The 57,671-nt window shown below is 61.4% G+C and carries 52 protein-coding genes (2 of these 52 running past the window's edge); 43 read left to right on the top strand and 9 right to left on the bottom strand.

Going from position 1 to position 57,671, the window contains the following annotated elements; genetic code table 11:
• Together AC0L2X_RS22520 and AC0L2X_RS22515 are read right to left on the bottom strand one after the other, a co-directional pair.
• Positions 1–510, bottom strand: the 5' portion of a protein-coding gene (locus tag AC0L2X_RS22520) for a Crp/Fnr family transcriptional regulator (RefSeq protein ID WP_473559951.1). It extends 216 nt beyond the left edge of the window; the window shows 510 of its 726 coding nt (coding positions 1–510); its start codon is at positions 508–510; the stop codon falls past the left edge of the window.
• A gap of 262 nt (positions 511–772) precedes the next feature.
• The gene (locus AC0L2X_RS22515) at positions 773–1,036 is read right to left on the bottom strand and encodes a hypothetical protein (protein WP_473600387.1); all 264 of its coding nucleotides are present in this window, start codon (positions 1,034–1,036) and stop codon (positions 773–775) included.
• Between the two features lie 13 nt (positions 1,037–1,049).
• Here AC0L2X_RS22515 and AC0L2X_RS22510 point away from each other — a divergent pair, with 13 nt between their 5' ends.
• The 15 genes from AC0L2X_RS22510 (at position 1,050) to AC0L2X_RS22440 (ending at position 30,026) form a co-directional block, all read left to right on the top strand.
• On the top strand, positions 1,050–1,475 hold the full coding sequence (locus tag AC0L2X_RS22510; RefSeq protein ID WP_473600386.1) for a hypothetical protein: 426 nt from the start codon (positions 1,050–1,052) through the stop codon (positions 1,473–1,475).
• A 139-nt stretch (positions 1,476–1,614) separates the two neighbouring features.
• A complete protein-coding gene (locus tag AC0L2X_RS22505; protein WP_473600385.1) occupies positions 1,615–1,836 on the top strand; it encodes a hypothetical protein in 222 nt (73 codons plus the stop codon).
• A gap of 1,332 nt (positions 1,837–3,168) precedes the next feature.
• Entirely contained in the window at positions 3,169–3,594 is a 426-nt protein-coding gene (locus tag AC0L2X_RS22500) for a YidB family protein (protein ID WP_473600384.1), read from the top strand.
• A 1,081-nt stretch (positions 3,595–4,675) separates the two neighbouring features.
• Entirely contained in the window at positions 4,676–4,918 is a 243-nt protein-coding gene (locus AC0L2X_RS22495) for a hypothetical protein (protein ID WP_473600383.1), read from the top strand.
• A gap of 1,135 nt (positions 4,919–6,053) precedes the next feature.
• Complete coding sequence (locus AC0L2X_RS22490) at positions 6,054–6,758, top strand: SOS response-associated peptidase (protein ID WP_473600382.1); 705 nt, start codon at positions 6,054–6,056, stop codon at positions 6,756–6,758.
• Positions 6,759–7,097: 339 nt separating this feature from the next.
• Entirely contained in the window at positions 7,098–7,652 is a 555-nt protein-coding gene (locus AC0L2X_RS22485; RefSeq protein ID WP_473600381.1) for an Lcl C-terminal domain-containing protein, read from the top strand.
• Positions 7,653–8,210: 558 nt separating this feature from the next.
• Positions 8,211–9,284 carry a hypothetical protein gene (locus tag AC0L2X_RS22480; protein WP_473600380.1) on the top strand — a complete coding sequence of 358 codons (1,074 nt, stop codon included), beginning with the start codon at positions 8,211–8,213 and terminating at the stop codon, positions 9,282–9,284.
• Positions 9,281–10,609, top strand: a complete 1,329-nt coding sequence (locus AC0L2X_RS22475; RefSeq protein WP_473600379.1) for a hypothetical protein — start codon at positions 9,281–9,283, stop codon at positions 10,607–10,609. Before AC0L2X_RS22480 ends, AC0L2X_RS22475 begins: the two co-directional genes overlap by 4 nt.
• On the top strand, positions 10,606–14,454 hold the full coding sequence (locus AC0L2X_RS22470) for a coiled-coil domain-containing protein (RefSeq protein WP_473600378.1): 3,849 nt from the start codon (positions 10,606–10,608) through the stop codon (positions 14,452–14,454). The genes AC0L2X_RS22475 and AC0L2X_RS22470 overlap by 4 nt, the downstream gene beginning before the upstream one ends.
• Complete coding sequence (locus tag AC0L2X_RS22465) at positions 14,451–15,791, top strand: hypothetical protein (protein ID WP_352668134.1); 1,341 nt, start codon at positions 14,451–14,453, stop codon at positions 15,789–15,791. Before AC0L2X_RS22470 ends, AC0L2X_RS22465 begins: the two co-directional genes overlap by 4 nt.
• A complete protein-coding gene (locus tag AC0L2X_RS22460; protein ID WP_473600377.1) occupies positions 15,788–17,833 on the top strand; it encodes a hypothetical protein in 2,046 nt (681 codons plus the stop codon). Before AC0L2X_RS22465 ends, AC0L2X_RS22460 begins: the two co-directional genes overlap by 4 nt.
• A 19-nt stretch (positions 17,834–17,852) precedes the next feature.
• Complete coding sequence (locus tag AC0L2X_RS22455; protein WP_473600376.1) at positions 17,853–19,973, top strand: RICIN domain-containing protein; 2,121 nt, start codon at positions 17,853–17,855, stop codon at positions 19,971–19,973.
• A gap of 52 nt (positions 19,974–20,025) precedes the next feature.
• The gene (locus AC0L2X_RS22450; protein WP_473600375.1) at positions 20,026–22,863 is read left to right on the top strand and encodes a leucine-rich repeat domain-containing protein; all 2,838 of its coding nucleotides are present in this window, start codon (positions 20,026–20,028) and stop codon (positions 22,861–22,863) included.
• A gap of 25 nt (positions 22,864–22,888) precedes the next feature.
• Positions 22,889–29,347 carry an RHS repeat-associated core domain-containing protein gene (locus AC0L2X_RS22445; RefSeq protein ID WP_473600374.1) on the top strand — a complete coding sequence of 2,153 codons (6,459 nt, stop codon included), beginning with the start codon at positions 22,889–22,891 and terminating at the stop codon, positions 29,345–29,347.
• A 31-nt stretch (positions 29,348–29,378) separates the two neighbouring features.
• The gene (locus tag AC0L2X_RS22440; RefSeq protein WP_473559967.1) at positions 29,379–30,026 is read left to right on the top strand and encodes a hypothetical protein; all 648 of its coding nucleotides are present in this window, start codon (positions 29,379–29,381) and stop codon (positions 30,024–30,026) included.
• Positions 30,027–30,289: 263 nt separating this feature from the next.
• Here AC0L2X_RS22440 and AC0L2X_RS22435 read toward each other — a convergent pair whose 3' ends face one another.
• Entirely contained in the window at positions 30,290–30,550 is a 261-nt protein-coding gene (locus tag AC0L2X_RS22435) for a hypothetical protein (RefSeq protein ID WP_473600373.1), read from the bottom strand.
• A gap of 135 nt (positions 30,551–30,685) precedes the next feature.
• On the opposite strand from AC0L2X_RS22435, the gene AC0L2X_RS22430 reads away from it, so the two are divergent.
• The 7 genes from AC0L2X_RS22430 to AC0L2X_RS22400 all read left to right on the top strand — a co-directional run bounded on the left by AC0L2X_RS22430 (position 30,686) and on the right by AC0L2X_RS22400 (position 33,803).
• Positions 30,686–30,901 carry a hypothetical protein gene (locus tag AC0L2X_RS22430; protein ID WP_473600372.1) on the top strand — a complete coding sequence of 72 codons (216 nt, stop codon included), beginning with the start codon at positions 30,686–30,688 and terminating at the stop codon, positions 30,899–30,901.
• Positions 30,876–31,085 (top strand): hypothetical protein, encoded by a 210-nt coding sequence (locus AC0L2X_RS22425; protein WP_352566596.1) that lies wholly within the window; start codon positions 30,876–30,878, stop codon positions 31,083–31,085. Before AC0L2X_RS22430 ends, AC0L2X_RS22425 begins: the two co-directional genes overlap by 26 nt.
• Before the next feature lie 162 nt (positions 31,086–31,247).
• Complete coding sequence (locus tag AC0L2X_RS22420; RefSeq protein ID WP_473600371.1) at positions 31,248–31,574, top strand: hypothetical protein; 327 nt, start codon at positions 31,248–31,250, stop codon at positions 31,572–31,574.
• A 155-nt stretch (positions 31,575–31,729) separates the two neighbouring features.
• On the top strand, positions 31,730–32,020 hold the full coding sequence (locus AC0L2X_RS22415) for a hypothetical protein (protein WP_473559972.1): 291 nt from the start codon (positions 31,730–31,732) through the stop codon (positions 32,018–32,020).
• Positions 32,021–32,684: 664 nt separating this feature from the next.
• The gene (locus AC0L2X_RS22410; RefSeq protein WP_473560105.1) at positions 32,685–32,885 is read left to right on the top strand and encodes a type II toxin-antitoxin system HicA family toxin; all 201 of its coding nucleotides are present in this window, start codon (positions 32,685–32,687) and stop codon (positions 32,883–32,885) included.
• Positions 32,886–32,889: 4 nt separating this feature from the next.
• A complete protein-coding gene (locus tag AC0L2X_RS22405; protein WP_473600370.1) occupies positions 32,890–33,291 on the top strand; it encodes a type II toxin-antitoxin system HicB family antitoxin in 402 nt (133 codons plus the stop codon).
• Positions 33,292–33,485: 194 nt separating this feature from the next.
• Positions 33,486–33,803 carry a YMGG-like glycine zipper-containing protein gene (locus tag AC0L2X_RS22400; RefSeq protein WP_292654509.1) on the top strand — a complete coding sequence of 106 codons (318 nt, stop codon included), beginning with the start codon at positions 33,486–33,488 and terminating at the stop codon, positions 33,801–33,803.
• 25 nt (positions 33,804–33,828) lie between these two features.
• On the opposite strand, the gene AC0L2X_RS22395 is transcribed toward AC0L2X_RS22400, so the two are convergent.
• The 3 genes from AC0L2X_RS22395 to AC0L2X_RS22385 form a co-directional block, all read right to left on the bottom strand.
• Positions 33,829–33,996 (bottom strand): hypothetical protein, encoded by a 168-nt coding sequence (locus AC0L2X_RS22395; protein WP_473559975.1) that lies wholly within the window; start codon positions 33,994–33,996, stop codon positions 33,829–33,831.
• Positions 33,997–34,279: 283 nt separating this feature from the next.
• Positions 34,280–34,555: a hypothetical protein gene (locus tag AC0L2X_RS22390; RefSeq protein WP_473600369.1), complete on the bottom strand. Its 276-nt coding sequence runs from the start codon at positions 34,553–34,555 to the stop codon at positions 34,280–34,282.
• Positions 34,556–34,981: 426 nt separating this feature from the next.
• A complete protein-coding gene (locus AC0L2X_RS22385; protein ID WP_473600368.1) occupies positions 34,982–36,163 on the bottom strand; it encodes an acyltransferase family protein in 1,182 nt (393 codons plus the stop codon).
• 224 nt (positions 36,164–36,387) lie between these two features.
• Here AC0L2X_RS22385 and AC0L2X_RS22380 point away from each other — a divergent pair, with 224 nt between their 5' ends.
• Complete coding sequence (locus tag AC0L2X_RS22380) at positions 36,388–36,891, top strand: HigA family addiction module antitoxin (protein WP_473600367.1); 504 nt, start codon at positions 36,388–36,390, stop codon at positions 36,889–36,891.
• 142 nt (positions 36,892–37,033) lie between these two features.
• Here the strand turns inward: AC0L2X_RS22380 and AC0L2X_RS22375 are convergent, their stop codons facing one another.
• Entirely contained in the window at positions 37,034–39,424 is a 2,391-nt protein-coding gene (locus tag AC0L2X_RS22375; protein WP_473600366.1) for a transketolase-like TK C-terminal-containing protein, read from the bottom strand.
• 129 nt (positions 39,425–39,553) lie between these two features.
• Here AC0L2X_RS22375 and AC0L2X_RS22370 point away from each other — a divergent pair, with 129 nt between their 5' ends.
• Positions 39,554–40,027, top strand: a complete 474-nt coding sequence (locus AC0L2X_RS22370; RefSeq protein WP_473600365.1) for an Lrp/AsnC family transcriptional regulator — start codon at positions 39,554–39,556, stop codon at positions 40,025–40,027.
• Between the two features lie 558 nt (positions 40,028–40,585).
• Here AC0L2X_RS22370 and AC0L2X_RS22365 read toward each other — a convergent pair.
• Complete coding sequence (locus AC0L2X_RS22365) at positions 40,586–41,032, bottom strand: pyridoxamine 5'-phosphate oxidase family protein (RefSeq protein WP_473559987.1); 447 nt, start codon at positions 41,030–41,032, stop codon at positions 40,586–40,588.
• 491 nt (positions 41,033–41,523) lie between these two features.
• On the opposite strand from AC0L2X_RS22365, the gene AC0L2X_RS22360 reads away from it, so the two are divergent.
• From AC0L2X_RS22360 to AC0L2X_RS22325, 8 genes are all read left to right on the top strand, one after another.
• A complete protein-coding gene (locus AC0L2X_RS22360; RefSeq protein WP_473600364.1) occupies positions 41,524–41,688 on the top strand; it encodes a hypothetical protein in 165 nt (54 codons plus the stop codon).
• A gap of 561 nt (positions 41,689–42,249) precedes the next feature.
• The gene (locus AC0L2X_RS22355) at positions 42,250–42,792 is read left to right on the top strand and encodes a sigma-70 family RNA polymerase sigma factor (RefSeq protein WP_473600363.1); all 543 of its coding nucleotides are present in this window, start codon (positions 42,250–42,252) and stop codon (positions 42,790–42,792) included.
• Complete coding sequence (locus AC0L2X_RS22350; protein ID WP_473600362.1) at positions 42,789–43,628, top strand: anti-sigma factor family protein; 840 nt, start codon at positions 42,789–42,791, stop codon at positions 43,626–43,628. The genes AC0L2X_RS22355 and AC0L2X_RS22350 overlap by 4 nt, the downstream gene beginning before the upstream one ends.
• A 382-nt stretch (positions 43,629–44,010) precedes the next feature.
• Positions 44,011–44,265, top strand: coding sequence for a DUF680 domain-containing protein (locus AC0L2X_RS22345; RefSeq protein ID WP_473600361.1), 255 nt, complete (start codon positions 44,011–44,013; stop codon positions 44,263–44,265).
• A gap of 58 nt (positions 44,266–44,323) precedes the next feature.
• Positions 44,324–44,545: a DUF680 domain-containing protein gene (locus AC0L2X_RS22340; protein WP_473600360.1), complete on the top strand. Its 222-nt coding sequence runs from the start codon at positions 44,324–44,326 to the stop codon at positions 44,543–44,545.
• A gap of 79 nt (positions 44,546–44,624) precedes the next feature.
• Positions 44,625–45,596 (top strand): MBL fold metallo-hydrolase, encoded by a 972-nt coding sequence (locus AC0L2X_RS22335; RefSeq protein ID WP_473600359.1) that lies wholly within the window; start codon positions 44,625–44,627, stop codon positions 45,594–45,596.
• A gap of 97 nt (positions 45,597–45,693) precedes the next feature.
• Positions 45,694–46,104, top strand: coding sequence for a tetratricopeptide repeat protein (locus tag AC0L2X_RS22330; RefSeq protein WP_473600390.1), 411 nt, complete (start codon positions 45,694–45,696; stop codon positions 46,102–46,104).
• A 52-nt stretch (positions 46,105–46,156) separates the two neighbouring features.
• Entirely contained in the window at positions 46,157–46,657 is a 501-nt protein-coding gene (locus AC0L2X_RS22325; protein WP_473600358.1) for a DoxX family membrane protein, read from the top strand.
• Between the two features lie 166 nt (positions 46,658–46,823).
• Here AC0L2X_RS22325 and AC0L2X_RS22320 read toward each other — a convergent pair whose 3' ends face one another.
• Positions 46,824–47,174 carry a hypothetical protein gene (locus AC0L2X_RS22320; protein WP_473600357.1) on the bottom strand — a complete coding sequence of 117 codons (351 nt, stop codon included), beginning with the start codon at positions 47,172–47,174 and terminating at the stop codon, positions 46,824–46,826.
• 1,082 nt (positions 47,175–48,256) lie between these two features.
• Between AC0L2X_RS22320 and AC0L2X_RS22315 the strand changes: the two genes are divergently transcribed.
• From AC0L2X_RS22315 to AC0L2X_RS22265, 11 genes are all read left to right on the top strand, one after another.
• Complete coding sequence (locus tag AC0L2X_RS22315) at positions 48,257–48,439, top strand: hypothetical protein (protein ID WP_473600356.1); 183 nt, start codon at positions 48,257–48,259, stop codon at positions 48,437–48,439.
• Positions 48,440–48,655: 216 nt separating this feature from the next.
• A complete protein-coding gene (locus tag AC0L2X_RS22310) occupies positions 48,656–49,588 on the top strand; it encodes a sugar ABC transporter substrate-binding protein (protein ID WP_473600355.1) in 933 nt (310 codons plus the stop codon).
• A gap of 65 nt (positions 49,589–49,653) precedes the next feature.
• Positions 49,654–50,709: an ABC transporter permease gene (locus AC0L2X_RS22305; RefSeq protein WP_473600354.1), complete on the top strand. Its 1,056-nt coding sequence runs from the start codon at positions 49,654–49,656 to the stop codon at positions 50,707–50,709.
• 3 nt (positions 50,710–50,712) lie between these two features.
• Positions 50,713–51,492, top strand: a complete 780-nt coding sequence (locus AC0L2X_RS22300) for an ATP-binding cassette domain-containing protein (RefSeq protein ID WP_473600353.1) — start codon at positions 50,713–50,715, stop codon at positions 51,490–51,492.
• Positions 51,489–52,448 carry a cyclase family protein gene (locus tag AC0L2X_RS22295; protein WP_473600352.1) on the top strand — a complete coding sequence of 320 codons (960 nt, stop codon included), beginning with the start codon at positions 51,489–51,491 and terminating at the stop codon, positions 52,446–52,448. The genes AC0L2X_RS22300 and AC0L2X_RS22295 overlap by 4 nt, the downstream gene beginning before the upstream one ends.
• Positions 52,449–52,471: 23 nt before the next feature.
• Positions 52,472–53,947 carry an amidase gene (locus AC0L2X_RS22290; protein ID WP_473600351.1) on the top strand — a complete coding sequence of 492 codons (1,476 nt, stop codon included), beginning with the start codon at positions 52,472–52,474 and terminating at the stop codon, positions 53,945–53,947.
• Between the two features lie 101 nt (positions 53,948–54,048).
• On the top strand, positions 54,049–54,468 hold the full coding sequence (locus AC0L2X_RS22285; RefSeq protein WP_473560018.1) for a winged helix-turn-helix domain-containing protein: 420 nt from the start codon (positions 54,049–54,051) through the stop codon (positions 54,466–54,468).
• A gap of 551 nt (positions 54,469–55,019) precedes the next feature.
• Positions 55,020–55,619, top strand: coding sequence for an OsmC family protein (locus AC0L2X_RS22280; protein WP_473560020.1), 600 nt, complete (start codon positions 55,020–55,022; stop codon positions 55,617–55,619).
• Between the two features lie 44 nt (positions 55,620–55,663).
• Complete coding sequence (locus tag AC0L2X_RS22275) at positions 55,664–56,950, top strand: NAD(P)-binding domain-containing protein (RefSeq protein ID WP_473600350.1); 1,287 nt, start codon at positions 55,664–55,666, stop codon at positions 56,948–56,950.
• A gap of 124 nt (positions 56,951–57,074) precedes the next feature.
• Entirely contained in the window at positions 57,075–57,305 is a 231-nt protein-coding gene (locus tag AC0L2X_RS22270; RefSeq protein WP_473560025.1) for a YjiS-like domain-containing protein, read from the top strand.
• A gap of 15 nt (positions 57,306–57,320) precedes the next feature.
• Positions 57,321–57,671, top strand: partial view of an alpha/beta fold hydrolase gene (locus tag AC0L2X_RS22265; RefSeq protein WP_473600349.1) — the 5' portion only. It continues 477 nt past the right edge of the window; only the first 351 of its 828 coding nucleotides appear in the window; the start codon lies at positions 57,321–57,323; its stop codon lies beyond the right edge, outside the window.

Below are 57,671 nucleotides of genomic sequence, written 5' to 3'. Positions count from 1 at the left end.
GATAGGCATGTCGTCCTGCTCCAGCCGGTCATGCGTCATCAGCAGCCACCGCGCTAGCCTCTCCTCGGTCGAGTAGCCCGCATTTGCATAGGCTGTCTGACTGACTTGCACGATGAAGGTATGCACGAAGCGGAGAACGAGCGCGCGCAGCGTGCTGCTGCGGTCCATTGCCGAAAGAAGCTCGCCCGCCTCAATCCGCAACGCTTCGCCTGCAGCCTGGACCATGCAGGTGTGGGGCGTGCGGTCCACACCGAGCACGACAGATGTTCCAACCAAACCCTCCCATCCCACCATGCCGACCTCGAACCGTCCTTCTTCGGTGTCCGCCACGATTGAAGCAATCCCACGTTCGGGGAACGTAACATGGGTGATCTTTTGTTCGGCTCTGAACAGGTGTTCGCGCAACCCGAACGTGACGGGTTCGAGATGTGGCTGCACGAGCCCAAAGTCGTCGGGCGACAAGGACGTGAGCAGACGGTTGCGAATGCTTAATTGCTGAAGCTGAGCCACGCTCTTGCCTCCCAGTTGGGGCAAGAGCACGAGCACCTCTAGCCATCTCTCAGCCGCTTGCGCCCGTGGACGTCGGCAAGCGATGGGTATTTATCTTCCTAAGTCCCCTCGCAAGCAACGATGAAAGCTACTGTCAGGGCTTAGGTACGAATTCGAACAAACCGCCGCGAGCCGCAAGATTCTGGCGAAAGACGGGCCGGTTAGTTCAGCGCTGGCGGCTTGCCGGGTCTGAACCCCTTCAGCGCAACCGCGATGCCCATCATCACTGATTGCTCGGGTGATCGAGAACGCGCAGGGTGCCCGGCTCGTCGCCACCAACGCCGCAGATCGGCAGGACCTGATAATCGCCCTCGAAAGGCTCCGTGTCACCATTCGCTAAGAAGTCGTATTCGGGGAAACACCTTTTCAGGAAGGCCTCGACTTCGCGCAAGACCTGTTCGGACCGATGTCCCAACGGTGGCAGGATGATGAAGCTGTCGACCTCATCGACTGCCGGCATGCCCGAAATATCGATGCCAGAATGCATCCCAGACCCCCGAATGGATGTTCCATTTTCGTTAGATGATCACGTCGCCATGTCAAGCCACGGCGAAGGCGAAATCGCCGCACCTTTTCGGTGCGTCAATACCCACGTCTTTGCGATGGAATTCCCCGGGCGGTCTGGCAAGCTCGGTCCGAAGGAGTTCGCCATGACGTCTCTCACCTGCAGCCTTGCCGCCGATACCAACGGAACGTGGCGGGTCGTCTTCTTGCCTGAAGAGTCGCATCTCTATGTCGAATTCGGTCCGCCCCAAGTCAGTTCAAATCCGGTCGACTGGATGAGTGCGGACGATTTCCTTGCGAGACGCCCGAACGATGCACTCCACAAAGGTGCGCGTGACCGCTTGGTTTCGCTCATTTGCCAGGCGATGAGCAAAGCAAAAAGGCCGCCGCACGTTAGGTGCGGCGGGGCCGACCACGCTTGACATCAGGCGGGAGGACTCAGCTTGCTCAGAATTTTTACCAAGTATTCCGAACCGCCCATTCCACACAAAATCGTTTGTTGATCTTTCCCCGCAATGTGCCAAAAAATGACGCTTCTGTAGTGCGTTGGGGAGCCCTCAGATGAACAACGTAGAGGCGATCTTTGGCCGCAGACCGGTCGAGCTTGTGCAGGATGCCATCGCCAACACGCCGGACAGCAGCACCGTGTCGGTCAAGGCGGTGATAGCGGCAGTTCGTGAAGCTGCGCCTGATCTCGAGATCGGTGATGCGACGTTGATCCAACTTATCGTCGAAGCGGCTCCGGTATTTTTACGGGGAGTGGCCTTTGACCTCGACGAATAACAACTGATTCGTCAGTTCCTGCCGCCTTTAACCCTCCGGTGTATGTCAAGACCGACCGACCTGGGATGCCTGCGGATTCGATCACGCCGCGGGTTCGGAACAGATTGCTGAGACGCCCTCGGTACGCCTTCGTACATCGAATTGATCCTTAAGACTACCGTAGTATCATCGAACCCTTACAACCGGGGGGTTGGATGGGCGTTGCAAGGATCGATCCAGTGTTGGAGGAGGCAATTAATGCGGTCCTCAACAGGGCTGACCGAGAGGACACCATATCGATTTCTGGCGCGCTACGCCGGGTTCGGGAGGCGACACCTCATTTGGTCGCGACAGACCAAGAAATAAGGGACGCTATAGTCGAAGTTGCCGATGCCCTTCGGCTGCCAGTAGCGGGCAATGACACGTAAAGGCTGCTAAGGAAGGCGGCCCACTGTTTAGGGCTCGGGGTGCCCGATGGTCGGTTCCGCCTCCACATCGTGGCCCGTGCCCCTCATGGGAACATCGCCCAGGACCGATGAGCACCGCGTGCCGCAGCCTTCCGACTGATCCTTCGCGGCTATTGCCGTCACGACTAAACCGAATGCAAGCGAAATGGCGAGGGCGACACCCATTGGGAGATGATGCATGCCTGCCCGCCTAACGAGCGCTTCGAAGACGGTCGATGAACGTTTGGAGACAGTCCCATCACGCCCTCAAACATGCCTAACGAACCGTTATGCGGCGTCAAGAAGGCTACTGCAGAGCCGGAGGGGTGGCTACCCACAGAAGCAGTGCAGAGCCGATTCCATAGGGAACCAGCACGACCGCCAGCGCTACCCAAAAGCCGAGGTCCGCCAGGACTGCCATTTCACTGCGAAGTTGTTCCATCGGGTGTTTCCACGGAGGGTGTGTTTTCAGCCTTCAGCCGCTTCTCCCGGAGCCGAGCGGTCTTTGCGTCTCGGGCCGCGCGCTCAACATCGATTAATGACCGTGCAGCATCTGACGTGCGCTGCTGTCTCTCATCTCTCTGGGTCCAAGTGGCCAACCGGCGCTCTCCTGTGCGTGGCCCGATCTGGGCGGATACTGCAGATCGAACCATCGTCACAGGCGGGTGTTCCACTCAAGAGAACAAAAAGCCCGCCGACCGAAGCCGACGGGCCAAGTGTAACCGACAGCTAGGCACAATTGCTGTCTGGCCGGAGTACAAGGCACCAACACGCGAAAAGGCCGAAAGTTCCGCAGATGCTAATATACAACAGGTTCGCGGCTAGCCCGGAATTCCGATGGGAGACCCGAACCGTGGAACCTTTCAAAAGCGCATGACTTTTGCCTTCTTGTGGAAGGAGATACGAAATGAGCCTTGACATAGGAAAGGTCGCCATAGCCTTGCTTGGCCTGCTTGCCTACAAGAACAGGGACAAAATCGGCGAGTTGATCGCGGGCAGGAAATCGACAGATCCCAACGCTAGCGCGGGCTCCCCCGGCGGCTTCGGCGACATCCTGGACCGTCTCAGAAATGTCGGTGCGGGCGATCAGGTAGATTCCTGGATAGGAAAGGGATCCAACCGACCGGTTCAGCGCGAACAGGTTGAGAAAGCAATCGACCCGCAAACGTTGGATGACCTGGCCGAGCAAACCGGATTGTCCCATGACGAGCTTCTCGACCGGCTCACAAGAGAACTTCCCGACGCAGTAGACAAACTCACTCCCGACGGCCAGTTGCCAGCGAGCAAAGGTCCAAATCTCCTGGACGTGGTCCCAACGACTGGTCGTACTTAGCGCCATCTCGCCATCGACAGCTAAGGTCGTCTCGGGTCGCTTTCGCTCGCAATCAGGCGGTTCGGAAATGGTTGCGAATGTGGTCGTTAAGTAGGCTGCTCAGAACACTGGCGCCCTCGCCCTTAACGTCGGATCGCTCCAGGCGCTCCACGACCCGGCGCAAGACGATGTTGGAGCGGATATCGGCAATCGCCTCCTCGAGCGTACGCGCAGCTTCAGCTCACCCGGACAACCTTTCGGGCCAAAGCCTAACGTCCCGACCGATAGTTTCGGTCCGGCGGATAGCCAAGCTCGCGGCGTGGTGAGGCGGCTATTTCCCGATTTGGCACAATCGGATTGGCATCTGAGTTGCCTAGCAAGACTCGCTAGCGTTTAGCCGCAGCGCAAAAGCGCAAACGCAGGAGAGGGAAAATGGGTTTGGCCCGGGATTTGTCCGACGTTACGCTGACGTTCAAATGTCCGAATTGCTCGCATCCGATGGTGAGGAAGGGCTCTGCGATAAGAACGATCGCGCACTTTGTATGCGACGGGTGCAAAGCCAAGGTGCGGCTCACCTATCCGCAGAAGCTAGCAATCTTCGAACGGCACAACGGATTGGCCGCGCCGCCGCGAAAGCACGCGCGCAGAGATCGTGCGCTAGCCACCGCGGGGCGATTGCTGCGGACAAAATGACTCAGAAACGGCCAAAGTTAAGGCACAGAAATCACTCGCGCCACGATGTGCGCCGGTCCGGCGAGCGATATTTATATGACGTGTTCCGGTGCGTCGTGGTCAGCTCAGGACGAGTCCCGCCAATAGGACCGCAAGGAGCAGTGAAAGCGGAACGGCCAAGAGACAGCACATTTCAAAAGTGATGTTTTGTCGCCCGTTCATCGTGCTGATCCCGCTTCTGCTCTGTGTGACTTTGATAGCAACGGGTGGTAGCAGGTAGCGGTTCCATACGAGTTCGTTCATGAAGCGCTTGCCGTGGCGTACATTAGCAACACCTTGACCACCTCCAAGGCTGCTCCACCCTCATTCCATGGCGCGGATCAGCGTTGGAGATGAGGTTGCAATAACCGCTACAGTTCGGCGTCGGGTTATGGAGGATCGCGTAAGCGTCTCTATCCCGGGCTATAAATTCCCGCATTCCATCAAGGACAGCACCTCAAAGGTAAAGCGAGGCCAGCAAATCGAGCTTAAAGGAGAAGTTACCCGGATCGATGAGGAGAAAGTGACAATCGATCTTGGACCGCTGGTGACAGTTGATATAGACAATGTCCGCCTGGTGGAGAAATACCGCCCACAGCAGCGCAGAACGCACCTACACGACAAGACAGGCTAGGCCTGTTCGTCATCGACTGGCCATTGCGTCCTTCATTCGCATGCTTCGCTTCCATTAGCATTAGCTCATATTTCGATAGCCGGCGCTGCCCCTCTAACCCCGCCGGTCAGGCCCGGCATCTTACTGACAGCCCCGCGGGGTGGGTGCCGGGCCGCACGTTCCTTTAGCAGACGCAGCGTTTTGCGCCGTGGAGGCTGTGTTTGGGCCCTATGTGCCTCGCACCATCCACGAGCTGCCAAAAGCCACCATTGAGAACGTGGAACGGCTGACCCGGTGCCCTGATGGGACCTAACTCTGGCCAACCAGATCATTGGTCCCGTGCAGGGGCAGGCTTGGGAAACCGCCGCTTGGCTTGGTTGCTGGCGTCATCTGCGGAGGAGAGATCGGCAGGACAGCGCTCACGCTGATTGGGGTCCGCAGGCCATTGCTGGATTTGCCACGCGGTTTGAGCACGCTTGATCGAAAGCGGGTAAGCTCAGGATCACTCGTCCGCCCGGCTTCGGAGGGCAAGCTTGCGCGGTGCGTCCAGCTTTTCCACCGCAAATTTTCGCCCGTTCTCAAATTTGTTCCTCCGTTTCGCGTGACTCAATTAGGATGTACTGATGGAACGTCGTCACGCCCTCCGGAGAGTCACGAACGGTTTTTGGGAGGTCTATGATATAGATGACGACGAGGTTGTCTTCACAGACGGAGTAGCTCTGACAAATTTGCAGGGAGGAGAGGCACTCGACGCCCTGGAGCTGCTAAAGGACGGATTCCTGATCCCGAGCAAGCGAAAGTATTCCCGATTCTGACCCGGCGGTGAACTGCTGTCCGACAGGGTGCGGCATGGAAATTATCGCGCATTGCAGATGCGCGATAATCCCTGTCGGCGCTCAGGTGGCAAGGTTTTCCGCGCATCCAGGATGCGCGATATTCGCGCGCGGAGATCAGGCCGGGCGGAGCCGGCTCTCGTCGGAGGTCGCGACCGTCAACACCGCTCGGATGCATTCTAACGCTACTTGGAGGGCGGCCTTGTGTGAGCTCACCAAAGCAAGTTTTGCTGAACTTCTGCTAGCCATTTCCGGGACTTGGAAGCCATGCTATTGCCCTGTGGACGTTACGACGCAGCAGCGATTGGGGCACATTCCAGGCCATGTGCAATCTTTACAACATCACGACCAGCCAGCAGGCCATCCGCCAGTGGACACGCGCCTTGCGCGACATCCTCGGCAATCTCGAACCCTCCATCGACATCTATCCCAACCAGCCCGGCGCGGTGGTGCGCAACGCGCCGGACGGCGAACGCGAACTGGCCAATCTGCTGTGGGGCATGCCGACGCCGCTGGAGCGGGTCAAGGGCAAGGCCGACTATGGCACCACCAATATCCGCAATCCGCAATACGGCCACTGGCAGCAATATCTCGGCATCGAGAACCGCTGCGTGGTGCCCGTCACCAGCTTCGCCGAACCCAGTCCGACGCCCGGCGACAAGGACCCCGAGACCGGGATCCAGCGCAACTACTGGTTTGCACTCGGCGAGGACCGCCCGCTGTTCTTCTTTGCCGGCCTGTGGACGCGCTGGCATGGCCTTCGCAAGGTCAAGGACGGCCCTGCCGATCACCAGGTCTATGGCTTCATGACGACCAGGCCCAACGCGCTGATCGCGCCGATCCACGAAAAGGCGATGCCGGTGATCCTGACCACGCCGGAAGAAACCGAGACGTGGCTGACGGCGCCATGGTCGGAGGCAAGACACCTGCAGCGCACGGCGCCCGATGACGCGCTGGTGATCGTCGACAAGCCGGCGACGCAGATCAAGTTTCCAGAGCAGGCGCCGGCGCAAGGGTCGCTGTTTTAGGTGTGAGTCAACACTCGCTCCGCCCTTGAGCGAACCGGCCTGTCGCGCCGTCGCGCTCGCCCTTTGCGCCCCCATATGGTCTCATGAATTAGCTGTGGTCGGCTGTTCGCCAATATGCTTCCATGTAGTTGGCATACGTCACGCAACCAGTTCCCCATGTATCGCGAAACCTCTTGCAGTAGATTTTCGGCAGAGCACCAACTTGGATGTCCGTCATGGTGGTCGTAAATTCAAGGAAGTTCCTGCCATTTCCGAAGTGCAGGAACTTTTAATTGTCCGCCGGTTCAAGTACGCTTATTCGGTTGCCACGCGGTACGCGCGGCCAGGGAGGAGGAAGCCATGCTTCGGATTGCCACCCTTGTGACTTTCAGCATTGGCTTTGCCGTTTTCGCGACCATGTCGGCGCCGCAGTCCCAAGCCGCACCTTGCGGTATTGTGCACAAGCAGGCCCGCCAGCCGCTGAATGACCAAAATTTCTGGCTGCTCGCTGAACATGGCGGCAAGGCCTTCGTTGACCAACGCACTTGCCTCGTCGCCAGGATAGACAGGCTTGATCAGCCTGTCACGCTGAGCGATGCGATGGGGTATTGCGCTACGCTCGGACAAGGCGGGCCTTACGGCGACATGGGCTGGCAACTTCCGACGATGTCGGAATTGACGAGCCTCGATTCGGCGGACTGGCCAAGGCAGCGCGAGGCGTTCGCGCAATACAAGCTGCCACCGCTCGCGCGTAGCGAAACCGAATACTGGACGCGCACTGAATGGCCAGGGCTGGCAGGATCCTTCGCGGTCGTCACATTCAGTGCACCCACGACTCTGGTGCGTCCGCTTGAAGCGACCAAGAAGGCAAGCGCATGGTGTTTTTTTGGGGTGCCGGCCACGGGCGTGGACTAGCTACTGGCGTGACCTATTGAGCACCATATCGCTCTTATGTGAGCTAATGTTTCCGCGCGATCGTGGAAGGCAATCATAGAGTCTTACGATTTGCCAAATTGGTGAGATCGCCAGGCGACTGCTGGACGTTGGTCTGCTCTTCCTCAGCGCAGTTCTTCGGCTTCTCAGGCCAGATCGTGACCTTCGGCACTCGAACGGTGGGCGCCGAACGAAGCTTGGACGAGGCCAAAGCAAGCGGAAAAGACAATTCTTTACGATATGTTAACCGCCTCGACACTTAGGCCGGGTTTTCCGGGATGGAATGCAAAAAGCCAGGTGTGTTGACAGAGAAACTGTTTTAACTTACTTTATTAAGGGCGTTTTATAGCGAATGTGAGGTTGAATTGGCCACGCCTTTGGCTGCCAATTTTCGCTGTAACGAGCAAATACCAAAAGTAGCCTGCTAGATATTGCCAGTAAAAAAGCAATGGGGCCGCCGCTTCGGCGGAAGGGGAGGCTTTTGTGCATTTTCCTTTGGTCGTTATGTTGAAGAGATGCGTCTTCAATACAGCGATCATCTTGGCCGCGGTTCTTGTGCTCGGCGGAGGGGTTGACCTCACGGCAGCCCAGCAAGTGTGCGGCTCCGCGCTATCGCAGTGCGACCTGCAGACCGACCCCGCATGTCTTGAACGCACCTATGCGTGCGGCGAATATGATACCGTTATCCAGTCGCTCTTCGTCGAGCGGTTCGAACCGACGCCCGACCAGAAATACTTTGTCGGTGCATCGTTCTACGGACGCCATATTCGCGAACGCGCCGCCGGCGTGCAGTGCGAGATGGTGAAGTTCGCGCGCGAATACCTGACCGATTATCTATCCGGCGTCGAGGCTGAGTTCACCACCAGCGGCTCTTTCGGCACCATGCGACAGATGGATCAAATCTATCATGCCGCGCAGATGCTGAATGACCTTGGCGGGGTCACCGGCTGTCCCGAATCGGCGCTGACACGCGCTACCGTCGAGGACATTGCCCGCAGCGAAGCCGTGCGCTATGCGCGCTCGGTGTTCCTGCAGCCGCCGCCGGAAGCCCGTTCCTCGTTCGACACGCTGCAACTGGCGCTGAGGAGCTTCGTCAGTCGAGCGTCCGATCTCGAGACAGGCATCGCTCTGCGCCGCGTCGAGATCAAATCGGCCGATACGCACTTGAAGGCGATCCGCGCCATTTTTGCAGAGATATTCGGACCGGTGAGCGGTGCGGGCGCTACGCTGGTCGCCAACACCTCGATCCTCGACGGGCTGGCGGCCAAGACAACGCAGATGCTGCGCTCCGTCGAAGTCTCGGAGGGGGAGTTCAAGCGCGCGCTCGGCGACGTCACACCTGAGCAATACGCCAATCTCAATCGCAACACTGTCGCAAGCGCAGAGGACTTTCTCAAAATCTCTGCGTTCCACATCAACATGATCGGGGTGCTGCTGCCGACCGATCCGGCAAAACCCTTCTGGCGACTGGACGCCGAGGTTCATGCCGACAATGCGGCACAGGGCGCATTCAACGATCTCGCCAAGATAAAGGCTGACTGGAAGGCGCACGGCGCCGCGACCGGAATTTGCGCCCAGGCTGGCGCGGCCGACAGGGTGTGGTACTGCCGATGACAAGCATCCGAGCCCTTGCGCTGTTCCTGATCGTCTGTTGCGTCCTGGCCGGCGAAGCCGGCGCCGCATCGATCCTGGAGCGCGCTTACACGTCGGAGAAGCTCGACAGTTTCTGGAACGCGACGCTCTCTGGCGCGACGCCCGAGACGACCCGGTTCAGCCTGCTCGCCCCTGGTCCCGCCGCCGTCGAACCAAGTCACGAGGCCACACAGCCCGATTTCGGCCTGCCCTTCGCCGGCGAGGTAATCGGCGAGGCATCGGCCCCTTCCGGCGGCAGCCGCGGCGTCGGTTTTCCGGTCATCCCGCTTTCGGCCGACGATGCTTCGGTGCTGATGCGCCGCCTCGCATGGGCGGAGATTTATCTCAGCCGCTACCGCTTCTTCGCCCCAGTTTCGACCGATAGTGCCGAAGAGCTCGCCGCCCTCGTCGGCCGACAATACGCAGCCGCCGTCGAGGCTTATCTGATCACCGGGCGACTCTACTTCTCGGGGGCCGACTTGCCGGAGAAATGCCGGCATCTGACGAGAATGAACGAGATCGATGTCGGGCCTTTGTCGGGCGCAAGCGCGGATGCGCTGCCTGCCGCCTGGCGTCCGCTATTCCCGATCGTCGAGGCCGTGCGGGCACGACTCGGCTCGGACGCCTTGGCGAAGCTGGTCTGTTCGGCCAAGGCAGTGCGCGGGCGCGCTGAGACGACCGCGCTGATCGAGACGCGGGTGCGCGGCCAGATCGTCAAGGCGGTCAGGACGAAGGTCGACGATACGCTCAACCTGATGAACACCGCTTCGACCGAATACCAGTCGCTGGTCAACGAGATGGACGTGTCGATCAAGTCGGCCGAGGTGATGGAGCTTGAGCGTGTGCTCGGCAACGCGCAGGCCAACATGGTGCTCGTCAAGGCGGATCAGCTGAAGGCAGCCGAGACGATCGCGACGCTGCAAGCCGTCGATCTCTCCAGCCTCAACCAGCCGGATTCGCTGAAGGAGTTCGAAGAGGGGAAGGCAAGGATGGCGCAGATCGTCGGGCAGATCGAAGGGGTGATGACGGCCCTATCCGACCTCACGCATGTTGTCGACGATCCGGCGATCACGGCTGAGCTTTCTTCCTGCGCAGGACTGGGCGGAGCGTATTCAGCGCTCGACCTCACGCTCGACACTGGCGCGCTGACCGCGAAAATCAGCAGCCCCTACGAGGACTGTATCAACCATGCCCGCGCAGTGGTGGCACGGTTCCAGAATCCGTCGCTTTCCAAGGCCCAGATGGCCGAACTTGCCCGGCATGTGCGCCAGATTTCCGAGATCTTTCTGACGACGGGGCAGCCATGAGACGGTTCTTGCTGCTTTGCGGACTGGTTGTCGGCATCGTCTTCGGCACTGCAGGAATGGCGCGCGCGCAAGATTGCATGGCGCTCGACGTCGACGCGGCCGCCGGCCATGCCGGCGAGCTGACGACGCTGCTCAAGATCGCCAATTTCCGAGCCGACGTGAAATATATGGGTGAAGTCGCAACCGAACTTGAACAGTTCCTGACGACCTGCGGCGACGAGACGACCGGACGACTGGCGATCGTGTGCGATTTCGACTGCCACCTGCAACTCGGACGCTATCGCCTGTTCCTCGCCGCCGACATGCCCTTCCTGTCGTCGGCGAGCGGCGTCAGCCGCAACGATACGCCGGTTTCGCCGCAGGCCGCGCAGGAATTCGGCCGGCAAGGCATCGAGATCGTCGACCGGGGCCTTCGCATTCTCGCCCGACAACAAGGCGGTGATCAGGGCACCGCGGCGGGAGAAGATGCGAGCTACCGCACCTTCGTGCGGCAGCTCACGGCGCTGTCTTCGCTGAAGATCCAACTGCTGATGAACACCGGCGACGTGTGGTATCAGACCGTCTCGGAGGCTCGCGTCAAGGCGCTCGACTTCCTGGTCAGCGATACACTGGGCGCCGTCGGAGGCGCTGGCCTCGACAGCCAACCCAACCTCTCCAAGGCCTACACCAACTACGAAGCCGCCATGTGGGTGCTGGTCGAGACGCAAATGGATATTCCGGGCGAGTCCACCTACGACGACCTTCGCGCCGACCTGCTGCTGCAGCAGAGCGACCTCGATGCGCGCATGGACAGCGTACGCAAGGGCTTCCTCTTCCTCAATATCGACCCGATGCAGTTCACGACGATCCCGTTCGAGGACCTGCAGCAGGCCCTGACCGAGAGCGAGCAGCGGTTGACCGAGGTCGAGCGCAATGTCGAGGCGCTGGTTGAACGGTGGTACGCCAACAAGGAAGGGGAAGCCACGCGCGCGCTCGACGAGGAGCGGACGATCCGTAGTCAGGAAGTCAACCTGATCGCCCACAAGATCGGCAAGCTGGAACACGAGGCGCAGACTTTCGCCACCACTGTCCAGCAGGAGATCAACGCGGTCGACGCCGAGAAGGACACGTTCGGCTATCGCCAGCAGATCAGGTCGCTGGAGATCGAGCTCGGCACGAAGATCGCCGAGTTCGAAAACCAGCGCCGTCAGATCAATGACAGGCAGGAACTCGACCTGATCGTCCTCTCCAAGGAGGCCGAAGTCGAGCGGCGCAACGAACTGCGCTGGCTGCTGAACTGGGAAATGACGCAGATGAACCTCGACCTGCAGATTTCCTCGCTCGAGAGCCAGATCACCGAATATGCCCGCCAGACCGAGCGCAACGCCAACCAGCTCGAACAGGCGGTTCGCCAGCGGCAGATCCTTCAAACCCAGATCGCCAACAACCAGGGCGCGATCGCCCGCGCCAACGACGCAATTACCGAACTGCAACTGCGCCAGACCGATCTCTATCAACGCCGCCGGGCCGTCGACCGCGAGCAGCTTTGCGGCATCGAGAATCAGCTCGCCCTGATCGGAGATACGGCCGACCATCCGTTCACGCCGTTGCTCGCGGGCGAACAGGCATGTCAGACCGTGACGCCAGCCTTCACGCGCAACCAATACGTTGCCCAGATGTGCGGCCCGGACGGTCAGTCGGGTCTCAGGGCCCAGCTCCTGAACTCGCAGACACAAGCGAAAGCATTCCTGATGAAGTGCGTTATCGGCAGCGCCGACTTCGCCGATGTCGAGCCGCTGATCGCCGACCAGCAGATGATCACATCGAACATCTCGCTGCCGCAGGAACTTGCGAACGTCGATTGCGGGTCTTTTTCCCAGACGGAAACGGACTTCGCCAAGAAGCTCTACGAAGCTGAGCGGGACCTCTATGCGAGGAGAAAGGCGGACCTTGAGGAGGCGCGTGACCAGGTCGACGGCCAGTTGTCGGAAGTGATCGCTTGGTTCGTCGCGTTCAACGGCACCACACAGGCCGCGCAGGTCATCCTGACTTCGGTGCAAGGTGCATACTCGATCGGCGCTGCGGTGCCCGAGATCATCACCTGCGCCTGCGGCTTGGGCAGCGGTGTCGCGACTGTGGTGGACGTCGCCAAACCGATCAGGGCGGCCTTGGAAGCGGCCCAATCCATCCTGTCGACGATCATCAGCACCGGCCAGATCACTCAGGCGAATATAAATGAAATCAACGCGCTGAAGCAGCGCCTCACGCAGCTCCGCCAGGCGATCGCGCAACTCGATCTCGACAAGGCGCTCAAGGCAAGGGCGCTGGTCGACACCCATTTCCAATTGGCCGGCCGGCTCGCGCAAGGGGCACAGGACATCAAGGAATTGGCGCTGCAAGGCTCGATGGCGGCGGTCGATTGCCAGAGCCAAGATCTCAGCATCGACGAGCAAGTGGCGCGGCTCAAGTCCGACCACGAACGCATCCTCGCCGGACTCGATCTTCAGGCCCGCGAAAACGACATGCTCAGTTTCCAGGTCACCGACCAGCAACGCACGATCGACCGGCTGACCAACGAGATCGCCATCCTCAACCTCGAACTCGACAAGCTGTCCCTCTCGGAAGCTCAGCTCAACCAGGACAATGCGCGCGTGGCAGAACTGGTCGCGGCAACCAACGGCCGCATCGAGCGCGTGCGTGCTGCGCAGACGACCGTAACCGGCCTCGCCGAGGAATCGAATGCCTCGACCAACCTGATCAACGAACTGCGCGACCGGCAGAAGGACAAGATGCTGGCGCTGAGCGAAACCGAGCTCGCCTTCGTCGAGCAGCGCATCACACAGTCGCGCGGGAACACCGAGGAACTCGTCGCAGGTCTGAACCAGGCCAAGGATCTTGGGCTGAAGAGCCGCGCGCTGCAGGACAGCATCCTGAAGTTCCAGAGCAACGTTCAGGCCGAAGTGACAAAGCAACAGGAAGACATGACGAAGCTCGTCACCCAGATTGACGATCCGGCGACGCGCAAGAATCTGTTCATCGCTACCCAGGAGACCGTCGCCGACCTGATGAAGGGCATCCCCGAATATCTGGTGACCAAGCGGCGCGTGCTCGAGACCGCTAACCGGCTGATGCACCTGATGCGCCGTCGCTTCGAAGTGGTGCAGGCCTTCACCGGCGAGGCGGCGACTGTGCCCGCGGTCTATGTGCGTAACGCAACCCAGCTCCAGTCGATGATCGACGACATCGTCGCCAAGCGCTTCTTCGACGAGCGACAGATCAATATCGATGTCGCCCAGATCGTTGTGCCCGCCAATTCCGGCTTCGCCCGCAAGCTCGCGCTTGACGAGAATGTCGAGTTCGAGGTTTCGCCCTTCGCGTCGACCGAGGCGCTGATGAAGGCAAACGGCTATTTCGCGCTGTGGGCGCCCAACAAATTCCGTGAACGCAAGAACCTGACCCTGATCGACGTCTTCGTCGGTACCGACTACCAGTGCACAGGGACGCAGTGGAACCGCTTCGCGTTGCAACACCGCGGCAGCGGCTTCGTCCTCAAGCCGCTGACCAAGGGGTCGAGCGAGGTCCGCGCCGACATTTCGGTCGGGCCGGAGCGGGTCGCTTTGCAGACCTTTTTCAACCAGGCCGACAGCGGCGACGAGATCACCCGGATCATCCGCTACTGGGTTCAGGATCGCTACCAGGCGCGCAAGTTCCCGCGCGCGCCCGGACCGTCGAACGACACGAGCCTGATCCTGCCCTATCTCGGCGCGCCGCTGATCGGTTCGTACCGATTGTCGCTCCAGCCGAGCGACTGCCCGTTCGATGGCGCTGTGTTCACCCTCTATTTCATCTTCGCGAGCGCGCCGTGAGAGCCGTCGTTGCCGCAGCAGCGCTTGCTCTGGCGCTTGGCGAGACGGGAGCAGTCGCGCGCGACCTGTTCGTCGACAATCTTGCCGGCTATACGATCGAATCGCGCGTTCTCGACGCTCCCAACTGCGAGGGGCCCGCCATTCCGGATGGCACGCTGAAGACCTTCGAGCAAGGCATCTGCGTCTTCCACCGCCCGGCCCGCAGTCCCGACGACAGCCGACGCGCGGCGAACCTGATGCGAGAGGCGCAGACACGCGGACTCCCGCCCGTTCACCAGCAGCTCGCCGGTCTGATTTCGGGCTTGGCCAACTGCGCCGAGGCGACGCGTCACCTCGACGCCTATCGCGCTTCGGGCAACCAGAGCCGGATGGAACAGACGCTGTTTTGTCGCGACCGGCGGCACAGCCAGGCTGACTTGAATGCGATTGAATGGAATCATGCGTTGTTCGAGTATGCCGAAAGGCTCGGTTCGAACCGAACGCTCGACCAGAGGCTGGCCGAGATGAGCGCTTGCGAGGCCGGCCCCTTGAGTGCCGATTTCGACGCCCAGTGCGGCCTGATCTCCAATCTGTCCGACACCGAGATCGATGCCTTCGCCGACGGGTCGGCGGGCAAGGTGATCGAGAGCTACTTCGCCAGCGTCGAGAGCCCGATCACGGCGATGTTTTCCCGAAAGCTTAAGCGCGCCGAGGGCCTGATGCAGAGTTCGCGCGCCGGCATCGACGACATCAAGGCCGGTGCCGACGCAGTGAACAAGGAGTATGCCGCGCTGAACCAGGTCTACGAGGCGGCGCGCGACACCAAGATGGGGCCGATCTACAGCGCCTACCGCGAGGCGATCCTCAGGGCGACCTCGATCCTTGACGAGTTCGACCGCTGGAAAGGCGGGCTGTTCATAACCTCGGAAAACATCAACCTGATGCCGAAGATCACGGAACGTTCGGGTGAGATCACCGGCGAGAAGACCCGCGTCGAAGGCCTCGCCTTCGAAGCCAAGGCGGGCGCGCTGGTCGCAGACATCAAGCGCATCATCAATGCTGACGCCGAGAACCGCGCCACTGTCGCCGCGCTCTGCCGGATCTACTTCTGCGAACTGACCAATCGCCGCGCGATGGCCGACGTCATCCGCACCTGCCGCCGGCCCGCGCTGGCCAACAATCCGCTGTGCGTCGGCCAAAACGGGCAGATCACCAGCGGAAACCTTACGGTCGACTTCCAGGGGCCGCACTCGATCTCGGTCAAGGAGTTGTGCCAGTCGGCTGGCCTCGATCCGTTGATGACCGAGGTCAACATGGATCCAGCCCGCGCAGCAAGCTGCCTGAGTGAATTGCGATGAAACAGGCGGCCGCCTTGCTCGCCCTGTTTCTCGCGGGCGCTTCGGTGGCCAGCGCCGAGCCGCAGCTTGCCGCTTTCGTGACCGACCAGAACAAGGACGTCTATGTCGCGCTTTTCGACGGCAAGGCGGTGGAACTCGCCGGCTGCGCCAGCCCAGGCCAGGCGAAGCGGCTGCTGCACCTGCCCGACACCGCCACCGTGTCGCAGACGACGCTCGCCAAGCTTCAAGCCGAAAGCGGCTTCGGGGCGCAGCCACGGCTGCCATGCCTTGGCACCGCATTCGATATTGACTGGCCGGCGACAACCGCGATCTGGGCCGATGTCGCGGCATCGGGCAATTATTATCTCCCCTCCCCCTCGGGCAGCGGCTATTTCGCCGTGCCTACCGCCTGCGCGGAGATCAAGGCGGCGCTCGCCATCCGCGAGCGACTGCAACTGCCGGGGGTGCTCCAGGGCTTCGTCACGCCGCCAAGCGTGGGGACACCGTTCGTACTCGATTGCGGGCGCGGCGATCTCGGCGGCCCGTTGGACCTGGCACTGCCGAGCGCGGCCCGCTGGAGCCTGCACCGGTTTGAAACCTTCCTCAGCGCCGACAGCATCGGCGACACGGTCTATGTCGTGCGCTACACGCCGCCCGGCGAAGGGGTGCAGCCGTCCTATCTGCCCATTGTGCGCCTCGACGGCAGGGCGACGCGCGACATCATCGTCGATGCGGCTGCGGCGGAAGCGGTAGAGAAGAAATTACGGGCATTCTTCGGAATCGCCGAGGCCGAGGGCGTAACCCTACTCGGTGCCGACGCGGTCGCCGCGCTTCGTTCGGCGCCCTTCGTCGACCTGTGTCTGTCGAATTGCGAGGGCTATCAGCGCGAGCACGCGGCCTTCGCGCAACCGGGCATCGACCTCGGCCTGTCGCCGCTGCCAGCCGGCCCGTCCATCAGCTCGCTTGACTCCCTCGGCAATGCGCGGCTGGACTGGACCTTCGCGGACGGGCGAAGCCTGTCCTTCACGGGCTGCCCGCTTCTCACCTCGGCGCTCGGCCTGTCTGCCCCCGGCATTGGCGATTGGATGGGCGAGACCGATCGAGCGCTGACATCCGCTCCGGCGCCGGCTACCGGCTTCGACTGTCGCGGCTCGGCCAGCGATACGTGCATTCGCCGCATTAATGATGGTGGCACGCTGACGCTGACGCAATTCTCCGCCGAGGGCGATTGCGCCGGGCGGATCAATCTCAGGCTCGAACTGCCCGCAGCGGTCCAGGTGCCGCAGAGTCTGATCCTGAAAGGACTGCCGTTCAAGACGGTGCACATGGCGCCGGCCCCCGGCATCACCCGCACGCGGCTCGTCGGCACCGCCAACCGCGTGCCGGGCGGAACCTCGTCATGCATCCTGTCCGCGACGGGCGTCATCATCGTCGCGGATGGATTGCCGCGGCTCGAGCTCGAGCGGATCGATCTGGCACGGGCAGCCGATCAAACGACCGACGAGGTCGTCGCCGTGATCGCCCAGAACGGCACTGTCGCGCTCGACAATGTGACCATCGGTACCGTGGCGGATGGGTTGTCGCCGGTGGCGCGTGGCGTCTCTCTGTGCCTGGCCGATCTTTATGCGCGCGGCCTCAGGGTGGAAGCAGACATGCTGGCGATCCAAGGCGTAAGGGCACGGCTGCTGATCTCGGCCCAGACGCCCGCCCGCTCCAGCATTGTCCGCGCGCGCTTCGGCGCGGTGCTTACCTCCGACAGCCTGATGCGGGTGGAGTCTACCGACGTCTCCGCGGCCAATCCGCTGGTTCTGCGCGGGGCGATCGTGGCAGGCCGCTCGGTTGGCTTCGCACCCGCGGCCACTGGCCTTGCGGTCGGCTCTGCGATCCAGCTCGAGCGTGGTTCGTCGGCGAATTTCACCACCTCGACGGTATCCGGCTTCCGCTGTGCGGTCAGTTTCGCAGACAGCGGCTCAAGCGCCAGCTTCCTGCTGCCGGGCAACGACATCGCACGCGACAATACCAGCCGGGCTTGCGGGCCAGGCCGCTTCACCCTGGTCGAATAGAGCGGAAAGGAGAAACCAGATGAACCGCATCGCTGGCTCGCTGCTACTCCTGCTGACGCTGCTCCTGGCGATCGATGCCGGTCCGGCCCGCGCCGAGGAGCCGAAGGTCGTCCTGTTTGAGGACCCGACGCTGAACGCCAGCCGCTTGCACTATCCCCTGCTCATCACCGAGGGACGCGGCTACCGCATCCGCTGCAACGACCAGGCTGACGAAGAGGCGGTGATCCGTGGACTGGGCTTCGCCACCGTTCCGTCGCAAGTGCTGACGGCCGTCGACAATGCGGTCATCGCGGCCGACCCCGCCGCCAATCCGCTGTTGTGCCCGTCCGACGAGAACTACCCGATCAAGGTCTTTGCGCACGACGGCGGCAGTGGGCTCGTCTACTACCTTCAGTTCCGGACCGATTTCGGGTCAACATCCTTTTCCGATCAACTCTACATTCCCGGCTGCGCGGGCCTTGTCGCGGAACTCGGACTCAACCTCAGTCAGGCGATAAACGCCGATCCCACCCCATTCTTCGCCGGAAAGGTTCATACCATCGCATGCGTCGCCGGCGCGCCGCTTGTCGGCAGGCCGACGACCTTTGCCAGCTGGTGTATCAAGGATGACCTCGATCCGGCTCAGCAGACGACAGTCGAGGAATTGCTTGCCCTGACACCCGGCGGTGCCTCCGCGCTGGGCAATCCGGCGGCGTGCGCAAGCGCGCAGGATTTTCTCGCGTCTAGCACGACGCTCGACCTTGCCGGGCGACGGCTGACCAACCTTGAGCCGCTGGCGACGCTCACCCATCTGACGAGCCTGACCTTGTCCGGCAATGAAATTGCCGACACGCGCGATCTCGAAAAGCTGACCGAGCTCACCTTCCTCGATCTGTCGCGAAACAGGATCGGCAACATCAACGTAGCGGCAGTCATGAAGAAGCTGACCGACGCCGACCTCAGTTCCAACCAGATCGCCGATCTGCGACCGCTCGCCTCGGCGCGGGCTTTGACGCGGCTGGTTCTGGCCAACAACAAGGTGACGGACGTGTCACCGCTGCGGTTTCTCCAAGAACTCACGGCGCTCGACCTGTCTAGGAACCGGATCGCAGATGCGCGCGCCTTGACGGGCCTGACGAAGCTTACCGCCCTTAACCTGCGAGCGAACCGCCTGGCCACTGTGCAGTCTGTCAGCGCTATCCTGCCATTCAATCCGTCGCTGGACGGCAATGCGGTCTGCATCAGTCGGCCCGAGCACCCAACCGCGGCCTCCGGCAAGATTTTCGAAGCCTGCATTACGGCAACTAAGGAGGCTGACGTGGTGCTGGCAAACATGCAGACCGGCAAATGCCTGGCTGTTGCCGAGGGGCGCCTCGACAACAACGCGCCGGCAGTACAGTTCAACTGCGACAGCGACCGGTGGCGCCGCTGGAAGCTGGTCGAGACGGACGACGGTTTTCAGTTGCAGAACGTGCGGACTGCAAAATGCCTGACGATTGCCGGCGGGGTCAGCACCGAAAACAATGTTCCGGCCCTCCAATTCAACTGCGACCGGGACGCTTCGAGACGCTGGAAGCTGACCGCGACCGGCGACGGCTTTCAGGCCGAAAACGTGCTGACGAAAAAATGCCTGACGATTGCCGGCGGGGTGAGCACCGACGACGACATCCCCGCCCTTCAGTTCAACTGCGACCGCGATCCGGCACGGTTCTGGAGCATACGGGCGGCCGACCCCGAGGTCGTACTGGTGAACAGGCAGACCGAAAAGTGCCTGTCGGTCGCGGAAGGAAGAACCGACAATAACGCGCCGACGGTGCAATTCGACTGCGACGGCAGTCAATGGCAGCGCTGGAGGCTGGTTGAAGCAGGGGACGGTTTCCGGATGGCGAACGTGGAGACCGGCAAGTGCCTCACGATTGCCGGCGGGGTCAGCACCGACAACAACATTCCCGCCCTGCAGTTCAACTGTGACGACGATCCTTCCCGCCGCTGGAATCTGGTCGAGACGCGCGACGGAGTTCAGGCAGAGAACGTCCAGACGGGCAAGTGCCTCACGATTGCCGGCGGGGTTAGCAACTTGAACAACATCCCGGCCCTCCAGTTCACCTGCGACCGCGATCCGTCTCGCTATTGGACCATCAAGCCGGCAGACGCGAGGTAGCGTCGCTGGCGGCTCGCTTGATCCGCATCTGAGCCTCGAAAGGAGAAACCAGATGAACCGCATCGCCCGATCGCTGCTCCTCCTCCTCCCGGTCCTGCTCGTGACCGCGGCCGCCGGCCCGGCCCGCGCGGACGAACCGAAGGTTGTGTTGTTCGAGGATCCGGCCCTGGAGGCAAACCGGTTGCACTATCCGCTGCTTATCTCGGACGGGCGCGGCTACCGTATCCGCTGCAAGGACCAAGCGGACGAGGAAGCAGTGATCCGTGGACTTGGCTTCGCGACGGTTCCCTCGGAGGTGCTAACTGCCGTCGATAGCGCGATCGTCGCGGCTGATCCCGCCGCCAACCCGCTGCTGTGCCCATCGGGTGAGACATATCCGATCAAGGTGTTCGCGCACGACAATGGCAGCGGCCTCGTCTATTACCTGCAATTCCCCTCCGACTTCGGCGCGACGACGTTTTCTGACCGGCTCTACATTCCTGGCTGCTCGCTGCTGGTCACCGACTTGAAGCTCAACCTCGACCAGGCTCTGAACGCTGACCCGACGCCGTTCTTCGCCGGCAAGATCCACACCATCGCATGCCTCTCCGGCGCGCCGCCGGTCAACAAGCCAACGACCTTCGCCAACTGGTGCGTCAAGGGCGACCGCACGCCGGCAGAAACGGCGACCGTAATGGCGGTGCTCGATTCAACGCCCGGTGGGGTATCGGCGCTTGGCAATCCCGCCGCCTGCGACGCTGCACAGACCTTCCTGGAATCAATCACGACGCTAAATCTGAACGGCACGGGCGTGCAGTCGCTCGAGCCGATTGCGGTACTGACGAACCTCGCCAGCCTGTCGATTGCCGAGAACTCGATCGCCGACCTCGGGCCGCTAACCAAGCTCAAGGCGCTGACCTTCCTCGACATTTCCGGCAATCACATCAGCAACATCAACGCGCTGACGCCGCTGACCGCGCTGACGCGAGCCGACCTCTCCGACAACGACATCACCGACATCCGCGCACTCTCAGCGCTGGCGTTACTCACGAACCTTACACTCGACAACAACAAGATCGGCAACCTTGAGCCGCTGCAATTCCTGCAGGCGCTCTCGACACTGTCCATCGGCAACAATGGCCTTGCAGGCGACATGCTCGAACCGCTCAGCGCGCTCGGCGGCCTGACCAGCCTCAACCTTGCCAACAACAAGATCGAGACCTTCGCCAATCTCGGAAGCTTTCCCTCGACGCTAGCCATCAATCTCAGCGGCAATCCAATCGTAGCGGACGGCGGGCAGAGCTTCGTTGACCTATGCGTGCTGCACCGCGACGCCGCAACCCCGCTTGGGCAGACCATTCGCGCCATGGTCGAATTGGAGGGCGGCGGAACATGTTCGGAGGTCGGCAACAAGCTGCTGGCGACCACGGCGCTCGACCTGTCGTCCAAGATCGTCAGCGACCTGCGTCCGCTCGCCACATTGCCGCAACTCACCTCGCTCAACCTCTCGAGCAATAACATCACCGACGTCGCGCCGCTCGCCGGCTTGACCAATCTCGGCATACTCAACCTGTCGAAGAATTCGATCGCCAATGTCCGACCGCTGGCGGCGCTGTCGGGCTTGATCAATCTCGATCTTTCCGACAATCCTGTACAGGCGACCGATTTCCTGTCGGCATGCCTGATGCGCAACCAGACCGACTTTCTGACGCCCGCGCAAGCCGCCGAAGTAAACGCGCTGCTGTCCATCTCAGGCAAGGCTGTCTGCGGCAAAGCCTATGACGATCTCAGCTCACGCCAGTTCGCCGACGCGAAGAACCGTGGGTTGACCAGCGTCTCGCTGTTCCCGGTGATGGGCAATCTGACCTCCATCGACCTGTCCGACAACCAGCTGTCCGATGTCTCGGTGCTGTCGGCGATACCGGGACTGACAAAGCTTTGGATTCGCAACAACCAGATCACCTCCATCCAGGGAATATTGCAACTGCGCCGCCTCGAACAACTGAACGTCGACGGCAATCCAGTGTCGAACCTGATCGGCATCGGGGTACTCAACAAGCTGACCAAGCTCTATTTCTCGAACACGCACGTGCAATCAGTAACCCCCTTGGCGGACCTGCCGTTGCTCGACGATGCCGGCATGCGCAACCTGCCGCTACAGTACGCCAGTTTCGCTGAATACTGCACCGTCTACCGCTTCGATTCGATCGCGCTCGGCGACGCGCGCGGTTTCATGGCGGCACTCGACAGCCGCATGCAGGCCGAGCATGTCGACAGCACCGATTGCAACGCAGCGCAGAACTGGGCGCAGTCACTGACCAGCCTGTCGCTGAACAAGAAGTCGATTATGGCCGTCAATCCTGTGGTCTATTTCCGGGCGCTGGGCGAACTCAACCTGTTCGACAACCTGATCACCGACGCCTCGCCGATCGCATCGCTTACGGAGCTTCAGAAACTGAACCTCGCCACCAATCGGCTGTCGGCGATTCCGCGCTTCGGCTCGAGCGGCCTCAAATACATCTACCTGAATGACAACCAGATCAGCAATGTCGGCAATCTATCAAACATGCAGGCGTTGACGGATGTCGATCTGCGCAACAATCGGGTCTTCGATGCGCTGCCACTCGGCTCGCTTCCGGCGCTGTCGGTCGTCGATCTGAGGGGCAACCGGATTGAAAACTTCTCTCACGTCCATCCGGTGATCGGAAAATCCTATCTCGGTAACAATCCGATCTGCTCGTTCCCGCAGCCGCTCCTCCAGCAAGTCAGCGAAGCCTGCAAGCGCGAGCCGTTGCGCATCTTCGATGGAAACATTCACCTGCAAGACGCGATTGCCGTCCAGCCCTCGGTCATCTGTCCACGCCCGAACTGCTTACAACTCATCATCGTGAGCCCGCACATTCATCAGTAATGCCTGCATCCGGAGAGGTAGCCCCATGTTCGCAAAGACCTTTGCCATCCTCGCAGCCCTGACCGCCAGCGCCGCAGTGCTCGGTTCCCCGGCACACGCCGAAGACAAATCGGCGACGTCGATCGTCCAGTTACCTGCGGCCGGCGGCACCGTCACGCAGGAGGAAGGCAGCTTCACGCTGAACAACAACACCGGATCGGCGAACTTCACTTTGCCGCTACCCAACCTGCCGACGCGCGGCCAGTTCGGGCCGCAAATGAGTCTCACCTACAGCCAGTTCGCGGGTGACAGCGGCAACGGCCTCGGCATCGGCTGGCAGTTCAACACCCAGGCGATTGCCGTCAATGACGATCTCGGCACGGCCTTGCCCGGCACCAAACCCGGCGGCGACTTCTTCTCCCGCCTATCGTACATGGGCGCGCGGCTCGTCTTCGTCGGAAACCAGAACGGCGTCTGGGAGTACAAGCCCGAATACGCCGAGGATTTCGTTAAGATCCTCTACCACACTGGCACGTTTGACGTCGTTTCGCTCGACCTGACGGGTGGGCTGCACACCGATACCATCTCCTCAGGCTTCGAGGTGACAAACGCCGACGGAACGCGGCTGATCTTCAGCGGCGATCGATCCGTGGCGGAGGGCAATTTCGACGTAGCCGCGCCCTACGTCACGAAATGGCCGCTGGTTCTGCAGCTCAACGCTAACCGCGAAGCCGTCCGCTATGAATACCAGCGTTTCGGTGGACGCAGCTATCTCACAAAGGCCAGCTTCGCCGGCGGCCAGAGCAGTTATCAGTTCGACCTGATCGAAACGCAATCCACGCTCGTCAGCCACACCAATGGCAGCAAACAGGAGAACGCCCGGCTCTACGGCAAGATGACGGCCAAGTTCAAGGACACCGTCTACGCCCAATGGTGCATGGGATATGTCGGCCGTGACACGAATGACACCTCCAAATTCGTCGTCCGGGCGCATCCGGACTGCCTGGCGAAGGCCCAGGCCGACCTGACACCGCTCATCGACACGCAGTCGGTCAACGTGCTGGACCAGCTGCGCGTGCTCTACCGATATGGCGATACCGGCGGCGAGGCGCTGGCGCAATCGACGCTGAAGTTCCCGGATATCCACTTCGGCTATTCGTCGTGGACGAGCGCCGAGCTGGCGTCGCGCTCCGTCGTATTCGAAGCCCCGAAGATGGCGTTCGCTGGCGACATCCCTCCGCAGAATTTCGAGTTGGCCGACCTCAATATGGATGCACTGGTCGACATCGTGCAAAGCAAGGATGATGGCGCGACCGTGCATCTTGGCAGCGGCGACCTGAACAGCGCCTTCGGCGACACGACCCAGCTCGTCCTGTCGCGTCCGACCGAGGCTGGACTGATGCGCCAGATCGCGCCCCGGCTCACTGACAACCGCTTCGCTTTTGCCGACATCCTTGGTGACAGCTTCGTCGATATCGTCGAAATCGAAGATGGGCTGATGCACGTCTATGACGGCAGGGCCGACGGGACCTTCCCCTATCTCGGCCGGTCGATCCCGCTGCCCGGCGTCTCGCCGACGACATTCGCGGGCGGCAACGGCCGCTTCAACGACGTCAATATGGACAGCCAGTCCGATATCGTCACGACGCGCCTCAACGCTGATGGGCGCACCGAATGGCGGATATTCCTCAATCTCACACGGCGCCAGGCCGATGGCGGTTACAGCGTCAATTTCGGCGCCCTGACCAAGGCGTTCCCATTCAACAGTCAGGACGGCCAGATACTCGGCCGCAACAATGTGCGGATGGTCGACATCAACGGCGACCGGCTGCCCGATCTCGTCGTCATCCGTCCAGCCGACCAGGGCTTCTGCCTCTACGAGAACGAGGGCAACATCTTCTCGACGGACCCGAATGCGCTGCTGTTCGGCGATGCCGCGATCAACGATCCGCTCTGCGGTCACGGCACCTTCTCAAAGATCGGGGGCATGCAGTCCGGCGATAGCCTCGCCACGATGTGGTACATCGACGCCAATGGCGACGGCATCATCGATTTCGCGTCGATGGGCGAGCGCACCGACCAGATGCGCATCTGGCTCGGCTTCGGCGACGGGACCTATCTGAAGGATCCGCTCAGTATCGCGCTCAATCTGCGCGTTCAACTCGGGACGTCGACGCAAACCTTCGCCTCGCGCGTCGCGGACATCGACGGCGACGGCCAGACCGAGATCATCGTATTCCAGAAGCCGTCCGGCGACGAGGTAAAGCCCGTCGTCGTCATCGACTTCAACCGCACCGCGACTATGCAACTCGTCAAGGCGAACCTGCTGACGGTCGTCGACTTCGATTCCGGCCGCCGGCACGACATTCGCTATGCGACCTCGATCGACGAGATGCTGCGCGACCGCGCCAACGGCCAGCCGACGCGCAACCTGCATTTCCCCGTTGTCGTCGCCAAGCAGCTCGTCACGTCGCAGGGCATACCAGGCCAGGTTCGCGCCCAGGTGCAGACGGACGAATATTTCTACCACAATCCCTTTTATGACGTGATCAATCGCCGCTTCATCGGCTTCTCGGAGGTCGAGAAGGTCGCTTACGGCGACGAGAACGCGGCCGGCCAGCGCGTCACGCAGCGTTCCAGCCTCGATCGCGAACAGTATTACACCTTCGCAGAAAGGGCGGCCGACCTGAACCTCGCCGGCAAACTAAAGATCCGCAAGACATACGAAGTAAAGCCCGAGGCGACGCTCGTCGCGAGCGCTGAGACAACCGAGACGCTCGATCCATCAGCGGCAGCGCTGCACTCGCTGTCGACCGCTACGCGCAGCCAGAAGCTGCCGACGACCGGCATGATGCTGAAATGCGAATCGTCGGCGTGGGAGGCATTTCCGCGTGGCGACGGTTCGTCCTATCTCAGGAAGGTCAAGGAGACGCTGACCGACTCCGCCGGCGAGGCCGAACAGCAGGATGCGGCCGATCCCGAATGCAAGGATCCGGTCAAGACCCAGACCTATGCCGGTTTTGACGAATTCAACATGCCTACGTCGGAGACGGTCGAGGTGCGCGACATTCCGGGACCGGAGCGCCTGACGGTTCCTGGCTTCAATCGTACAACCCAGACCGACTACACGCAGTCGCGCGCCGATCTGGCGGCGCTCGGCATCGTCAACGCGGCGTCCGAGCAGCGTATTCTGGCCGGGACCCGGTTGCTCAGCCGCGAGAGTTTCACCTATCTGCCAAATTCCGGCGGTCGGATGGGGTCGCGAACGCTGGAAGTACTGTCGGGGCTTGGCGCCCTGCCGCCCGCGTTCGAACAGTTCCGCAACGCCAGCCGAAAGCTGGTGAAGACTATGGGTTACGATGTCTTCGGTAACAGTATTTCGATCGCCGACGAACTCGGCGTCACCGAGTCGGCGATCTACGACCCAACCGGCACCTTGACGCTCAGCTACACCAAGGCGTCGGGCGCTGCGGCCGAGCTCGATCAGACGACGAAAATGACCTATGATGGGCCGCGCCAGGGCACCATTGCGACGACGACAACGCCCTTGGGCATGGTCGTGACGAACAGCTACGACGCCCTCGGCCGCAAAACCCGGGAAACGGCCACGGATGGCGCCGAACGTTTCTACACTTACAAGATCGGCGAGCATGGGCTGCCGTCGCTCATCCTTACGGCGCGCCGCCGCTACGCGAGCGCTGCCGAGACACCGGAAGGCGAGAGCGAGTTCATCGCGGACCTCGCCGCCTACGACGCCCGCAGCGAAAAGGTCGCCGATCTGGAGAACGTCGCTGAGGGTGGAGTGCGGGTCAATAACTTCTCACTCTACAACCGCAATGCAAAGCAGATCTTCCGCTGGACGCCTTTTGTGGTGAAAAGCTTCGGCGGCGTTGACAATCTCAACCTGCAGAAGGTGTTCGATCTTGGCGATGTTCCGCGCCCCGATCACGAAATCGGCAATGCCTACACCTATGACCCAGCCGGCCGGATGGTCCGCGAAACCCATCCGTCGGGCAAGGTGTCCGCCATGACCTTCCAACCGTGGGGCACGCTGACGATCACGACCTACAACGACCAGTTCGACGGCACCGTTCAAAGCAGTGAATATTCGCTGAAGAACGAGAACGGCGTGACAGCTTCCATCGCCAGCAATGGCGGCGGCACGATGCATATCTCCCGCTTCGTGCGCGATTCCTTCGGCTACCTGAGCGAAATCTGGCTGCCGGGCGAGACGACGCCGCGGCGGCTGATCTACAACTCCGTCGGCGACATCGAATTCCAGTCGATTCCGGGAATGGGCGACCGCTACGCCTTCTACGATGCGCGCGGTCGCCAATCGGTGATCGGGCGGATCGGCAACAATGGCGAAACGTCGGTCCAGACCTTCACCTACGACTTCCTCAACCGCAAGCTGACCGAGGTGAACGATGGCGTGGTTCACCTCGAATACCGCTATGACCGCGCCGTTCAAGTCGCCTCCGCGGCCGGGTTCGAAACGCCGATAGCGCTGCCCCTCGACAAGACGACCGAGGTGATCATTCACGATCCCAACGGGGCGTTCGACGCCGTCCAGCGCTACGCCTACAATGCGAACGGCCGGATGGTTACCCATGAGGTGGAGATCGATGGCGCGAAATACGCCGATCATTTCCACCACACGCTGGATGGCCGCATAGATTCGTCCGAAGGTCCGCGCGGCCTGGCGTCGAAATTCGCACTGGGGCCCGACAAGAACCTGCGGTCGGTGACAGTCACGCATCCCGATTTTTCAGGACCGGAGAAGATCATCGAGAATATCACCTACAATCCCGAATCACAGATCGAGCGGGTCGATTATCGTCTGGGCGCATTCACCCGGATGACCTACGATCCAGCCACCCTGTTCCTCACCCACATCGTTACGCAAGCCGGCGGCAAACCGCTGCAGGATTTGAGCATGACCTTCAACGCCAACGGCTCGATCACCCAGATCGTCGACGCGTTGGCGCAAGGCGCCGGCAGCGACGGACATGTCGACCGGTCGGGAACGTTCCACTACAATTTCAAGAACGAACTCGTGCGGATCGATCGTTACGGCCAGCAGGCCGAATTCGGCTATTCGGCGGCGGGAACGTTTGCCCGCAACGACGAGCTCGAGCCCGGCGCGCGGATAGCGCCGTCCGCCGGCGCCGTGACCGGCCTCATCCCGGCCGGCAGCGCATCGAAGCCCTACTCCTTCGACGGATTCGCCCAACTTGCGAAATCGCCGACCTTGACCGGAACGGTGTTCGACATCAACGGACGCTTGATCCGCGCTCAGACTGCGACCAATGAAGTGCTCTACGGCTACGATCAGACGGGGCGTCGCCTCTACAAGAAGGTCATCCCGACCGACGGATCGGGTCCGGAGCAGCTTTACCTCTACCCAGTCGACACGTTCGAGATCGGTCCGAAAGGCGAGGAGAGCTATGTCAACATCGCCTCCAGCAAGCTCGTTCGTCTGGAACACGGCACCGGCAAATGGTTCTACTATCTAAAGGATCATCTCGAGAGCAGCGACTATGTCATCGCCTCCGACGGCGTTCCCGTCGAGCAGATGCTCTACCGGGCGTACGGCACCGAACATGGGCCGGAGACGCTGGCCCCTGCCTGGGCCCAACACCTGACGGATGTCGCCGCGGAGCTGCCGCGTGAGAAGACCCACCATCGTTTCACCGGCAAATATCTCGATGACGATACCGGGCTCTACTACTATGGCGCCCGCTACTACGATCCGGCATTGGGGCGGTTCATTTCGCCCGATCCGCTTTACGTCGGCGATCCGGAGAAGTGTACCGGCAATTCGACGTCCTGCAATCTCTTCGCCTACGCCAACAACAATCCGATGGCCTTCCTCGACCCGACCGGCCTGAAGGAGATCGTTGCCGGCGACGCGGCCTACCGACGGCAGGTCGAAGAGGACATCCAGCGAATTGATCCGACCGCACGGGTCGACAGCAAGAGTGGCGAGGTATCGCAAAATTGGCTGCATGGCGCCTGGCTGGACGTGAAGAACTTCTTTGTCGGATCCAACTCCTTCGACAGCGGCCGCGAGTTGATGCGCCGGGTCATCGCCGACCCACAAACCACGACGATCCAGAACGAGCCGGGCGTCACCGCGGCCCGCAACAAGGATCCGTTGGTGAACCCGGAATCGACAAAGGGCGACGTGATCATCGGCTATGACCCGGCTGCGTCGCGCACACGCACGTCTGTTGAGTTCGACAAGTCCTCGGGCACGACTGCGTCCAATCCGGCGGATCCTGGCATCGTGCTCGGTCACGAGCAAATCCACGCCACGCACCGCATGGCCGGCCAGCATTCGGGGTTCAAGGATGCGCCCTACGTAGGTCTCGATGGCAAGTCATATGCTTTCCGCAACGAGGAAGCACGTACCATCGGTGTCGGCGGCACACGCCGACCCGACGACATAACGGAGAACCAGTTGCGCGACATGCTCGGCATCAAGCCGCGCGTCCATTGGTGACCGAGACAGCGACCAAGGAGGAGACTTTGACATGCGACTCCCGAAGCTTACGTCGATCCTCGCCGGTTCCGTGCTCATGTTTGCGGCAGCGGCAGCGGCGCAATCCATGAGCAAGCAACTCAAGGAACCGCAGGCCGTGCCGCTCGATTTCCTGACATGGATCCAGCGCGATCCGGCTTGGCTGCAGCAACAGATGGCTACGCTCGGCGCCGCCGGCGGTGTGAAAATCGGCAATGACATGCTCGAAACAACAGACGTGGAGGCGTTGAAGGCAGTTAACCGCATCCGCAGCTTCGCCTACCTCGCGGCGAAGGGATTGAATCCGCCCTATTTCGACCTGTCTGTCGCCGGCGCGGATAAGACCGTCCGATGCATCACCTCAAATCCCAGGAGCATCGCGCCCGACATCGGGCCGATGGACTTTGCGAGGACGTCATTTCCGGCGGAGGCCGCCGACCAAACCGAACTGAAATCCTGCACGGTCACAGGCAAGGGTGGAGACTATGCCGGCCTTGAACGGGCCGCCTTTCGAGACCGCTACTTCAACGCGTCAGGTACATTGAAGCCGGAATTCCGCGACCTCGGCGACGATCCAGCTTTCAAAGCCAAGGCGATTGACGAGGGCTTCTTCCTGACGACAGAGGACTATAGCGGCCTGTTGCAGCTGGACTTGCGGTAAGCGGCTACGAGTAGCAGCAACAGCCGCGAGCGTCTGGGCTGGCCCAGACGCTCGCGTCCTGCTGCCTTGAGTCAGGCATCGCTGGCTCGGCAAGCTGCGCCCTCTACCGTGTAACAGATCACCAATATGGCGAGCTGGAGGTGCCGCCGGGGCATCGCGACTTAACGCGAATGATCGCAAGATAGCGCTTAAGACCAGCCACACTCGACGATGAGCAGCATGTTGGCTTGGCGCGCCCCAAGCTGTCCATCGGCCCGCTGTGGTCATTTCCGCGTGGAGTATTCCTCCGGGAGTGGTAGAAGACCAAGGTTCGGCATGCGGTAGTCAGGCTCCTTCTCCGCGACAATGGCCAGCACCTCGTGCAATTTGTCGACCAGCCCACAAAGTTGCCAAAACAACGGGCCGCTTGCTTTCAAGTTGCGTTGCGCAGAAAGCACCGCGTCGCGGAGGCCTAGTGCCTCCCTTATGATCTCCTCAGCGTGCCGAGCAAACAGTCTGTCATACCGGCCTTTTCGTCTGCCCATGTGTATCTCCTTGGCTGTAAGCACCCGCCCAACACGCCGTCAAAATAGGAACATATTCCTCGCCGAGTCAATTTCGCTCTTGACATTTTTGTTCCCGTTTTGTTCAATTGAACAGAAACGATTGGAGGCATCGCCATGGACCACATCGTGACGCTGGACAGCCGCCAGGAGGCCGCCCTTCAGGCCATCGCCGACAAGTTCATTGCATTGCACAAGGGCGATGCGGTGAAGGCATTGAAGGAGATGATCGTGCTGAATGGACACTTGCATGAACGGCTTGATGAACTCTCGGCTCCGCGTCCGGCAAACATTAGGAGGAACGACAATGGGCATTATTCGCCTCGATGCTGAAGCCAAAGCTGAACTCCATTCTGAAGCGGTCAAGCTTATCGCCCGATACGAAAGCCCCCTTGAGACCGTAAAGGCGCTCATGGCGTATAACTGCGAGCTTGAGACTCAAATTCTGGCCCTCGCTCACCGGCACCCAGGATTGGTAGCGCTGGGTTACGACGACACGCCGCCAATCTTGGGATGAGCCATGGATATCGGAACGGCCGCCATGTCGCACGACGGGTATGGTGATGACGGCGAGTGACTCAGGATATTCGAGCCCAGAGGATTCGCGACAAATATGCCAACCCGGGCCAGCCGGTGACGACAGCTCGCTTGTTTGCGGCATGACGGGGTCAAGTTGACCATGCAGGATCTTATCAGCTTTTTGGAAGCCAACTCCGCGCTGATGCTGGCCAACCCGGCCGCCTTTGCCAGTTTTGCGGTTCTTTTCGGAGGAGGCGGATTTGCGGTCGGCCGCTATTTGTTGACCGAGCGTCTCGCCAATCTGGAAAGCCGCATTGCCAGGCGTGACGAGGAAATCGCTGAGTTAAAAACCGGGAAAGTACAAAATGACGAGCCGTCGATGGTGCCCATAGTCGGCACCGCTGCAATAGGCTCATTCAGTCGAAGCGACCCTGTAGCTCTGGCCATCGGACGAGCCCAATGCATCCGGCCCGGCAACAGCAAATGAAGGACGACGAGTATACCGAAGGCCAGTTGTCCTCTGCAAAAAGGACGGAAAATGATTGTTTACTGCCTTCCACCCACGATAGCTGCACCCTTGGCCAATCACGGTCCAGCTGAGCAGCAGAGCGAAGGCCGGATGCCATGCACCGGGTGACACCAATGACACGCCAGTCTGTTGCTGAAGATCTCGAAAGCGCAGCCCAGCGCATAGGCGACATCTCCCGCGCGGATTTGCAGATCCTCCTGCGTCGCGCTGCTTTGATGCTTCGAAACGTCGGTGGTGTGCCGCTGGAGCCCGCGACCGCAGATGCACTCGATTCCGTAGCAGCCGAGATGAAAATCGGCAGGCCAGACCTTATTCAGATCATTTTGCGAGAATGGCTGGAAACCAATGCCTATTTGCCGGTTCGGACGATCGATGAGGAAAGCGAGACGGACGGGAGCGCGTAACTACCCTCAGCTAGGCTGCGGAACTCATAAAAGCGAAGCGACGGTCTGATGACCCCCAAGGTCATGCTCGACAAGAATGCGCCACTGGCACTTTCATCGGTATAAACGGGCTTTGGCGCCAACGGCCCGGTGGAGAAACTCTACAAACGGTTCAATATGCCGCAAAGCCGGTACCACATATCGACCGGCGGTCTGTATGCCCATTTCAGGAACACCGGCTCGATGATTCCCAGCACGCTCGAAGCACAACGCGAGCCTGCATCGCAGCACACACCCCCGACGACTTCAGGCCATGGCTGCGGCCCCCGTCGGCTATCTGGTGGACGAAACCCTATGGCATTCTGGTCCGACGGAACGCCATTGGGCGGCCTCAAGCACTGTCGCCCCAGTTCTCCCACAACTAACGGCACCGGCATGGCATTGAAGGAGAAGACGGTTCGGTAGGCGCCGCCTTGTCCGGTCGTTCCGGCTATCAGCCCTGCCTTGGGTGGGGCGAGGCTGGCTTCTCTGCGGCGGCACGCGAAAGCGTCCGGGGAAGGCCTCGGCTCATTTGGTTTTGGTTTCTCCGTGTTTGAGGATTTGAGGAACGGTTCAGCTTGAGGGCTGCGGCATGTAACCTGCGGCAATTCTCATGGACGATCGGCTATGTGTATCTATACACAACATGAAGAGTGCCAATGTCATTCACAGGGTCATTCACAGGCTGTTGGCGGATGGTTGGTGCGAAGTGGCTCGAAAAGGAAGTCACGCCCAGTTCAAGCACAATGCCAAGCCGGGCCGAGTAACAGTACCGCACCCCAAGCGCGACATCCCGATCGGCACTCTCAAGAGCATCGAAAGACAATCCGGCGTGAAGCTGAGGTAGAGAAATGCGCAATTACATCGGACTGATCCACAAGGAAACGGACAGCGACTTCGGCGTCTCCTTTCCCGATTTTCCGGGCCTGGTGACGGCTGGCGTCAGCCTGGATGATGCCCGCGCCATGGCCGAGGAAGCACTGGCCTTTCATGTCGAGGGGTTGGTCGAGGATGGCGAAGCCATTCCCGAGCCGTCCTCCCTCGAGGAAGTGATGTCGGACAAGGACAATCTGAGCGGTGTCGCCATCCTGGTTTCCTTGAAAGCCGAAGCGGCGAAAGTCGTGCGCGTCAATGTCACCATTCCCGAAGATGTTCTCGACGAGATCGACCAATATGCGGAGCGCCACGGCTACAGCCGATCCGGATTTTTGACTGCGGCGGCGAAAAAGGTGATGCAGATCGAGGCAGCGTAGCCTCTCGAAGGTCGACTTGAGATGAAGCTCTGTGGTCCTGTTCGGTGACATTTCCTTCCGGACCGGAGCTGTCAGACAAAAACAACCATGTCTCATTTCGTGAGGCACGGTGCCTATGTTCCGCCGCAAATGCGACCGTACTTGGCAAAATCAGCCTGCGTATTAGTTCATAAACTTCAAGGGAGTATCAGACGATGACCATGTCCAGAGCCATTGCCGCCATGTTCGTAACCGCCGCGCTGGCAGGCTGCGCGCAGACCGAAGCACAGCAGAGAACCAGCACCGGTGCGCTGCTCGGCGCCGGCGCCGGCGCGCTTGCCGGCCAGGCGATCGGCGGCAACACCAAGAGCACGGTCATCGGTGCCGGAGCCGGCGCCTTGCTGGGCGCCGTCGTCGGCAACGCCACCACGCCGCAGCCGCGCAGCGAACAGCTTTGCCGCTATCAGGATCGCACCAGCGGCCGCATCTACACCGCCCCTTGCGACGACCGATACTACAACGGCGATTACTGACCGTTTGCGCCTCTCCCGTTCACTATTACGGGGAGAACGCCCAACATGGGGGTGAGGGGCAGTGCAGTTCTGAAATGCTGGCACCGCCCTCACCTGCCTGTCGGCAGATCTCTCTCTGATCGAGGCTGTCGATCGGCGCCTCGTCGAGCACAGCGAGCGCCATGTTGGCGATGTCGGGCGGGATGATGGGCATGGCTCAGGCCTCCGGCTGTGTGGTTGGTCGGGGAAACGGGGCATGGTGCCTCCACGGCAAAAAGCCGCTTCAAGGCGGCTGGGGACTTGTGATTTTGATTGGGCAGAACCTTGCACGTCTCGTGCATGGAGCGGATCACGACGCGAACCGCCCGTCAGGAAATGGCGTGGCAGACGCTGCGTGATCCGACTTTTTCCCATTCGACCAAGTAAGACGGCAATGCTTGGGCTATTGCAGTTTCACGACACCGCCGCGCAACGCGGCGATGTCTTGAGTGAATGTGTCAGCCGATGCGTGCGCTGGTCGAGATCCCTGCTTCGGATGACTTGGCAAAGGCGCTTGCTTTCATCCTTCCGGCACCTCCCGCCATAGCCAAGCCCTTGTCCAGGGCATCCTGAAGAGTTGGTGTGTAGTAGGCGGTGTTTTCGAGGCCGCTGAAGAAGTTTATGCGATGAACTTCCCCCTTCTTGCTCATGACAATGCCCGCTTTTCGGAGCACTTCCTGAACTGTTTTGTACTTCATATTCAAAGTTGCCTCCCTTGCCCAGACAGGCAGCATCGCCCTTTCTTGTAACTGTTTGGTGCCGTCAATTGAGCAAAGGGCAACATGATGTTGTGGCGAATAAGTTAGCATCGATCTGGTACAGCGCAGCGGGTGAACTTGGGATTCGCCAAAGTGGCCGACCTGGCGTCCCGAAGGGGCGGGACGTCGGACGCCCTCCCCTTCGCCCGATCAGGCCTCGGTCGTCTTCAGCGCGAAACTCGACGCCGTGCGGTCCCAGTTGGCCGCCAGCGCTAGCTCGGCGTCGTTGGCGAGTTCGCCGGCCGAACCCAACGATTGGGACGCGGTGTCCCAGCGACGCGATGGTGGCGGCGCTCGCCACCAGGACCGCGCATCCCTTGGCCTACAAGGCCAGCATGATTGACGTCGCCCGCAGCTCCAATGACAGAGCGCTGGAGCAGCTCGAACCCGCCTGGCGGCTGGTCATGTGCCGGGCTTGACCGCCTCGAGCGCCGGGCTCCGGCCAAAGCGCTGCACGACGAAACGGCCCATCTTCTGGCCGGGCACCTCGATCAGCGTGTAGGTGATCCAGGACAGCAGGCAGACCACCGGCAAGACGACGGCAACAACGACCGCGAAGCGCAGCGGCGCCGACAATTCGTGGCCGAACTGGGTGATGACCAGAGCCGCGACCGGCTGAAGAACCAGCAGATGGATGAGATAGATGCTGAAGGAAAGCTCACCCATCAAATGAAAGAACCTGTTGGCGAGTGTCATGGCAATCTTTCTGGCCACGATGCCCATCATTCCCGGCAGCATCCGGTAGAGAACCAGGGCAAAGAAACCCACGACGAGCGCTTCGCGCATCAAAAACTTGCCAAGCCCGTAGCCGCCGCCGAAGGGCAGCGCCGCCAGAGCCATGGCCAACGCCAGATGCACGAAAGGCCGCTTCTGCCTTTGATGGACGACGCCCGCCAGCAGCATCCCACACAGGAAAATCTGCATCTTCAGCGGCAGGAACGACGGCATCGGAAAATGCACAGACAATTGCCCCATCAACAACACGATCGCGCTGCCGATCGCCGCGACCAGAATGGCGCTCCATACCCAGTCAAGCCTGCGCACCAGCAGCATGACCGCCGGGAATAGTGCGTAGAACTGCATCTCCAGCCCCAGGCTCCAGTCCGGCAGCGGCGTGCGATAGGCGAAATTCGGCACCAGGCCGAACAGGAACAGCAGATGGGCGCCGATATTCTTCAGGCCGCTGTCGAGATAACGTTCGGGCGCCTGCGGCGACCGCAGCAGGAACTCGTCGATGACCATCCTGGACTGGTAGAGATAGGGGCCGAGCGCCAGGGCAACGAAGAGCATGACATAGAACAGCGGCGCTATCCTGAAATAGCGGCGGGTCCAGAATTTCAGCCAGGTTTCCGGCCTTTGCCAGGGTTCCTTGTCCTGGCGCAACTGGTAGTGGAACACCATCAGGAAGCCGGACAGCATGATGAACAGATCGACGCCGAGATCCGGTTCGCCGAGGATGGGAATCTGCCAGCCGGTCAACAGCAGGCAGTGCCCTATCAGCACCCAGATCGCGGCGAGCGCCCGAAGCCCGTCCAGGCACTCGATGCGCGATGCTTCCCTCATGCCGGACTTTTCGATAGCCATGTTGCAATGCAGCATGGCGGCTGAGGGAGGAATGTCAATCGTGCGGGAGGAACACGAATTGCGCTCGGTTGTTACGCAAAATGTGCAAGGCCATGATTTGCATGGACGCACATCTGTATGGTTGACTGCAATCTAAAATGGCGATTAGGCGCGGTTACGACGAGTTAATCCGAGCTGCTCTTGAACGACGTGCCGCGCCAAAGCGTCGATCGGACGTGAGCCGGATGCCGATTGCCCTGCTGAAAGGCAATCGTGCCGGTCAGCATTTGATCCGCATCAATGATCAATTCCCTGCCTGCTTTCGGTGGGTAGCTGGAGCGGCAGAGGATGTAGCAATCACCGACGTCACTAAGGATATCCCGACTGTCGATGCTCTTGGCAAAGAACCAAACCAACCAACCTCTCGCTCACTCCCAGGGAGCTTAACGATGTTGAACCTCGACGCCCCGATCCATCCGGGAGAAATCCTTCGCGAGGAATATCTCGCACCGCTTGGCCTGAAGCCCTATACGCTGGCGAAGAAGCTGCATGTACCGCGCACCCGCATCGAGCGCTTGACGCACGAGGCGACCCCGGTCACTCCGGATACCGCTCTGCGCCTGGCCAAGTTCTTCGGCACCACACCCCAGTTCTGGATGAACATGCAGGCTAGCTATGACCTCGCCGTCCAAGGCAGAGCGAAGCAAGCCGAGATTGCTAAGATCGAACAGCTCGAAGTCGCGGCCTGAACAGTTTTGCGATCGCGGCGCCCGATTGAAGACGAACTGGCCCTGGAGCCCGCATGGCTACGAAGAGCCAGGCGGGCGAGGCCGCATCTTGGGCATACTATTCGCCCTTCCGGTCTGCGACAGCCGTGAACGACATCATCGGTCAATCCAGCGCGCGGAGATAGCGGATGGGGCGCCCACCAGCAATCCGGTCGGCGGCTGTCGCTATGGAATTGGCGTCGATTCCGAAGTGCCGGTAAAGATCACCGATTGTCCCCGACTGGCCAAAGTGCTCGACGCCGAGACTACGCGTGCGATGGCCGCAGACTGAGCCCAGCCAGCCGAGCGCGGCCGGATGGCCGTCGGCGACGGTGACGATCGCACAATGGGCTGGAAGGTCGGCGAACAGCCGTTCGATATGGCTTCTGGCATGAACAAGGCCGCGTTCGCGTGCGCGGCTTGCCGCCGTCCAGCCTGCGTTCAACCGATCGGCCGAAGTCACCGCCAAAAGACCGACGTCGCGACGATCCTCCGCCATCATGCCGACCGCCTCGATGGCTTCCGGCGCGACGGCGCCTGTATAAGCGACGATCACCTCGGCATTCGGACCCGGACGCCGCAGCCAATAGCCGCCGTCGACAATGTCCTGCTCAAGGTCCTGCGTCATAGTACGAATGATCTGCTCAACCGGGCGCGTCGAGAGCCGCAGATAGACCGAGCCGCCGGTCTCGTCACGCAGCCAGGTGCGCTCCGACTGGACGGCGTCGCCGTCGCGCTGCATGTAATCCAGTGCAAAACGCGTGATGATGCTCAACTCATCGACGAATGCCGGCTCGTAAGCCGCAAGCCCGTCCTGCGCCATGCCGATCAACTGGGTGGCGATCGACTGATGCGCGCCACCCTCCGGCGCCAGCGTGACGCCCGACGGGGTGGCAGCTAGCAGAAAGCGCGCATCCTGGTAGCAGGCATAGTTGAGCGCATCGAGACCGCGCTGGATGAACGGATCGTAGAGCGTGCCGATCGGCAACAGCCGTTTGCCGAAGACCGAATGCGACAGCCCGAGGGCCGACAGCAGGATGAACAGATTGTTCTCGGCAATGCCGAGCTCGATGTGCTGGCCGGCGGGGCCGAATTCCCATTTCTGCGCCGAGGCTATGCGTTCGCTGCGGAAGGTGTCGGCAAGCGAGCGACGCGCGAACAGGCCGCGCCGGTTGACCCAGGGTCCGAGATTGGTTGAAACGGTGACATCGGGCGATGTCGTGACGATAGCGTCGGCAAGCGGCCCGCCGGCCCGTGCAATTTCATCCAGTATCCTGCCGAAGCCGACCTGGGTGGAGACGCTGCCCTTGGCTTCCGGGCCGAGGCGATCAGGGACCAGGATGCGTTGGGCGTGCCGGCGGCGTCGGCCTTTCGCCGCAAAAGGTACCGCATCAAGGAAACGTCGGAGGTCAACCTTGCCGATATCCAAGCCTTCGAAGGCATCCCACTCCCGCCCCTCACCGATCGACATCGAGGCGCGAAAGACTGCCATCTGATCCTTGGTCATCAGCCCGGCATGATTGTCTTTGTGGCCGGCCAGCGGCAGGCAGAAACCCTTGATGGTATAGGCGATGAAGCACGTCGGCCGGTCGTTGCCGCGCGCCCTCTCGAAAGCTTCGATCAGGCACTGCAGGTCGTGGCCGCCGAGATTTGTCATTAGCGCCGCGAGTTCGGCATCGGAGCGCCGGTCGAGAAGCGATTTCAGGCCCGGCTTTTCGCCTATATCGGCAAGCAGCCGCTTGCGCCAGGCGCCGCCGCCTTGAAAGGTCAGCGCCGAATAAAGCTGGTTCGGGCAGCCGTCGATCCAGGCCTTCAACGCCTCGCCGCCCGGCTCAGCAAAAGCGGCTTCGAGCAGCTTGCCGTATTTGAGGATGACCACATCCCAGCCGAAATTCCTGAAGATGCTTTCGAAGCGTTCCCAAAGACCTTCGCGCACAACGGCATCGAGGCTCTGGCGATTGTAGTCAACGATCCACCAGCAGTTGCGCAGGCCATGTTTCCAGCCTTCGAGCAGCGCCTCGAAGATGTTGCCTTCGTCCATCTCGGCATCGCCGATCAGCGCCACCATGCGGCCCTCGGGCATGCTTTCGTCGCGAGCGCTGAGATAATCCTGCACAAGGGAGGCAAACAGCGTCTGCGCGACGCCGAGACCTACCGAGCCGGTAGAGAAATCGACGTCGTCGACATCCTTGGTCCGCGATGGATAGCTTTGCGCGCCACCGAAGGCGCGAAACCCTTCGAGCTTTTCCCTCGTCTGATTGCCCAGCAGATACTGGATGGCGTGAAACACCGGCGAGGCGTGCGGCTTCACTGCGATTCGGTCGTCCGGCCTCAGCACCAAGAAATATAGCGCGGTCATGATCGTCACCAGCGAGGCCGAGGACGCCTGGTGTCCGCCAACCTTCAAGCCGTCCGTGTTTTCGCGCAGGTGATTGGCGCTATGGATCATCCATGTCGACAGCCAGAGCACTTTCTTCTCCAACGCCGAAAGTGCCGCCAGTTTTTGTTTGTCCATGCTGCAAGTCTCCCGGTTGCGATCGCCACAATTATAGGCCTGAGCAAAAACCGATTGTCGCTAAACTTGCATGAGATTGGCAGCTGCATTAGCTGGTTTCGGCAATATCGACCGATGGAGTAAAGTTCCATGCCAAAACGCCGACTGGACGATATCGACCGAAAGATCATTGCCGCGCTGCAGGTCGACGGGAGGATGACGGCGCAGCAGCTTGCCGACCGGGTCGGCCTTTCGGCCTCGCCCTGCGCCCGCCGGGTCCGCCTGATGGAGGATATGGGGGTGATCACTGGCTATGCTGCCCTGATCGACCAGGACATGGTCGATCTGCCGATCTCGGTGTTCGCCTCGATCAAGCTTGAGCGCCAGCGCGAGAGCGAGCTGAAGCGGTTCAACGTGGCGATCGCACGCTGGCCGGAGGTGGTCGATTGCTATCTGATGACTGGCCAGCGTGATTATCTGCTGCGTGTGGTGGTGCGCGACCTGCACGCCTATGAGCGCTTCCTGAAGGAAAAGCTGACGCGGCTCGATGGCGTCTCCTCGATCGAGTCCAGCTTCGCGCTTGCGCAGATCAAGCGGTCGAACCGGTTGCCGGTCGAGACATGATTTTTTCGAGCGAAAGGGGAACCGCATCTCGCTTCGGAGCAAGTCGGCAATATGGGTTCGGAACGGCCGATACTGTTTGCGAGGTCGGCCATTTCGCCTGGCTGCAGTTGCACCTTATCCATCATGCTTGCAGCGATCACATGGAGGTCTTCTCTTGAGCCTCAATGCTGTCAAGGGGCTTTTGACGAATCAGCTGCCGGCGCGCGCGGTCGGCTCAAGCAACCGACTGGCCACTAAACCTACCCAGCCGATGGCTCGGGAGGCCAGTATGGCCTCTGCAGGCTGATGCGAAGGATCGGGAAGTCCCACACTGATCCGGGTCGGATTGTTCTCGCGAGGCTCCAGGGTTCTGGTCGCTTCGCTGTTGCCTAGTCATTGTGCGTCTCGACCGGAGTTCGCGCGATCTTTGGCTTCCCCTTGCCACCGGCACGTTCGCGATCATCGGCGTCGATCGAAATGTCGAGCTGAGAATTCAAAGGCTGAAAACGATCGGGCCGGCGCAACCCACTGTCGGCCAGGTGCTTGCATCCGTGCAACGCGTCATCTGTCCTAAACAGCCTATTCTATTGCCTCCCGGCCCGAAATTTCTTCTACGAGAATCCGGAAGAAAACGTGCGGCGAGCTGTCTGACACGGGAGGTGTGATCGGCCTGAGGGCACCAGGCTCCCACCAGTCCGTGTGCTTGCTCAACACTGCCCACGCGTGACCGCGTTGAAACTCGTGGCCGGTCCGGTCACTCAGTTCTTCAAAGCGGCCCTCGACAATGACGCTTCTCCATCCGCGTCCTTGGCCGTGTTCCTCGACCTGGGCGCACACCAAAGGATTGGCTCTCATCCATTCGATCTTCTTGCCAAGCAAGGAAAACGCATAGAGGTGAGTGTCAGCGTAGGCGTAGTTGAAACACACGACGTAGGGTTGCCCGTCCTTCGCGCATGCCAAGTGGCCGATACGATTGGCCGCCAGCAACTTCGTACATTCCAATGAAGACAGCGTGCGGATCAGCATCGATGCGATCTCCTGTTTCTCGCCACTGACACCACAATTTCACACCTGGCAGCTTCACTTCAATGACGTGGATCAAACTGCGGCCGCGCTCGTTCGGGCAGATCGTCAAGAGCCGGTGCCGAGTAGATGAGAGCCCCAACGGTGGCATCATGGACAGTGATGGTGGCGCGTCCATCACCGATGTGCGCGTATGTTGAGCGAGACAGATGCCCCTTGACTCACGTTAACGGGCGTCGCCGCGACCCCGCTGGCGTGGAAGCCACCATCGCTGCGCAAGCGGCCCCCGGCTCCTCTGGCGATGGCTGACTTCGAGGGTGCATGTCGATCTGGACGGCCGCACGCGCCCGATCGGCGCGTGGCTTCAGGATCCGCACCCTTTTCCGCTGGAGGCGGCACATTTGTACTGATGCGTGGTGCCTTTGGTCCTACTGCCGGACTGGGGACCTTCCGTTCCATAGGCGACTCGGCGCCGGATAGCCGGGTCGTCGCCCATGCAGCACGCAGCATCGCCGAACGCGAAGATGGTGCCCGTTCGCGCCCTTGCGAAAAGCGACTACCTGTTCGGCGCAGCCGAAGAGGCGCGGCTTAGCGCGCTCAGCTTCTGCTCGGTTGCGACGACGGTTTCCAGGCCGATCCGTACCGGGTTGCTGCCCTAATCGAACTTCGTCGGTTGCTCCAAATCACAGAGCAGATTCTCCGGAAACGCGGACACGGTTGAGGACCGGCTGCGGGTGGGATCCTGCGCGAGCGTAGTCGCGGCCCCACATTGCCGTGAAAAGAACAAGACACGCGGGAATAAACCGCGTCCTGCCCTGGTCTTCCATGCATAGGCTGCTGATTGACCCCGACGGAGCACCACACTGCAAGCCCCCACACTGACGAGCGCCACCCCGTCGGTCGGCGGATTCTGGAAGCCCCTAGAAGGCGACAGGTTTGTCGCCTTAGGTTGGTTGGCTCCGCCCCAGTTCATCGTGAGACCCTGCTCCGGTCGGGGTAGAGAATGCCCGGTGTTCGCGGGTGTGGTCCTGATCGTGAATGCGGCAATCCTTGCGCTCCGAACGCTTGCATCGTTGCAGTCCAGAGGGTGATTGACATCGATGAGACATTTGCCTTCACATTCACGGCTGGCGCCCCGGCAAAGTTCTGCCGGATTCATTCGCAAGGAACCACCCTTGCCCCACGAGCACTCAAGGCCGGGCGCACATGAAAGCGCACCCATGCCGAGCAGCAATGCGCAGGCCGATCGCTTCGGCGAAGTGATCATGCCTCATCTCGCCGACGCACTTTCCCTTGCCCGTTGGCTGACCGGCAATGCCACGGACGCCGAGGATGTCGTGCAGGACGCCTGCATGAAGGCGCATGCAAGCATCGCCAGCTATGCCGGCGGCAATGCACGAGCGTGGCTGCTCTCCATCGTTCGTAATTCCTGCTACACATGGCTGGCGCGAAATCGCCCGCGCAGCATCGTGTCCGTGGGTGACCTCCACGATCTCGACGAGATGAGCGCCGCTCACGCGGCGGATGGACCCGAAAGCGAAAGCCCGGAGGCGTGCCTCATCGCCAAGGCCGACATATCGGCCCTCGAATCGGCGATAGCCGCCTTGCCGCATCCCTTTCGCGAGACGCTCGTGCTGAGAGACATCAATGGTCTCTCCTACCGCGATATCGCGGCCATGCTGGACGTGCCAATGGGTACCGTGATGTCACGGCTGGCGCGAGCGCGCGGCCTGCTGATCTCTGAATTTGGGAGGGCGCAATGAGTGCGCACAATGACGGATTGCCCGAGGACGCTGCAGGCATGAACCTGATGCTGCACGCGTTGGTCGATGGCGAGCTTGATGCCGCGGCAGCAATAGCGGTCGAGCGTCGCATGGCCGCCGATCCCAGTCTCGCGGCCGAACATGCCCGCATCGTTGCCTTGCAAGGGGTTGTGAGTTCGCTTCCGAAGCCGAAAGCAAGCGACGCCCTCAGCGCACGCATCGCAGCCATGGCCGCGGCCGACAATGTGCAGGTGCTGCGGCCCAGGGCGGCCCCGGTACAGGCGAAGCCCGCACGAACGGTGTGGTCGGCGCGAAGCTTCGGCTCATTCGACTGGCGTGCCATGGCGGCCTCGATCATGATCAGCGCCGTGCTGGCCAGCGGAGCGACGCAATGGGCGATGCGGAGCGCGCCCGATAGCTTCACCGCCGGCGTGGCCAGCGGCCATCGTCGCAGCCTGCTCGCGACCAGCCCGGTGGATGTCGTCTCGTCGGACCGGCACACGGTAAAGCCTTGGCTCGACGCTAGGCTCGGGCTTTCACCGCCCGCGCCAGACATGGCCAAGGAGGGATTTGCGCTCGTCGGCGGCAGGGTCGAGGTCATCGGCGGCCGCCCGGTGCCGGCATTGGTGTATCGCCATCGTGAGCACTTGATCACACTTGTCGCCGAGCCTCAAAATGGCGGGGCGGCAACCGAGCCGGTCGATCTTTCGGAGGGCGGCTTCTCGCTGGTGCAATGGAGCGACGGCGCGTTCTCCTATTGGGCGATCTCCGACATGGAGCGGCCCGAACTCGACGATTTCGTGGCGCGCTTCCGCGCCGCCGCCGTGACCGGCTGATATCCGTCTTTCCAGAACACACGTGAAATGCGCCGCTGTGATAGCCGCAGGTCCTACGCGCCCGAAGCTGACGGGCCCTACCGGCCCAATCATACCGACTTCGGACGCGAGGCGCATGCCCGCAATTGATCTCTCGGCTTGACCTAAACTCCCAGCCGAGTGCGGCGCTCCGGAGCGCGCTCGCCAGCTCATTTCATCCATCCCATCGCCCGCGTGTTCGGGCCGCGCCTGCCAGCATAGTCCAGGCCCGCCAGCCGCTGGATTTCTGCCGTCCAAAAAAATTCTTGGCAGCTCGGGAATAAAGCGAAGCCCCGCCGGGTCTTGCTGTGTAGCGGGGCCGTTCTCCGCACGTACTTCAATCCCAAAACAAGGAAACCTCGAAATGAACAGAATCACATTCGCTGCAGTCGCCATGCTGCTCGCAACTGGCACTGCATTTGCTGGCAGCGACCATTACGGCTCGAACAGCGCCAACCAGCCGGCCGCGACTGTCGACCATAGCCATACCGCTTCGATCCAGGCCTCCGACATCGGGCGCCAGAACGGCGTCGACACCAAGGTGACGACCGGGCCGAGCCAGATGACTGTTCAGGACATCATCGCCCAGCACAACCGCGACGGCATCTGGGGCCGCTGATCGCGGTCCGTCAATCAACTCCAAAACATCTCAACTCTCGAAATCAGGAATTATCGACATGAAAAAGATCGCTCTTACCGCTGCCGCCATCCTCGTTGCGACGAGCAGCGCTTTCGCTGACATCGACCATTATGGCTCGAATAGTGCCAACCAGCCGGTGGCCAATGTCGACAAGTCTTACACGGCTTCGATCCAGAAGCCGGCCATGGCTCAGCACAAGCTCAAGCTGACCACGAAGTCTGACGCGGACGAACCCGGGCAGGGCATCTGGGGTAACTGAGGTCGAATCCGCATTCAGGGACGGAGGGCCAGGGGCGCTCCTCATCCCTGGAAATCACCGTTTCCCACAGGAGATCACCATGTTCAACATGACACGCCGCACACTGCTTGGATCCGCTGCCGCCGCTGCCGCCTTCGGCCTTGCCGGAAAGCTGGAATTCACACGTCCCGCATTCGCCGAAACGCCGGTCGAGCCTGCCGTTGGCTTCTATAAATACAAGGTCGGCGATATCGAGGTCACCGCGATCTACGATGGTATCTGGCGCAAGCCGCACGACCCTGCCTTCATCAAGGATGTCTCCGTCGAGGACACCAAGGCAGCGCTTGCCAAGGCCGGCTTGACCACGGACTTCATGCCCATCCCGCTCACCGTCGTCGTTCTCAAGATGAATGGCAGGCTAATCATGATGGATGCCGGATCGGGCGTCGGCCAGTGGCAGACCAATGCCACCCATCTGCCGGCCAACATGGCCGCGGCCGGCATCGACTACACGACGATTGACACCATCATGATCTCGCATTTCCATCCCGATCACGTCTGGGGTCTGATGGAAAAGGGCACCAGCAAGCCGGTCTTCCCAAACGCCGAACTCATCGTCCATTCGACGGAATACAATTGGTGGACCGACCCTGCCCGCCTTGCAAAACTGCCGGAAGGCCGCAAGCCGGCCGGCAAGCGCATCGCCGAGAACTTCCCGAAATGGAAGAACTGGAAACTGGTCGAGGATGGGGCCGAAGTCGTGCCCGGCGTCCAGATCATCGCCGCGCCCGGCCATACGCCCGGCCACTCGGTGTATCTGGCGAACTCCGGCAAGGAACAGATCATGATTTCGGCCGACACGATGTATGTGCCGGCGCTGCTGGCGCCGCATCCGGAATGGCAAGGCAGCTACGACCAGGACGGGCCGACGGCGATCGCCACGCGGCACAAGTTGATCGATCGCGTGATTGCCGATGACATACGAATCGCAGGATCCCATTTCCCCTTCCCTGGCACCGGCACCTTCGTCAAGGACGGCAACGCCTATGGCTTCTCCCCGGTGCAGATCTGAACGGGAGCACAAGAAAGCGAGAGAGACAATGAACCACAAAGTTTTCGGGAAACCTGCCCTTTTCGGGCTCCTAGGTGCCCTGACGGTCCTGACCGTCATGCCCTTCGCCGTCACCGTGCCGGCCTATGCCGTGGACAACATCGAAGGCGACGACGCACCGGACCTCACCGGCATCAAAGCCAAGATCGAGGCCAAGAACTATACGGGCGCGCTGGCCGACCTTCGCGACCTTGCGCAAGACACCCAACAGGCCGACGTCTACAACCTGCTCGGCTTCACGTTGCGCAAGACCGGCGACTACGAGACGGCGCTAACTTACTACAACAAGGCGCTCGAACTGAAGCCGGACCATAAGGCCGCGCGCGAGTACCTCGGCGAGCTGTATGTCGCGACCGGCCATATGGCCAAGGCCAGGGAGCAGCTAGCGTCGCTGACGCAGTTGTGCCCGGCCGGATGTGAGGAGCGCGCGGACCTGCAAAAGGCCATCGACACCAAAGTGACCAAGTAGCCAAGGCAGGCGCCTCGGGGCGCCTGCCATTTCTTTCCGTCTGGAGCCAATCGTGACAACGATACAAATCGCCTCGAAATTACACCTCACGGACTTGACCCTGCTGATTGGTCGGCTGCTGCTGTCACTGCTCTTCGTGCATGAAGGCCTTGAGTTGGCGAGCCACTTCGACAGTGCCGCAAAAGCCATGGCGGCACTCGGCGTCAGCTCGCCGCTTCTAATCGGCACCATAGCGCTTCAGCTAGGAGCTGGGCTTGGCGTAGGCCTGGGCCTCCTGACCCGCCTGTGCTCGGTCTGCCTTGGACTGTTCTGCCTGGCAACGGCCGCCCTATTCCACACCAACTTTGCCAGCCAGAACGAATTGCTGCATTTCGAAAAAGATCTCGCCATAGCCGGCGGCATGTTCGCCCTCGCCATAGCCGGCGCCGGCGCGATCTCGCTTGGCAGCGTGGTGACTAGCTTGGTGAGGCGTCGGCGGCGGGAGAGAGACTATGCCGCGCTCCTAGCGGCGGGCCGCCCGTGGTCGGCGGGCGATATCAAGCTTCCGTACTAAAATCGGCCAATATCCCGGATCTCATTTCAACCGCCGCCTGGACGGCGGCTACAAACTGATGGCGCACGCCGCTCGTGACTGGCGCGGATCATCTAGCGGGCGATAGCGAAGTCGATACCCGCGTGATCGTCAGGCATCATGCCGCGCTGGGAGGTTGTTGCTTCGGCTACCAACTCAAAGTGATTGTCTGGGACAGTTCGGCGATGTCGCCATAGATCTTCGAACCTGGGACGAGAAAACATTTGTCACCGAGGACTTCGAAGAGTGAGCTTGACGCGGTGCAAAACGGCAGGTTCTTCGAATTGGCGTACGTGCCCAAGGTCGCGGTTTCGACCCTAAGGTCCTTGGCTTCGGCACAGCCGACACTGATCGCGAGAATAGCGATAGCAAAGAGAGTCGTCTTGCTCATATTTTGCGCCTGGATCCAGCTCTTGTCGGGTAAGTGCCGCGATGCACCAAAGTAGCACCGGCCCACGATCGGCTTCATCCATCGATTGGAGGAAGCGGGCTCATCCATAATTAGCAATCTTGAGGAAGGCGCGGGCGCGCCAGACTCATGGAACGGCGGACGGAATTTCTATGGTGACGAGCGTGGCGATCACGGCCACCGTTCGCAAACAGTCACTCAGGACGGCGTAAACGTCTCGACTCCGAGCTATGCTTTCCGCTTTCCATCATTGACCGTACCAAAGCGTCGCGCAGCATAGTGCGTGGAAGCGACTCCGGCGTGCCGCTAGAGCCCGCAACAGACGGCACTCTAAGCTCTATCGCGGCTGAAATGAAAAGTTCCGGTCGGAACTCGTTCAGTTTGGGGTCCCAGTGGCCATCGCTAGACATTTCGAGATTTGCGGTTCGAACCGGCTCGCCTCATCGGCATGAGCGGGTTACGGCCTACATCCTCAAAGCAAGACAGCCAGCATTCTCGCCCCCTTCGGTCGGTCGGTGCGCAAACCTGTCATCACTGGTACTGCCGCCTCACCCCAGCTTCGAGCGTGCACCCTGGGCCCATGTGCGCTTCACTATTCTTTCACTTTATTAGCGTACGTTCATATACGGACATGTTGATGTAGCTTGTACGTGCCCAAAGCCCCGGCGCAACGACCCAGCGCTGGGGCTTTTTGTCCGCCTGGTAATCCGCGTGTTCAATCCGCCGTCGCTCTCGATCCCAGTGCGAGCGAATTATGCCGCAAAGTCTCTGAGGCAAGACGCTGTGGGCGCCACCGCGGTGCGAAGTGCGAGTGCGGAGGAACTTTCTGGCACTCCGCCAATTATTGTGCATGTCCCAAACAGCACACGTCGAACCGCCCCTTCTCTCCCAAGACAGCCCGGATAGGAGCGTGAACTGCGCAGTCGCCCTCGAGGGCGCGTACGCCGCTCTGGTGTCCTCTTGCATCGAGCAAGGCTGGACGGCTGAAGAGGCTGCCACCGCACTTTTCAACCTCGCCAAGGAACACCTCGAACAGCTCAAGGCAACGCCATCGACTTGAGCATAGCTGTGCGTGTTTCGACATTTCGACGTCGCGGCGTCGGATTATTTGCATGCAAACCAGTTTTACGACGCTATCCTCCCATCCTCAACGAAGATTCTGGGAGGAATGCATGGCTGCGCATGAGCAACATGCCGTTGAAATTGTTAGGGACAAAGAGTGGTCGGTTCGCGTGACGGTCAACGGCACCACCATCACGGTCCCTTTTACATCAGAGAGCTACGCGCGTTCGTTTGCAGATGGTCAGGCGTTCCGGCTGGGCGTTCAGGTCGCGGAGATCAAGAAGGCGGCCTAGCTGCGCGCTTGGCAAGGCCGCATGGCGATGAAACCTCGAGTGACCAAAGCCGGTTGAATTAGCCGTTGCGCGGCATAAGAGCTTGTGCCTATAGTTAGTACGTGGCTCGCACGAACAAGCAGACCTGACTGTGACGACCTGTAGATGGCGGCCAAGCTCGGCTGCTGCACGGTCTGGAGGTGAGCCGGAGCACTCCGTCAACAGGGGATACGCACAGTGAACCGCTTTCAGAAACTCTCGACCGCAGCTCTCGTCGCAGCATCCTTCACGTCGGCCGCCCTCGCCGCGAATGACAAGCTGACGATCGGCATCGTCACCTTCTCGACCTCCGATGTCGACACAAACCAGATGGTCGACACGATGAGCCAGGAAGCCAAGTCCAAGGGCTGGTCGGTGGAAACGCTCAATGCCAATGGCGATCCTTCGCAAGCGATCACTAGCATCAAGCAGCTGGCAACCAAGAAGGTGGACGCCATCATCGTCACGGTCTTCGATTCGACCGGCCTGGCGGGAGGGCTCCAGGCGGCGGCGGACGCAAAGATCCCGGTGCTTTCGGCCGGCGGCGGCATGGCCGACGGTATCGCGCTTTCTGCAAGTACCGGTGCTGCCCAGCCGCTGATCGACCTGATGCTGAAGGATATCGGCAAGTCCGGAACTGTGCTCGACCTCACCTACCATCCCGGCATTCCGTGCCGCGAACGAGCCGACGCCTTCGATGCGGCGGTCAAGGCAAATCCGGGGCTCAAGGCGACCTCTCACGAGATCAGCATCCCGGGTGCTGCCGAGTCCTCGCAGGCCGCGACCAACGCCTGGCTTGCAGCCAATGCCAACGCCAAGGGGCCGTTCGCCATCTTCAACTGCTATGACGACAACGCTATGGGCGCGATCGCGGCGCTGAAGCAGAACGGCCGCAGCGACGTGAAGGTCTATTCGTTCAACGCCACAGCACCTGCTGTCCAAGCCGTCAAGGACGGGACGATGACCGCCACGCTCGGTGTCGATCTGACTTCGGCAGGCAAAATGCTAGTCGATCAGATTCCCGATATCCTTGCAGCCGGCGACCAGTGGAAGCCCAAATCCTTCGTGCCGGGCTATACGCTCGTCACCAAAGACAACGTCGATAAGTTCATGAAGGACAATCCGCAGTAAGTTCTGCCGATTGAGGTCCGGTCCGGACTGGCCGGGCCGGCCGGAATGCCGTCATGAGAGCCACCATGTCCGCTGATCATTTACTGCCCGAAACCAGCGCTCCGGCAGAGGCGCCCCGCGTCCTGCCGTCAACGCAGACCGGCTATACCTCGCCCAATGCCCGACAGCGGCGCGCGTTGCTCATGCGTCTGCTCGGGACCTACGGCACCATCATCGTGCTGGCCTCGATGCTGGGGATCTTCTCGGTACTGGAGCCGGGGACCTTCGCAACCATCGGCAATTTTCGCAATATCGTAAACGACATGGCGATCGGCACCATTGTCGCGGCCGGCCTCACCGTGCCACTCGTCGCCGGTGATTTCGACCTCAGTATCGGCTATGTCGCGAGTTTCTGCGGGCTGCTCGTGGTCGGGCTGTTGAGCAGCAGCGGCTTGCCGATCCTCCCCGCCATCTTCCTTGTCGTCGGCCTCGGAACGGTCATCGGCATTGTCAATGGCATTGTCGTTTCGAAGATCGGCGTGAACGCCTTCATTGCCACGCTTGGCACCGGCACCATCGTCGTCGGGCTGAACTACGCCTATTCGGGCGGCATTCCGCTGCAGCTCACGCAATCGCGCGAATTCACCAATATCGCGATCGGGCGCATCGCCGGGGTGCCGCACCTCGTCATCATCATGGCCGTCGTGCTTGCGCTGCTGTGGGTGATCCTCAACCGCACGGTGCAGGGTCAACACATCAAGGCCATCGGCGTCAGCCCGGAATCAGCGCGCCGCGCCGGCGTCGCCGTCGATCGCAGCCGCATCGTTGCCTTCGCCATCGCCAGCACCTGTGCTGCTATCGGTGGCGTGCTGATGGCCTCCAATCTCGGCTCCGGCCAGGTGACGGCGGGTGACAGCTTCATGCTGACCTCGTTCTCGGCCGCCTTCCTTGGCTCGGCGGCGCTGCGAGAGGGTCAGTTCCATATCCTCGGCACCTTAATCGGCGTGCTGACGGTCGCCGTTGGCAACAACGGGCTGGCCATGATCGGCGCGCCGATCTTCACGCAGTTCTTGTTTACGGGCTGCCTCCTGGTGGTCGCCGTGGCGCTCGGCGGTATCGGCCGCCGCTATGCGAGGGGATAGGCCATGGCGCACAAAATGCTGCTCAGCCTGCGCGGGATCTGCCGCAGCTTCGGCGGCATCCAGGCACTCGATGACGTTTCTTTGGACGTCGCCAAGGGCGACATACTCGGCCTCGTTGGCGACAATGGTGCCGGCAAGTCGACGCTGATCAAGATTCTGGCCGGGGCGCACGACCCGACTTCCGGCGAGGTGATCCTCGAAGGGCGGCCGCAAAAGCTGTCGCCGCCGTCCGAAGCGCAACGTCTCGGCATCGAGACGGTCTATCAGGACCTGTCGCTGATCGGCACGTTCACCGCCGCCGAAAATTTCTTTCTCGGCCGCGAGATTGCGCTTGGCCGCGGCCCGGCGCTGCTACGCTGGGTCCGCCGCAAATCGATGGGCGACATCGCGATGCGCGGCCTCGAGGACCTGCACATCGATATCCCCGGGGTGCGCAGCAAACCGGTGGATCGCATGTCCGGGGGCCAGCGCCAGTTGGTGGCCATCGCGCGAGGTGCCTTTTGGGGCCAGAAGCTGCTGCTGCTCGACGAGCCCACCGCGGCGCTCGGCGTGCGCGAATCCCGTGAGGTGCTCGATCTCATCAAACGACTCGGCGCCCAGGGGCTGACGATCATCATGGTCACCCACAATCTCGATCATCTCTGGCAGGTGTGCAACCGCGTGGTGGTGATGCGCAGGGGCCGCAAGGTCGCGGATCTCGCAAGTTCCGGCACCAACATGGAGGAGGTCGTCGCTTATATCACCGGCGCCAGGCAGCCGGCGACCGAGCAGGCTCTCGCATGAGCGCGACTGAAACGATGACGCTGCGCCGGCTGCTGGCCAACGCGCCGAGCCGCTGGGGCCATTGGGGTGCCGACGACGAGAACGGAGCGCTCAACTATCTGACCGCCGACGAGGTCAAGCGCGGCCTGGCGTCGGTGCGGGAGGGCCGCACCTTCACCCTCGGCGTGCCGGTCGCGACCTCCCAGGGCGATGCCGTCTTTCCCGGCCGCTGGCCGGCGAAGCACTTCATGGTCGCCGACAAGGCCGGCTTCGAGAACGGCCACTGGCAACCGCTTGCCGGCGGCCTCGAATTCGCAGACGACTATGTCACCGGCTTCGCACAGGCCGGCACGCATTGCGACGCGCTCGGCCACATGTGGTTCGACGACACGCTTTGGAACGGCTTCGCAGCAAGCAGTACCAATGGCGGCATGACCAAGGCCAGCATCATGCCGATCGCGGAGCGTGGGATCGTCGGACGCGGCGTGCTGCTCGATATCGCCCGGTTCCGCGGCAAACCGGTCCTGGAGCGCGCTGAAACATTCACGCATCGCGACCTCATGGAATGCGCCCGCACCCAAGGGGTCGATATCCTGCCGCGCAGCATCCTTCTTGTTCGCACCGGCTGGGTCGGCGCATTGGCGGCGGGAAGCCAAGGCGTTGGCGATGGATATTGGGAACCCGGACTGACCTTTAGCCTCGACCTCGTGCGCTGGTTCGACGAGATGCAGATCCCCTGTCTGGTTACCGACACGCTGGCCAACGAGACAACCTACGAGCCCGAGACCGGGCTGATGCTGGTGCTGCACGCCGCGCTGATGCGCAATCTGGGCGTGGTGTTCACCGAAATGGCATCGCTCGACCTGCTGGCCGCCGACTGTGCCTCCGACCGCCGCTACGAAGGCTTCTACTGCGCCAGTCCGGTCAAAGTGAGCAAAGGCACCGGCGGCGCGGCAAATCCAGTGTTCATCAAATAGCACCCAACAAGGTGGAATGGCTTATGACTTCTGCAGACGATCAGATCTGTTTCCTGCCGGCCACGGAACTGGCCCAGCGCATCCGGCGCCGCGACCTGTCGCCAGTCGAAGTGACCGAGGCTTATCTGCGCCGCATCGAGGCGCGCAACCCGTTGGTCAACGCCTATACGCTGGTTCTCGGCGACCAGGCGATGGAGGCTGCGCGGTCCGCCGAAAAGGCGGTGATGACAGGCGGTCCGCTTGGACCGCTGCATGGCGTCCCCGTCGGTATCAAAGACCTCGACGATGTGGCCGGCGTGCCCTCATCGATGGGTTCATTGGCGGTGCACGACCGGGTGCCCAAGACAAGTGCTGTGGCAGTCGAGCGCCTGCTCGACGCAGGCGCCATCGTGCTCGGCAAGACCAACACGCCGGAGTTCGGCCATAAGGGCATCACCGACAATCTGCGCTTTGGGCCGACCAGTACGCCCTTCGCGATCGGCTACAATTCCGGCGGCTCGTCCGGCGGCAGCGCGGCAGCGGTCGGCGACGGCATGGCGGCCCTGGCGCAAGGCACGGACGGCGGCGGTTCGGTCCGCATCCCCGCCTCGTTCAGCGGCACCGTCGGCTTCAAGCCCTCTTTCGGCCGCATTCCTTCGGTGACTCGGCCCGACGCCTTCCTGTGGGGACATCCTCTGGTCCACATCGGACCACTGGCCCGCACCGTTGCGGACGCGGCGCTGATGACCAAGATCATGGCCGGGCCACGCAACCGCGACCCGTTCTGCCTGCCGGACGACGGCGTTGACTATGTCGGCGCCGTTGCCGGGCCGACACGGAAACTTCGCGTCGCCTACAGTCCGCGACTAGGCAATTTCCCTGTCGATGCTGAGGTCGCCACTGTCATTGCCCGTGCCGTCGATGTCATGCGAGGACATGGCATCGAGGTTGACGAGGTCGAGCTCGATTTCAGGGCCGATCACAAGGACCTGGCGGCGCTTTGGGTGCGCACGATCTCGATCCACTATGCTGCCATCGCCGTGTACTGGAAACAGGAGGGCATCGACCTAATGGGCGAGCACGCCGAGGTGCTCACCCCGCAGTTCCTCGCCATGCTGGAGGGCGCTTACAAGGTGTCCGCCGTCGACCATGCGCTCGACGATGTTTTGCGCACCGGCGTGCATGATGGCCTCGAGGATGTATTCGAAACCCATGACCTGATCGTCTCGCCGACGCTGGCCGTTCCGCCCGTCAAGAATGCCACGGACGGCAACACGATCGGGCCGACATCGATCAATGGCGAGGCGGTCGATCCGCTGATCGGCTGGTGCATGACCTATCCAATCAACTATACCGGCCATCCGGCGATTTCGGTTCCGGCCGGCCTGACGGCGCAGGGCCTGCCGGTCGGCCTCCAGATCGTCGGGCGGCGGCATGCCGACGAAACCGTTCTGGCGATGGCGGCTCAGTTCGAACGGATGCAGCCCTGGGTCCAAAATTATCCGGGGCTCGCCGGATAGTGGGTGTCGGAATACCTAGCAGAATGTCTTCGCTTTCGTGGCCAAGTCGGTGCAGCTTTTAGGCTGCCCCGTTTTCCCCGGGCTATAGACGGGAGCGGTCCGTGATACGGCTTTGGGATCAGGCGGCTCCTTACCATCTGCTGGTCTTTCGATTATCATCGGCTGTCGTTTCGATTTTCTCCCAGAGCCCCGATGCTGCAGAACTTCGCTCGCTGAGGCTGCGGGGAGCGGCACAGAAGATCCAACCGCGCGTCTTTGATCTTTTAGCCTACCTGGTTAGGAATGCGGGTCGGGTGGTGCCGAAGGACGAGCTCATGGATGCCCTTTGGCCGGAGCTGACGGAAGCTTCCCTTCACCGCGCCGTAAGCCTGGCCCGTCGCGCGCTTGCCGGGGTTCGGCGACCTGCATCCGCAGCTTCGTCAGGCACGGCTATCGCTTCGGGGTCGATGATCCCGGTCTCGGCCAGATTGCGCCGACTGAGCCGACCGATGACCTGGAGATCTCTGCCGCACGAGACCTAGTCCTGCGGCGGGACTGGGCGGGCGCGGCCGAGCGGTTCGATGTCATCTCCCGGAAGCGGGACGTGGATCCGGGGGATCTTGATCTCTGGGCCTTGGCAGTCGAGTGTCATGGCCGTCCAGTCGCGGCAATCCCGATACTTTCTCGTGCAGTTGCGGCTCATATGCGGATAGGTCAGTCGGTGCGGTACGTGTGGATCTTCGCAATGTGGGCGAGCACCTCCGGCTTTATTGGTCCGCGAACTATCACTGCCCAGTCGGTCGAAGACGGGCGGGTATCCATTCCAAACGAACGAGACATGGTCTGATCTCCTGTGGTTTCGGTTGTGACGCCCGTCTCGGCGCTTACGGGAGGATCGCAGCGTGGCGGCGAAGCAAGTGTTTGAAGACCCGTCGTTTCGCTGACTGCAGACCAGCGCGGCTCACCCTTGGCTGACGCAAAAAACCTCTTGTTTTCCCACTGTCGTTCCCACTGCACGTCAAACGCTACCGCCCGAGGGTTAGCCGTCCGGGGCGATCCCGGTCGAGCAATATCCGAACCAGGAGTGAATGACATGCAGGACGATACAATGGTCATGGAGAAGTCTTCCGTTAAGAAGGCGCCGCGGGAGCCAAGGAACGGCGTTGACACGCCCACCCTTCTGGCCACCATCAACGCAGTCGCGGGGCAGCCCGAGCTTGCCAAGTTCCAGTTCCGTGCCAAGAGCCGCTGGATTGCCGGCACGCACAGCAGCAGCACCATGGCCAACTTCTTCGGCGCCGGCACCGAGCAGTCTCACAAGATGGCCTACCAAGCTGACAGCGACCATCCAGCGGTGCTGTGCGGCACGGACAACGGACCGACGCCGGTCGAATATCTTCTCCACGCGCTTGCTTCATGCCTCACGGCCGGCATCGCGAACATCGCGGCCGTGCGCGGGGTGACCCTGCATGAGGTGGAGTCGACCGTCGAAGGCGACATCGACCTTCGCGGCATCCTCGGCATCTCGAACGAGGTCCGCAACGGCTACCAAGGCATCCGTATCTCCTTCAAGATCAAGGGCGATGCTCCCGCTGAGAAGCTTGAGGAGATCGTGATGCAGTCGCGCGCCCGTTCCGCCGTGTTCGACGTGCTGACCAACGGCGTGCCGGTCTCGGTTGTCGTGAAAGGCTGACTTCGGTCCGGACGAGCAATATCGCCGGCCTCGTCCTGGAAAGGATGGCGCCGGCGATCTTTTGCCCCTGTTTGCAAGGCGCGGATTCCATGCAGCGTACAGACGTGGCCATTATCGGCGCCGGACAGGCGGGTCTCGCCATGAGCCGATGCCTGTCCGAGCGCGGCGTCGACCACGTCGTGCTGGACCGCGGCCGGATCGCGGAGCGCTGGCGCAGCGAACGGTGGGACTCGCTCCGCCTGCTGACGCCGAACTGGATGACGCGCCTGCCCGGCGGCGGCTATCGCGGCGCCGATCCCAACGGCTTCATGACAATGGCTGAGACCGTCGGGTTCCTGGAGGATTACGCGAGCTCGATCACCGCGCCGGTGGAGGACGGTGTGGAGGTGCTTTCGGTCGAAAAGATCGACGGAGGCTTCCGGCTGCTGACCGATCGCGGCCAATGGAGTGTGCCTGCGGTCGTGGTCGCGACCGGATACAGCGATCGGCCCCGCATTCCATCAATTGCAAAGCACATCTCCTCCCGGATCCGGCAGGTCGTGCCGCGGGACTACCGCAACCCTCGGCAGCTGGCTAAGGGCGGCGTTCTCGTGGCCGGTGCCTCCGCGACCGGCATACAACTTGCTGAGGAGATCAATCGCTCCGGCCGCGCGGTAACCCTGTCGGTCGGCAGTCATACGCGATTGCCGAGGCTTTATCACGGGCACGACATCCTGTGGTGGCTCGACCGGCTGGGAACGCTTGCCAAACCCATCGCCGAAGTTTCGGATCTCGCCGCCGCACGGCGGCAGCCGTCTCTGCAGCTCATAGGTACACCCGAGCGCAGGTCTCTCGATCTCGCCGGCCTTCGTGAGCAAGGCGTTCGTCTTTTCGGTCGAGCGGTTGCCGCCTGCGATACGCGCATTCGGTTCAGTGGCGATCTCGCCGACACGACCGCGGCGGCGGAACGCAGGCTGAGGCGCGTCCTGGCCAACATAGACCGCGCGGCCGCCGGCAAAGCCTGCTACTCGATCGACCCCGGATACATTCCGAGCTTGTTCCTGAGCGCCGAACCGACCGAAATCGATCTCATCGACCGGGGTATCGAGACCATCATATGGGCCACCGGCTATCGCCGGGAATACCCATGGCTGAAGCTGGATGTGTTCGATTCCTGGGGCGAAATCCTGAACGACGGCGGCGTCTGCGCGTATCCGGGACTTTACGTGCTCGGCCTCAATTTCATGCGCCATCGAAGCTCCAGCTTCCTCGACGGCGTCGGCCGCGATGCCGAGGCTTTGGCGGCTCACATGGCAATGTTTCTCGACGTCTCTCGCCGAGCCGCGGCCTGACCGCCGAATACAACGCTGGCGCGGCAAAAATCGACGTTGCCATAAACGCTGACACTCACGCCCGACCACGACAAGCGCTCCACTGGCGCCGTAGTCAGCGCCCGCAACCATGGAGAAAATCAAAATGAGTGCAATGGTGAACCCATCCCTGTCCCTCACCACAACGCGAGGTTTGCGCTGGGCCGGCGGAACGATGCTGGCCGCAGTCTGGCGTTTCATTCGCATCCAGCGGGACCGTCGACAGCTTCATGAGTTGCCGGATTACCTCCTGCGCGACGTCGGCATCACCCGCTTCGAGATCAACTGGGTCACCTCGTTTGCCGCGCGTGATGCCAGCCGCCGCTCTCGTTTATGAGGCGGGAGGGAGGGAATGATTGCCTCATCGACGTTCCACGTCTCGCATAAGGCGTGCCACGCACCGCTGGTCATCGCCCTGCACTGCTCCGGCGGCAGCGGACGTCAATGGCGCAAGCTGGCGGAGCGGCTCGATGAGAGCTACCGGTTCATCGCGCCCGATCTGATCGGGGCGCCGGGCGGCGGCACCTGGACAGGCGCCGGCGCTTTCCGTCTGGCCGACGAAGCCGTCGGGATCCTGGAGATGATCGACCGCCATGACGGGCCTGTGCATCTTGTTGGCCATTCCTATGGTGGTGGGTTGGCCCTGCATATAGCAGCGATGCGTCCAGACCGGCTGGCCAGCCTCTCGGTTTATGAGCCGTCG

It is taken from the genome of Mesorhizobium sp. WSM4828 (genome assembly GCF_055811175.1).
This window is presented reverse-complemented; position numbering and strand designations above follow the sequence as displayed.

Coding starts and splice junctions, on each gene's coding strand:
- AC0L2X_RS22515 (WP_473600387.1), bottom strand. CDS start 1,036: ATGCATTCTGGCATCGATATTTCGGGCATGCCGGCAGTCGATGAGGTC.
- AC0L2X_RS22510 (WP_473600386.1), top strand. CDS start 1,050: ATGGATGTTCCATTTTCGTTAGATGATCACGTCGCCATGTCAAGCCAC.
- AC0L2X_RS22505 (WP_473600385.1), top strand. CDS start 1,615: ATGAACAACGTAGAGGCGATCTTTGGCCGCAGACCGGTCGAGCTTGTG.
- AC0L2X_RS22500 (WP_473600384.1), top strand. CDS start 3,169: ATGAGCCTTGACATAGGAAAGGTCGCCATAGCCTTGCTTGGCCTGCTT.
- AC0L2X_RS22495 (WP_473600383.1), top strand. CDS start 4,676: ATGGAGGATCGCGTAAGCGTCTCTATCCCGGGCTATAAATTCCCGCAT.
- AC0L2X_RS22490 (WP_473600382.1), top strand. CDS start 6,054: ATGTGCAATCTTTACAACATCACGACCAGCCAGCAGGCCATCCGCCAG.
- AC0L2X_RS22485 (WP_473600381.1), top strand. CDS start 7,098: ATGCTTCGGATTGCCACCCTTGTGACTTTCAGCATTGGCTTTGCCGTT.
- AC0L2X_RS22475 (WP_473600379.1), top strand. CDS start 9,281: ATGACAAGCATCCGAGCCCTTGCGCTGTTCCTGATCGTCTGTTGCGTC.
- AC0L2X_RS22470 (WP_473600378.1), top strand. CDS start 10,606: ATGAGACGGTTCTTGCTGCTTTGCGGACTGGTTGTCGGCATCGTCTTC.
- AC0L2X_RS22460 (WP_473600377.1), top strand. CDS start 15,788: ATGAAACAGGCGGCCGCCTTGCTCGCCCTGTTTCTCGCGGGCGCTTCG.
- AC0L2X_RS22455 (WP_473600376.1), top strand. CDS start 17,853: ATGAACCGCATCGCTGGCTCGCTGCTACTCCTGCTGACGCTGCTCCTG.
- AC0L2X_RS22450 (WP_473600375.1), top strand. CDS start 20,026: ATGAACCGCATCGCCCGATCGCTGCTCCTCCTCCTCCCGGTCCTGCTC.
- AC0L2X_RS22445 (WP_473600374.1), top strand. CDS start 22,889: ATGTTCGCAAAGACCTTTGCCATCCTCGCAGCCCTGACCGCCAGCGCC.
- AC0L2X_RS22440 (WP_473559967.1), top strand. CDS start 29,379: ATGCGACTCCCGAAGCTTACGTCGATCCTCGCCGGTTCCGTGCTCATG.
- AC0L2X_RS22435 (WP_473600373.1), bottom strand. CDS start 30,550: ATGGGCAGACGAAAAGGCCGGTATGACAGACTGTTTGCTCGGCACGCT.
- AC0L2X_RS22430 (WP_473600372.1), top strand. CDS start 30,686: ATGGACCACATCGTGACGCTGGACAGCCGCCAGGAGGCCGCCCTTCAG.
- AC0L2X_RS22425 (WP_352566596.1), top strand. CDS start 30,876: ATGGGCATTATTCGCCTCGATGCTGAAGCCAAAGCTGAACTCCATTCT.
- AC0L2X_RS22420 (WP_473600371.1), top strand. CDS start 31,248: ATGCAGGATCTTATCAGCTTTTTGGAAGCCAACTCCGCGCTGATGCTG.
- AC0L2X_RS22415 (WP_473559972.1), top strand. CDS start 31,730: ATGACACGCCAGTCTGTTGCTGAAGATCTCGAAAGCGCAGCCCAGCGC.
- AC0L2X_RS22410 (WP_473560105.1), top strand. CDS start 32,685: ATGAAGAGTGCCAATGTCATTCACAGGGTCATTCACAGGCTGTTGGCG.
- AC0L2X_RS22405 (WP_473600370.1), top strand. CDS start 32,890: ATGCGCAATTACATCGGACTGATCCACAAGGAAACGGACAGCGACTTC.
- AC0L2X_RS22400 (WP_292654509.1), top strand. CDS start 33,486: ATGACCATGTCCAGAGCCATTGCCGCCATGTTCGTAACCGCCGCGCTG.
- AC0L2X_RS22395 (WP_473559975.1), bottom strand. CDS start 33,996: ATGCCCATCATCCCGCCCGACATCGCCAACATGGCGCTCGCTGTGCTC.
- AC0L2X_RS22390 (WP_473600369.1), bottom strand. CDS start 34,555: ATGCTGCCTGTCTGGGCAAGGGAGGCAACTTTGAATATGAAGTACAAA.
- AC0L2X_RS22385 (WP_473600368.1), bottom strand. CDS start 36,163: ATGGCTATCGAAAAGTCCGGCATGAGGGAAGCATCGCGCATCGAGTGC.
- AC0L2X_RS22380 (WP_473600367.1), top strand. CDS start 36,388: ATGCCGATTGCCCTGCTGAAAGGCAATCGTGCCGGTCAGCATTTGATC.
- AC0L2X_RS22375 (WP_473600366.1), bottom strand. CDS start 39,424: ATGGACAAACAAAAACTGGCGGCACTTTCGGCGTTGGAGAAGAAAGTG.
- AC0L2X_RS22370 (WP_473600365.1), top strand. CDS start 39,554: ATGCCAAAACGCCGACTGGACGATATCGACCGAAAGATCATTGCCGCG.
- AC0L2X_RS22365 (WP_473559987.1), bottom strand. CDS start 41,032: ATGCTGATCCGCACGCTGTCTTCATTGGAATGTACGAAGTTGCTGGCG.
- AC0L2X_RS22360 (WP_473600364.1), top strand. CDS start 41,524: ATGCAGCACGCAGCATCGCCGAACGCGAAGATGGTGCCCGTTCGCGCC.
- AC0L2X_RS22355 (WP_473600363.1), top strand. CDS start 42,250: ATGCCGAGCAGCAATGCGCAGGCCGATCGCTTCGGCGAAGTGATCATG.
- AC0L2X_RS22350 (WP_473600362.1), top strand. CDS start 42,789: ATGAGTGCGCACAATGACGGATTGCCCGAGGACGCTGCAGGCATGAAC.
- AC0L2X_RS22345 (WP_473600361.1), top strand. CDS start 44,011: ATGAACAGAATCACATTCGCTGCAGTCGCCATGCTGCTCGCAACTGGC.
- AC0L2X_RS22340 (WP_473600360.1), top strand. CDS start 44,324: ATGAAAAAGATCGCTCTTACCGCTGCCGCCATCCTCGTTGCGACGAGC.
- AC0L2X_RS22335 (WP_473600359.1), top strand. CDS start 44,625: ATGTTCAACATGACACGCCGCACACTGCTTGGATCCGCTGCCGCCGCT.
- AC0L2X_RS22330 (WP_473600390.1), top strand. CDS start 45,694: ATGCCCTTCGCCGTCACCGTGCCGGCCTATGCCGTGGACAACATCGAA.
- AC0L2X_RS22320 (WP_473600357.1), bottom strand. CDS start 47,174: ATGGATGAGCCCGCTTCCTCCAATCGATGGATGAAGCCGATCGTGGGC.
- AC0L2X_RS22315 (WP_473600356.1), top strand. CDS start 48,257: ATGGCTGCGCATGAGCAACATGCCGTTGAAATTGTTAGGGACAAAGAG.
- AC0L2X_RS22305 (WP_473600354.1), top strand. CDS start 49,654: ATGTCCGCTGATCATTTACTGCCCGAAACCAGCGCTCCGGCAGAGGCG.
- AC0L2X_RS22300 (WP_473600353.1), top strand. CDS start 50,713: ATGGCGCACAAAATGCTGCTCAGCCTGCGCGGGATCTGCCGCAGCTTC.
- AC0L2X_RS22295 (WP_473600352.1), top strand. CDS start 51,489: ATGAGCGCGACTGAAACGATGACGCTGCGCCGGCTGCTGGCCAACGCG.
- AC0L2X_RS22290 (WP_473600351.1), top strand. CDS start 52,472: ATGACTTCTGCAGACGATCAGATCTGTTTCCTGCCGGCCACGGAACTG.
- AC0L2X_RS22280 (WP_473560020.1), top strand. CDS start 55,020: ATGCAGGACGATACAATGGTCATGGAGAAGTCTTCCGTTAAGAAGGCG.
- AC0L2X_RS22275 (WP_473600350.1), top strand. CDS start 55,664: ATGGCGCCGGCGATCTTTTGCCCCTGTTTGCAAGGCGCGGATTCCATG.
- AC0L2X_RS22270 (WP_473560025.1), top strand. CDS start 57,075: ATGAGTGCAATGGTGAACCCATCCCTGTCCCTCACCACAACGCGAGGT.